Source organism: Rhodococcus opacus (assembly GCF_012396235.1).
GTDB classification, from domain to species: domain Bacteria; phylum Actinomycetota; class Actinomycetes; order Mycobacteriales; family Mycobacteriaceae; genus Rhodococcus_F; species Rhodococcus_F opacus.
The window spans coordinates 1-50,816 of record NZ_JAAXPA010000042.1 but is presented as its reverse complement, the minus strand read 5'-3'; the positions used below and the strand labels follow the sequence as shown (position 1 = coordinate 50,816).

The following is a 50,816-nucleotide window of genomic DNA, read 5'->3' as shown; positions in this document are numbered from 1 at the left end:
CCGAGTTGGTGGTGCCCAGGTCTATCCCCACAGCGGTCGCCATGACTCATTCCTTTCGATCGGTCCGGCCGGTGAGCAGGCGGACGGCTTCGTCCGCGACCTCGACATCGGCGAGGACTTCGTAGTGACGTGGTTGTAATGACTGGATTGAGGTGAAGTCGCGCCGGCCGCCCTGCAGCGCATACATGAGCAGGCCGAGCAGAGCGCCGACAACGGCACCGAACACCAACCCGTAGAAGGCGAGCGCGAGGCCCGTGAGCAGCGGCTGGACCCAATCGAGTAACCCGAAGATCCAGCCGAACAGCGCACCCGTCAGCGCGCCCGCGGCGGCGCCGCGCAGAGCGGCCCAGCCGTAATTCAATCGGCCGAGGACCTGTTCGACCAGCTCGATATCGCGGCCGACGATGGCGAGTTTGTCTACCGTGAAATGTTGGTCGGAGAGGTAGTCGACGGCGCTCTCGGCGTCGGCATAGGTGTTGAATGTCGCAATCACCTGGCGTGCAGGTGGGTGTGGACTTACGGCGGAGGTTCCGCCACTGGACTCTGACATCACGCCCCCTAGGCGTCGATGACTTGGATTCGCCGAGCCCGCGCGTACCAGTTCGGCGTTCGGTCGATCGGTCAACCGTTTGAGCTCCCGGAAGCTCAACCGCCTGAGAGTTAGTTCCTCATCCGCCACTGGGCGTCATCAAGATTCGCCCTACGGGCGTCCACACAACGGGAAACAGTGGCGTCCACACCTCGCCCAGGGCATAGATGTCCGCCGGTACCCGCTCGAGGCGGCCGGTACGCGCACTCCGGGCATCAGCCACTACTCCGGGAATTCCATGAGTTGAACTCCCGATAGGAAATCTTCGCAGCCGAAGGAGGTGGGTGCCTAGGGCCCCGCAGGTCGAAAGCAGGAAGTCGATTCCACCCTGACAGTACAGTCGCGGGAGCGCTGGGAATAACAGCTACTTCATCCTCATGTAGAGGATCAGGCCGGCCCTCGGTGGTGGACCCTAATCCCCTGGTGCAGAATCGAACCAGTGACGAAATCTACTTTCCAGCTGTTGGATCAGCCCATCCGGTGGAGTCCACTAAACGCTGATTTCACTGTACGGCAACCGAATCGGGCGGAAACCGGGGAGCTGGTTTGAAAGTGAAAGTAGTACAACAGTATACGACTCGTCGCCGTAGCAGTTGAGACACGCGCACTGTGATCGTCGATGTAGATTTTCCATGGGTATGTGACGCGGGTCGGGAGTCGCCGACCACGGGAGCAAGCAGGAGTATGTTGATCGGGTGGGCCCACTCGCAGTAGGTGCATGCAGGAGACCGATGTCGTACGGGACCGGTCGCTGATGCGCGCGCCGTCGACCGTACGTTCCTCGATCTGGGTGCCGCTGGTCGCGATCGTGGTCCTCCTCCTCGCAGGATGCGGCGCCTCGGCTCCCACCACCTCGACGCCCTCAGCGGGGTCTGCCGTAGACCTGCCGGCACTGGTCCGGCAGGTGGAGGCCTCGGTCGTCACCGTGCTCACCGAGTCCGGCGTGGGCAGCGGCATCGTCTACAAGACCGACGGCACCATCGTCACCAACGCCCACGTGGTCGAGGGTGCCCGGCAGGTGAGTGTGGCCTTCGCCGACGGGCAACAGGTGTCCGCGAACGTGCGGGCCGTCGATCGCGTGACCGACGTCGCGGTCCTTCAAGCGGACCGCACGGATCTGACTGCGGCGACGTTCGAGACAGCGCTGCCAGAGGTTGGCGCGCTCGCCGTAGTCGTGGGTAGTCCGCTGGGGTTCGAGGCCACGGTCACCTCGGGCATCATCTCAGGATTGCACCGTCAGATCCCTGGGTCGGCCTCCACCGGGGCGCCGCTGGTCGACCTGATTCAGACCGACGCCGCGATCTCGCCGGGTAACTCCGGGGGTGCGCTGATCGACGGACAAGGGCGGGTCGTGGGGATGAGCCAGGCCTACATTCCCCCGTCGGCGGGTGCGGTGGCTCTGGGCTTCGCCATCCCCGCGGCGAATGTCGTCGACATCGCGGACCAGCTGCTGGCCTCGGGAACCGCCCAGCATGCGTACGTCGGCATTCAGCCCGGCACACTGACCCCGCAGATCGCCGAACAACTGGCGGTCGACCGCACCAGCGGTGTCGTCGTCCTCGAGGTCGTCCCGCTCGGTCCGGCAGCGACCGCGGGTATCCGGCCGGGCGATGTCATCACCGCGGTCAACGGCCACGACACCGAGTCGGCGGAGGACTTCATCGCGGCGATCCGTGCCGTCGACCCAGGCGATCGAGTCGAACTGACCGTGCTCCGCGGCGGCGAGACCCAGCAGATCTCGGTTACCGTGACAGACCGCCCCGCCGGCTGAACGACGATTCCAAGAGCGACCGAAACGCGCGTGGACGGAATCGGTGCTGCGGCCCGGCACGTTGCGTTGGCTAGCCGATTGTAGTCGTGTCGACGGTGCATCCTCGGCCGCTCATGGTGTCTACGGGACAGAGGCGGCGGAGATCCGCGGCGGCGCTGTAGTGGACTCGCACGCACTGGCTGGAGTTTGGGGGCAGACCGAGCGGGTACGCGAAGGCGGTGAACGAGCACCTGCAGGGAGTGCAATCCAGTGCGGCCGGTGAGCAGGTCTCGGTGCTGTTCATCGCGGATCCGGGCACGCCTGCGGCTCTCGCGGAACGTATCGCGGAGTACCTGCCGCAACGCCTGCAGAGCCGTGATCGCCCCGAGCGTCGGTGGACGACGTGCGTGCGCCGAAAACCGTACCTCCCCGACGAGCAAGCAGACTTCGCAGATGTCATCGACACAGTCGATCCGTCCTCCGAAGCGGAGGACATCGTCGTGTACCTCACCGATCTACCACGCCGCGAGGACACCCTGCCGGTGGTGGCCGACGTCAGCGCCGACTACCTCTTCGCGCTCATCTCCGTCCCCGGGGTGGGCGGCGTCTACATCGAGCGCCGCGTCCGCACCGTCACCGAACTCGCGATCGCCTGCGTCCTCGGTGAACCGGAACTCATGCCCCCCGGCGCGGCGCGACGGTTCCGGTCCGCGCAGATCAAGGACGGTATCCGGTACTTCGCGCCCTCGGGGCTGCGGCGGCTGCGGCTGCTGTCGGGAATGGTGCGGGCCAACCGGCCGTGGCGACTGGTCACCGGACTGTCGAAGGTCCTCGTCGGCGCGTTCGCCACGGGTGCGATCGCACTGGCCACCGACACGATCTGGTTGTTCGCCGACACGATGGGTCCATGGCGTATGAGTGCGGCGACGATCCTGTCGATCGTAGCGATGATTCTCTGGCTGATCCTCGATCACGAACTGTGGGAGCGGCCGAAGTCGCCGACGGAACGCGATCGATCGGTGCTGTACAACACCGCGACCGTGGCCACCCTGGTCATCGGCGTCGTCATCCTCCACGTGGCCCTGTTCTGCCTGCTCCTGTTCACCACGTGCCTCGCTCTTCCCCCGGAACTGCTGTCCCCCGTTCTCGGGCGCGCGGTGAACTTCTCCGACTACCTCACGCTCACCTGGCTGCTGGCGTCCATCGCAACCATCGGTGGGGCCCTCGGGTCGGGTCTCGAGGACGACGCCGCCGTCAAGGAGGCGGCGTACGGGGTCCGGCAGCGGCAACGCATCGAGGAGACGTGACAACCGTCGAACGAGGCGCGATGATCGCGGGCCTGCGAAGCGTACAACCCGGCGTCCAGTGAGCCTTGTGGTCAGCATCCGTCATGGGTGTGCAAGGCGGGAAGGCGTAGCGGGCTGCAGCAGACTGGCAGCCCCGCCGAAGGCCAGCCCCCAAACGGCACTGAGGTACACCGCGGCACGGGATTGCGCGAGAAGGCCGAGGACGATCGTAGCTGCTCTGAGCAGGCTTGCCGATGACAATTTCCAAGGAGAATTTGGCCCCCGTGCAGGCTCTATCCGGTCACCTCGATGATTGGAACGACACGCTCGACGCCGAGTACCACGATTCCCCAGAGTTCTTCGACAGATTTGGCGCTATGGTCGACGTCCCCCGATCCCGTGGGGCGCTCACCCCTATCGAACAAGCGCTGATTGGGGTCGCTGTCGTAGGCAACGCTGCCAGCACGAATTGGCCGCGACTGCGTGCATATGTGCGGGCGGCTCTCGACCTCGGCGCGAGTCGAGCCGAAGTCCGTGACGTATTGCAGCTGGTCAGCATCATGAGTATCCATGCGCTGTCGATCGGGGCGCCGGCCGTTGCAGAAGTTCTGTCCGAACGGGGGATTCGTCCTCCATTCGGGCTGAGCGACCGACAGCGGAACCTGCGTGCGGATTTCGAACAGAAGCGCGGGTACTGGCACAAGAGATGGGACGATGTCTTGGCGCTCGACCCGGACATGTTCGAGGCCTACATGAACTTCTCCACCGTCGGGGCCCAATTCGGTTCGCTGCCAGTGAAGTTGCGTGAATTGATCTACATTGCCAATTCTTGCGTGGTCACACACCTATACGTCCCAGGCGTGCAGATCCATACGCGGGCCGCGCTGGATGCAGGTGCCAGCGTGGAGGAGATCCTGTCGGCTATCGAGATAGCCACGTTCACCGGTGCGGATCCGTATTTCGAGACAATGACGCGCATACCCGAATTGTTCGAGTGACGGGGCGACCGCCCTTACAGTTTGATCACCGCACTCGCAGAGCAACGCGCTCAAGGATTTACACCACTCCCCGGGGCTCTATCTCTGAATCTCGTCGCCGACCAGGTTGTCGGCCAGTTCGGTGACCGCGGCGGTGGTGGCAGTCACGTCCCACACCCGGCTGACCCGCCGGCCTGCCCGGCCCGGCCGCGGCACTCGGGCACACACCGTGCCCGCCGCCTTGGCCACATCGATCGCAGCAACCCGATCGATCACCAACTCGTGATCGTCGTCGGGAATCTCTTCCGGTTCCGGCTTCACTTTGTTTGTCCTCCAGTCGCGTCGGCACTCTCCACGGGCGGGCCGCCTGGGGCCTCGGTCGAGGGAATCCGAAATTCTGACCGGCGTGCTCGAAGCAACAGTGCATGACCTTTCCAAGGTCGGGCCCCGGCCCCAGGCTTATTTACGGGCTTACACTCCCAAGAATACGTCGGCGTCGGCAGGCGACCCGACCCCATTTTCAGGCCTGCGAGGCGTCCCGGGAACGGAACTGGGTGCTCATTTGACTTGACGAATTGCGGGTTCCATGGAGTTCGTCCGCCGACTCCACGTTCTTAAAAGGTTGACGTCGTGCACTTTTCCGATGACCCACCAGAACTCGGGCCGTCGAGGGCCTGGAACAGCGCCGGGTGCCGTCCAGGCCGGGCGGCCGAACAGTTTGCAGATCTTCGCCCTTGGGGTGTGGCGGGGAACGCGAAATCCGAGGTTCGACGCCGAGGCCGGGCCTTGGTTTTCGGCCCAGAATGACCTCGGTATCCACGGTACCGCCGTCCCACGGTTCGGCGAGCTCGGTCTCGAACTGGACGGCCGCGAGATCACGAAGGGGGTGACATCGCCCAGGCGGGGTGGCAGCGCGTTGCCTGTGCACCGCGGTCGTGGTAGCCGACCCAGCTGGAGATCGCAGGCCTTGAGATCACCCGGCCGGTGTTGCCGATCCACACTACTTGCGGGCGAGCGAATGACTTTCTGCCGACTTGCGATCGGGGTGATTGTCGCTTCGGACCCAGCGGCCGAGGAGGAAGACCGCAGCTCCGGCGACGAGCATTGGGACTGACATTGCGTAGAAGACTGCACTGGCAGACCAGCCCATGCCGAGTGCCGCTCCGACAGCGATCGGCCCGACGATGCCGCCGAGGCGGCCAACACCCAACGCCCATCCAACCCCGGTGGACCGCATCGATGTCGGATAGAACACCGCGGACAGCGCGATGAGGCTCTTCTGCCCACCGCTGATGCAGACCCCCGCAAAAAAATTGGCCGTCAATAGGACCCACAACGGTGCCGTAAAGGCGACACCGGTCAGCGCAACGAATGCGAATCCGACGACATAAACGGTTCCGAGGGTGACGTACGCGCCGAGTCGGTCCATACAGGGCCCGGTGACAAATGCAGCGGCGATGCCGCCGACAGTCGTGAGGGTGGTGGCGGTGACCACCGTACCCATGTCGTAGTCCAGGCTCGTCATGATCGACGGTAGCCAGCTCTGCAGCGCGTAGAACTCGCCGAGGTTGATGACGAAGACCAGCCACAGCAGCAGGGTTCCCAAGACCCGGTCACGGGTGAACAGGCTCCTCAGTGCAGTGCGTTGTCCGTCGGTCCGCTTCTCGGCCTCGTAGGTGATGTCGGGGCCGACGGCGAGGGCGGGATCCATTTTGCGGAAGATCGCCTGGATTCTGTTGGGCTCCGCGCCTCTGTTGATCATTGAGGTGAGTGAGTCCGGCAGGTAGCGCAGCAACGCCGGGAGCAGGAGCAGCGGTGCTACTGCGCCGACGACGAGTACCGACCGCCAGCCGAGGATCGGGATCAGCCAACCGGAGACCAGCCCTGCCGCGACGAATCCGAGGGAGAAGCCGCAATAGATCACCAGGACGAAGGTTGCCCGAAGACGCTTGGGGCTGAATTCGCCCGTCAGTGCGATGGCACTCGGCGCGGCGGCACCGAGCCCCATTCCGGTGATGAAGCGCAACGCCATCAGTTCGGTGACGTTCTGTGACCAGGCCGCCGCCAACGTGCCGAGGGCGAAGATGACCGTGCTCGTGAGGATCATCCGGCGGTGGCCGAACCGCTCGGACAGCGGCGAGAGCGCCAGATAGCCGACCATGAGACCGGCGAGAGCGGCGGAGAAGATGGGCCCGAGCACCTGTTTCGACAGGCCCCACTCCTCGGCGATGTGGGGCGCCATGTAGCTGATGCTCTGAGTGTCGAAGCCGTCGATGAACATGACCACCCCACACAAAGCGATCACGATGTACTGGTATCGACTCACTGGCCGCGAATCGATGAAATCCGGCAGTTTCACGCGCGATGGTGCTAAGGACATGATTGCCTCACATTATCTGATGCCCGGTTTCCCGGATGATGTGGTCGTGGTAGCGGATCACGCGGTGACAACGGGCTCGCCCGACGGTACGAAGGCGTCGCAATAGAAATTGTCTGGCGCCAAACCGGCCTCGTGGACAAAATCCTCGCGTGCCGCCGAGGTCATTGCGGGGCTTCCGCATGCATAGACCTCGTGGTCGCTGAGGTTCGCGTAGTCCTCGAGCACCGCTCGATGAACGAGCCCGGTGCGTCCGGTCCAGTCCTCCGCGGGATGTGACAGGACGGGAGTGAATGAGACACGACCCGGATCCGAGGCCCACTTCTCGGGCAACTCGGGTAGGTAGATGTCGCCCTGTCCTCGTGCGCCCCAGTAGAGGTGCACGGACCGTTCTCCACCACGTTTGAGGTGGTCCTCGATGATCGATTTGACCGGGGCGAAGCCGGTGCCACTGGCGACGAAGATGACCGGCCTGTCCGAGTCGGGGTTCAGTGAGAACTCGCCGTAGGGCAGCTCGATCCTCAGTCTGGTTCCCTTTTCGAGCCCGCCGAGCACCTCATCGGAGAAGCGTCCACCCTGCACCCGACGAATGTGAAGCTGCACTCCGTCGTTCTCATGCGGCGGATTCGCCATCGAATAATTCCGGCTGTCACCGTCGTCGAGAAAGACTTTCAGGTACTGCCCGGCAGCGAACTTCGCACGCACCCCGGTGGGGAGACGCAGCTGCACCACCGTGACATCGGGCGACGGACGGGTGATCCGATGGACCTTTGCGGTCAGGGTCTTGCGTATCACCCTGTCCTGCTTGGTGATCCGCTTGGGCGTGATCGAGGTGTCGGTGCTCGGCCGGGCCTGGCAGAACAGCACTCCGCTCTGAGGGCCTTGCGACATCCCCCAGCCGCGCACATCGAGGCAGCCGGCATCGAGTGCGCCTTCGCAACTCGAGCACACGCCTTTGCGGCACGAGTACGGGATCGCGTATCCGGAACGTTCCGCCGCGTCGAGCACGCTCTCATCGGGCTCGCACGGAAAGCTAATGTCCGTTCCGGTGACAGTTACTGTGTAGGTCATGAGGTAGCTCCAAAGGTGCCGGGTGCCGACATGTGGGTTTCGGCGGCGCCGATGAGTCGCAGCGCCCCGACTACCGCATCCGGGTCGGCTGTGCCCTTGCCGGCAATGTCGAACCCCGCGCCGTGGCCGACACTGGAGAACCGCACTCCGGCGCCGATCGTCATCGCGGCTGCGCTGCGCCCAGCGAGGAGTTTGACGGGAATATGGCCCTGATCGTGGTACATGGCGACGAACGCGTCGAAGCCTGGGTCTGCCAGCATGAGGTCGGCCCCGACCGGTCCCGAGGCGTCAATCCCTGCGGCGCGCAGCCGCTCCACCGCTGGCGCTGTCACCCGCAGGTCCTCGTCACCGAACAAACCGCCCTCGCCGGCGTGTGGATTGATGCCGAAGACGCCGATGCGCGGGGACGGGATGCCCTGCGCCTGTAACGTCTCCACCGCGGCACGTGCCGCCCCGTGCACCAGCTCGGGCGTGAGGCGCCGAAGCGCATCCCGCAGCGATTCGTGCAACGTTGCGTGCACGATGCGCAAACCGGCACCGATCAACATCAAGAACACCTGATCGGGCCGCGCGCCGACGAGTTCGGCCAGCAAGCTCGGATATCCGTCGAAGGAGATGCCGGCGGCGTTGACCGCGGTTTCCGAGTGCGGGCATGCGACGATGCCGCAGGCTCCGCCGCCCTGCAGACATCGCACCGCCCGTTCCAGATACGCCACCGTCGCCTTCCCAGCCTCTGCTGTCACCCGGCCCGGTGCGAAAGCCCCAGCGGGCAGCGAGTGCACCGGAAGCAGGTCGACGACATCGGTCACGGGCGTGGCCAAGCCGTCGGCTGTCTCGCGGACCGTCATGCCTGCCCAGCGGGCGAGCGGCTCGACGACACATCGATCGCCCACCAGGACCGGATTGAATGCGGGATGCTCCTGCGCTGCCATGACGGCCTTCACCGCGAGCTCGGGGCCGATTCCATTCGGATCGCCGATCGTGAGCAAGACCCGCGGAGGGGACCCACTCATAGCGGGAGCGCCAACAGGGTATCGATGTTGGTGCTGTCGCACACCACGACTCGTTCGGCAATCTTCAACTGATCGTCCACGTCGACGTAGCGGTCGACATACCGCCCGCTGGCGAAGATGTCGGATTGGCCGTCACGCATCACCCGTACCACCAGGAAGCTGGTCTCGGCATGGATACCGTCACCGTTCTCTTCCAGGACTGAGGGCTGGCCCAGGATGTGACGGTAGGTGTGTTGCTCGTAGATGTTGGCTTCACGCAGCGCCGATACGCGGTCGACCAGCATCCGGCGAGTGTTGGCCCACACCAGTCCGGCGGGCAGGCCTTCGCTGTAGTTCTGTGCGGTGGTGATCCGGTACATGCAGTTTTCGACGAAGAAGTCCGGCCACTGCTCGAGCGGCCCCTCGTCGATGCAGCGGGAGTAGTCGGCCTGCACACGGCCGATTCGCTGGAAGTCGTTCACGCTCATGCCTCTTCCTGTCGGTTCATCGCGGCCCGGTATGCCTTCCAGAAGCCGCGGACCGATGCTTCGGTGACACGGCTTTCGCTGGATTCGGCGAGACAGCCTCCCATTTCGAGCACGGCGGACTGGCTTGCCGCACCTGTGATTCCGCGTTGCACGAAGCCTCCGACGCAGCCGTCCTCCATCGAGATGTAGCCTGCGGGGCCCACGAGGTTGGCCTGCTTGAGTCGTACTTCCCGCTGCTCGGGAGTGTCTTCTTCGAAGCCGAGGTACGTCCAGTTCAGCCGTGTTCGTTCGACCCCGGTCGGCAGGATCTGGCGCACAGCCACGGAGTTCTGGATCTGCTGCAGCACGAAGCCCGGGAAGACGGAGAGGATCTGCAGCGTCGTATCGTCACCGACCTCGCTGAACCCCTCGAGCAACGTTGGATCGGCCAGTTTGTAGGCGCTTTCGGACCGGATGTTCTGATCCGAGTACGCGACGTCCTTCTCGGCGTCTCGGTCGATCGCCGAGTAACTGACGTGGTGGCCGCCGCTCTCGTCGACGATGATCCCACCGCGCTGCGACAGTCGGTTGAGCTCGAAGGTCGTGAAGAACAGGTGCAGGATGCTGGCGTGGTAGGAGTCCTTGACGTTCTCTACGTACAGCTTCCAGTTATTGGGAAGGATCTGTGTGAAGCGTCCGATGATCTCGGGGGTGCGTCCACCGAGGACACGGGCGATCCGACTCGTGATCTCTTCGCCGAGATAGTCTTCGATGTCGGGCACGTCATCGGAAAAACTCCCGAAGACCAGACCGTAGAGGACGGCGATGCGCATCTTGCGCGGTCCGTGGTCCTCCATACAGAACGAATCAGGCATTCCCCCTTCGCCCTTGACCCCATCTTTGAACGCAACGCCGGTCAGATCGCCCTGCAGGTTGTAGCTCCACGCGTGGTAGACGCACGTAAAGTCCTTCGTGTTTCCGCGGTCGTCCAGCGCCAGCAGGGCGCCGCGATGGGCGCACCGGTTCTCGAAGCCGTAGAGCTCACCGTCGCGATCACGCGCCACGATCACCGGCGTCTCGCCGACGAAGGTGGAGCAGTAGTCTCCCGGGCCGGCTACCTCCGCCTCCAGGCACAGGTAGCTCCAATACGGGCCATGGAACAACTTGGTCTGCTCGGCTGCGTAGATGTCCTCGCCCTGGAACACCCGATACGGCACCCGGGTGAGGTCGTCAGTCCAATCCGCCGTGGTCTCGCGGACCGTGTGGACAACGCTGCTTTCCATAATTTCTCCTCAGTCTGGACAACCAGTCGGGACATCAGAGAACTCGCTCGCCGGGACTTGACAAGCCCCGTGGCTGTTCGTATAACGAACAGATGAGCAATTCTCGAACAATTAAGCCGGACGATAAGGGAAGTGTCAAGGGTGCTGCCCGCGCTCCCGAGGGAATGGCCGGACTGGCGAAGGGCCTGGCGGTCATCGAGGCCTTCGGCATCCGCCACCCGCAACTGACCGTCACCGACGCCGCTCAGCGGACGAACACCTCCCGCGCCGCGGCGCGCCGCTGCCTGCTCACTCTCGTCGAGCTCGGTTACCTGACCCACGACAACGGAAACTTCCGACCGACACCCAGGATGCTTCGGCTCGGCGGCGCCTATCTGGACACCGCGCCACTGCCGCAACTTGCCCAGCCGCAGTTGGCCGAGGCCCGCGATGCGCTGGGCGAGTCGGTGTCGCTCGCGGTTCTCGAAGACGGGTGGTCCCTGTTCGTCGCCCGCGCCGAGGCCGCACGGATCGTCGCGACCGGAGTCCGGGTCGGCGCCAAACTGCCCGCCCACAGCTCCGCGACCGGTCGAGTACTGCTGGCCGGACTCCCCGATACGCAACTCGACGACTACCTCCGAGAATGCCACCCGCAGCCCCGCACACCCAAGACGCTGACCGATGTCGATGCCATCAGCGAGCGAATCCTGACGGCGAGGGAGAGCGGCGTGGCCTGCACCGACGAAGAAATCGAACTCGGCATGCTGTCGATAGCCGTACCGGTCCGGACTGCCCGGGGCGAAACCGTGGCGGCAATGAGTGTCAGTACGTCCACAGCCAGAACCACCCTGCACGACATCCGTGAGGCAGCCGTGCCCGTACTGAACAAATACGCAGCAAGACTCGGCCGGCTTCTGTGAGATCCCACCCAGACTGCAACTCACACCCCCCGCGTTACGGAGAAGCGTGCGACGCTCCCAGCGTGTCTGTGTCGACGCATGCGGGGCTCCCCTGCGGGAGGTGACTTCCGGTTGTGCTGGAGTCATTGTCTGTCGTGGCCGATGAGGTCATGAGGGCGGCGAAACCGACGCGGGCAATAGCGACGCGGCCATGAGCGCGCACAGGAGGGCCGAGCCTTTCAGGACCTGTGCGGGTACGGAGGCGACACGACGGAGCCGAGTGCGATGATCGACGGTGATCGGAACCGGGAGACCGAGCAGCGCCAGGACCCCACGTGCTTCGGATGTTCGCGGGACTTGCCGATCAGGTACATCGAGTCGGCCGACGCCATCAGGAACACCAAGGTCAGCCTTTCCGCCACCAGACCTCGGGGATGGAGCCGTGACCCGTTGGGTCTGGCTGGGAACGGGGTTGTGTCGCAGGGGTGGACTTCCGCTCAATCATCGTGAAAGCGCGAGGTTCTGCGCACCCACGGTGCAGTGTGGCATTTGGGGACACCCGCAACACCGTCTCTCTGCAGACCAGAGTTAGCTTCTGTACAACAGTCACGTGATGTGCTTCACTTTCGGGGCCAGGTGTGACGGGACTACAGAAGGAATCGGGTCGATATGGGCAGTAGTTCGCTGAGTCGGCGGGATTTCATGAGAGTGACGGCGGCTCTGGGGGGTCTCCTTGCTGTGGGAGCCGGCGCAGGGTGTGCTACCCAGTCCCGAGGTAGGGACGGCGTCTACCGAGGTGACGTCGCCATCACGGGGTTGGCGAGCCTGATCCATTCGGCCCCGTTTCTGATCGCAGCGTCCGAGGGCTACTACGAAGAAGAGATGCTGGCGCTGGAGAACGTTCAGTTCCCGGGTGGGCTGGACACCGTGCGGGGAATCGGCTCCGGGATCGGATTCGGCACTTCGGCGACGATTCCGGTGTTCATCGCCGTGGAGCGCGGACTCGACGTCAAGGCGTTCGGGAACGTCTACACCGCGGCATCTGTGGACTTCATCGCCCCCGCTGACTCCCCGATCAACACGATCGAAGATGTTCGGGGCCGCACCATCGGTGTGAGCAGCCCGGGATCGAACTCGACCGACTTCGCCGAGAAGACGCTTCGGTTGGCGGGTTTGACACCCGGCGTCGACGTCGAGTTGCTCAGCGTCGGATCCGCGAGCGATTCGTGGACCGTCGCCTCCCAGGGCGTTGTCGATGTCGCGTGGACTGCGTCCCCGCTGTCCGAGCGCATCATCGCCGAAACCGGCGCGAAGGTGATCTGGCGATCCCGGGACTACGTCCAGGACTGGTCGGACACCTGCCTATGTGCCACCACCCCGTTCATCGAAAAGAATCGGGACGTCTTGGCGGGGTGGATGCGTGCCGTGGGTCGCGGTATCGAGATGATCGATACGGATCTCGAGCGGGCAGCCGAAATCTATGGCCGCGCAATCAAGTACAAGCCCGAGATCGCCCTGGCGGCGTTGGAGAATTCGCGAGGTTTCTTCAGTCTCGACTTCGCGCGCCCGCAACTCGAAGCGGTCGTGGCCTCGGGCGTCGAGGCCGGACGACTCGGCGGCAAGGTCGATATTGACGCAGTTGTAGTCGAACTATAAGGCGGGAAGAGAACATGACCACTACACAAGTCGAATCGAAGAACGTCTCTTTCGACGGTATCGGTATGACTTTCGATTCCGACACCGGGCGGACCGAGGCCGTGCGTAACGTCACGGCATCGATCGCGGAGGGCCAGTTCGTATCGGTCATCGGTCCGAGTGGATGCGGAAAGAGCACCTTGCTGGACATGGCCTGTGGCTTACTTGTTCCCTCGCATGGACGGGTGACCATCGATGGGGAGATTGTCACAGGGCCCCGTAAGGACACCGCCATGGTGTTTCAGGAAGACTCGACCCTGCACTGGCGAAGTGTTCTCGACAATGTGGCTTTCGGGTTGGAAATCAAGCACGTCGACAAGGACGAGCGCCTGGAAAAAGCGCGTGCGATGATCGAACTGGTCGGCTTGAAGGGTTTCGAGAAGCACCGGCCCGGGCAGCTTTCCGGAGGTATGCGTCAACGCGTGGCGATCGCCCGTGCACTCGCCACGGATCCTCGAATTCTGCTGATGGACGAACCGTTCGGCGCTCTGGATCAGCAGACGCGACAGTTCATCGGGCGCGAGCTCTTGAAGATCTGGGAGCAGACCCACAATCGGGTACTCTTCGTTACCCACGACATCCAAGAGGCGATCTATCTGTCGGATCAGATCTGGGTGATGTCGGCACGTCCATCGGTGGTCCGAGAGGTGATCGACGTCGGGCTACCCCGTCCACGCCCGAGCGGCACACACGCCATGGCCAGATTCAAGGAACTCGAGGATCACCTGTGGTCGATCATCAAGGAAGAGGCCGCTAAGACACTGGGGCACGGGACGGATGCCACATGACTGTGACCTCGCCGCAGGCGGCCCTCCACGAAACGCCAAGGTCTGGATTCCGACGAGCGAAACATCGGGCACGCGTCGTACGTTGGACGATGCTGGTTGCTCTTGTGTTGTTGCTCGAGGCGGCAACGCGAACCGGCTGGATCGACCGCAATCAGATGGTCGCGCCGTCCGAGATACTCGCCCACGTCGCGGCAATCATCCCGAGCACCCACTTCGTCACCGATCTGACGCGGACGAGCGTGACCATACTTGCGGCGTTCGCACTGGGCGTGCTCGGCGGGGTGCCCCTGGGGGTATTGCTCTGGAGGGTCCGGGTCATCGGTCGAGTCCTCGAACCATTCATCGTCACCGGGTACGCGATGCCGACATTGCTGTTCTACCCGATTCTGGTCGCGGTGCTCGGACTCAACGCGGGACCAATCATCGTCATCGCGAGCACGATGGCCCTCATTCCAATAGCGCTGACCACGATGGTGGCGCTCGGAGACGTCAAACCGGTACTGCACAAACTGGCGCGATCGGTCGATGCCTCGCGCCGGCAGCAATACTTCAAGGTGCTGTTCCCGGCCGCCACGCCGCTCATCTTTCCCGGGATCAAGCTCGGATTCATCTACGCAGTCATCGGCACCATCGCGATGGAGTTCATTCTGGCGTCGAAAGGCCTGGGGTTTCGTGCGGGCTTTATGTACCGCGAACTCTACGTCGCGGACATGTGGGCCTACATTGCCATTGTCGTGGTCTTCAGCATCGCAGTGAACAGTGCACTCGGCCTAGCTGAACGAGCCATTCGAAGGGACATGTTGTGAACGCCACCACGCTCAGCGCCGGAACCGAAGTCGAAGCAGGCAAACAGAATACGGAACAGCGGTTCCGCCTGCCACAGCGGTGGACCGACAACCTCCTGCGAATACTCATCGTCATCGGGTTGATCGGTGTCTGGGCGCTTATTGCAGCGACCAGCGAACTTGTGCCGTCCCCGGGCTCGTCGATGTCGGCGGTATGGGGACTGTTCGCAGACGGTTCCATCTACAGGAATCTCAACGCCACGATGAGTGCTGTCGGACTCGGATTCGTCGTCGCAACAGCGGTGGGCTTCCCGACCGGATACATCATCGGGCGAAGCAAGTTTCTCGGTGATGTGTTCGATCCGATCATCGCGGGTGCCTTCGCCATACCACGCGTAATCTTCTTTCCGATCCTGCTGCAGATCTTCGGCCTGGGACTCGGAGCACAGTCGGCAATGGCTGCATTGGCCGCGGTGTTCCCCATCATCGTCTCGACGGCGGCGGGAGTACGCGCCATCAACCCCATCCTGCTGAAACTCGGCCGGGCCACCGGTGCAAGTCCGCTTCAGACAATGAGCAAAATCGTGGTGCCCGCGATGGCGCCCTCTCTCATGGTCGGTATCCGAATCGGATTCAGCATTGCTTTCATCAATGTACTGATCGCCGAGTTCTTCGCGACCAGAGCAGGATTGGGGCAGATGGCGATGCTTGCGTACGGCAAGTTGGATCTACCGACGATGTACGGAGTGATCATGCTGCTGGTCTCGATGGCGCTGGTGGGCAACATCGCCCTGTGGGCCATCGAACGGAAGATCACCGACGCGGTCAACTGATCGCCGCACGCAACTATCCGAATCGGCAGTGGGCCTTTCCGTCCCATGCCCACACCCATTTTCCGGAGGACACTGATGAGCGCCCTGACTGCCGCAGCAGAGGAATACCAGCGGTTGCGCACCGAATTCCGGGAGAAAGGTCTGGGCGGCCGCATCGGCTTCGGCGTGCGGCCGGCAGTGGTGGTGGTCGACTTGATCACGGGCTTCACCGATCGCCGTTCGCCGCTCGCAGGTGACCTCGATACCCAAATCGACGCAACGAAGACTCTCCTCGCGCTCGCGCGAAAGGCGCAGGTGCCGATCATCTTCTCCACAGTGGCCTACGACGCGGAACTCCAAGAGGCCGGCGCCTGGATCGGCAAGATCCCCTCGAACAAGTATCTGGTCGAGGGCAGTCAATGGGTCGAGATCGACGAGCGGCTCGAACAACAGCCAGGTGAGACGACATTGGTGAAGAAGTACGCATCGTGCTTCTTCGGCACCGACCTGGCCGCTCGGTTGATCAGCCGCCGGATCGACACCGTGATCATCGTGGGCTGCACCACGAGCGGATGTGTTCGTGCCACCGCGGTAGACGCCTGCTCGTACGGGTTCCACACCATAGTGGTCGAGGACGCAGTGGGGGACCGGGCGGCACTACCGCACACTGCCAGCCTCTTCGATATCGACGCCAAATACGGTGACGTCGTCGGACTCGACGAGGCCAGCGCCTACCTCGAGAGCGTTCCGTCGTCGAGTTGACGGTCACAGTGCCCGCGAGAACGTACCTCGCCGGGTGGACCGGACACTCACCCGAGCGCTGCCGCTAGCTGATCAGCCGCGTCCGTCAGGGCGCGGCCGATGCTGCGTACCTGTGCCGGGCGCAGGCGGTGCTTGGGCGCTGAAACATTCATTGCCAGGCGCATGCCGGGGGCGTTCGTCGGGACCGAGACGGCCACGGAGGCAACACCTTCCTCGGATTCCTCCCGGTTGACCGCGTACCCGTTCCTTCTGACCTCTTCCAGTTGGGCTTCGAGCTCGGTCCGCGTGCTGATGGACTGTGGAGTCACCGGTTCCAGTTCCTCGGTCGGGTACAGCTGATGCAGTTCGTCGAGGGAAAGTTCCGCCAGCATGGCCTTCCCGGTGGACGTGCAGTGCGCCGGCATGATCTTGCCCAACCGGGACGCAACCCGGACTGCAGATGGGCTCTCCAGGGCGGCGATGAAGCGCACGGTTCGACCGTCGAGTGCCCCGATATGGACAGTTTCACGCAGTTCCTCGCTGAGGGTGCGCAGGATCGGTGCCGCCGTCTGAGGAATGTCGAGCCTGGCAAAAATCGCAAACGCGACCCCCGTCAGCGCTGGGCCCGGACGATAGGCCTTGCTGGCCGGATCCTGCCGAATGAAGCCCCGGTACTGGAGCATCGCCAGAAGTCGGTGAGCCGTCGACGACGCAACTCCGAGGTACTGGCTCGCCTCGGTCAGCCGAATTTCGGGCTGTTCACCGAGCAGCAACAGCAGACGAAGTGCGTTGTCGACGGATTCGATCGGGTACTGCGGTGGTATCGCCTCCGGCGCCTGTTGCCGTGGACCGTGGTTCTGCATAGCAGAGAGCATACGTCTCAGGTCGGGTTTGCGGTCGACCTGCCAGCAGGTGGAATGCGCGTACGCGCAGGGGGTTGACTCGTCGGGCTCAAGAGAGCAACATCTATCTAACAGAAGGCACTTCTGCATAGCAGAGAGACTGCCATCGTCGATCGAAGAGGAATGAACCTTGGAACCCCGGACGACCCACCACGTGCAAGCGATGGAAGACATTCGCCGCGGCATGATCCCGGCGCACATCTACAACGACAAAGAGATTTTCGAGCGTGAGAAGGCGACCGTCTTCAGTCGATCGTGGTTGTTCGTCGCGCACGAATCTGAGGTACCGCAGGCGGGGGACTACGTTGTCCGCCGGGTGCTCGAGGATTCATTCATCATCTCCCGCGACTCCAAGGGTGGGATTCGGGCGATGTTCAACATGTGTCTGCACCGCGGGATGCAGGTGTGTCGCGCGGAAATGGGAAACGCGTCGAACTTTCGCTGCCCCTATCACGGTTGGTCGTACCGAAACGACGGCCGCATCATCGGACTGCCGTTCCACGAGGAGGCGTACGGGGGCGAGGAGGGCTTCAAGAAGAAGGGCCAGACACTCCTCCCTGCACCCAATCTCGACAGCTACAACGGAATGATCTTCATCAATATGGATCCGAACGCCGAATCGCTGTCGGACTATCTGGGCGACTTCAAGTTCTACCTCGACTACTACACCAAGCAGAGCGAGTCGGGGCTCGAGGTACGAGGCCCGCAGCGTTGGAGGGTCAAAGCGAACTGGAAGATCGGAGCCGAGAATTTCGCGGGCGACATGTACCACACGCCGCAGACACACACCTCGGTCGTCGAGATCGGCCTGTTCCGCGAACCCAAAGCGGAGAAGCGCAAGGATGGAGCAACCTACTGGGCAGGACCAGGTGGGGGAACGACGTACAAGTTGCCCGACGGCACCTTCGACGAGCGCATGCAGTACGTGGGATACACCGCGGAGATGACCGACCGGGCCAAGGATGTGTGGTCGGACGAGCAGCAGCGAGTAATCGGCGCGGACGGCTTCATGATCTCGGCAGCATCGGTGTTTCCGAACCTGAGCTTCGTCCACAACTGGCCGAAGGTCGAGGACGGCGACGACGTCCTGCCGTTCATCTCCATTCGACTCTGGCAACCGATCAGTGAGAACGAGACCGAGGTGTTGTCCTTCTTCGCGGTCGACCGGAGCGCGCCGGAAGAATTCAAGAAGAAGTCGTACAAGGCATACCTGATGTGCTTCGGATCCACCGGCATGTTCGAACAGGACGATGTCGAGAACTGGGTATCGCTGACGAACACCTCCGCAGGATCGATGGCGCGGCGCCTGCTACTCAACAGTCGCATGGGTCTGCTCGAGGACGGGACACGCGTCTCCGAGGAGCTCACCGCCGACGAGTTCCACGGCCCCGGGACGGCGCAGGTCGGATACAACGAGGCCAATCAGCGCAAACTTCTCGAAATGTGGGCGGACTACCTCGAAAAGCCGGCACTGGAGGTGGGGCCGACATCGGTGGGAACCGACAATCCAGACGGTATCAGGCCGATGACTCCGACGAACGGCAGCTGCGACCACGCCGCCGGCACCCACAGCAAGGACGCGACTGTCAACGGGGCGGTGCTGGCATGACCACGTCTGTGCGAGCTACCAGTACCGGTTACAGCCGCGTAGGTGAAGGCTCGACCTATTCGGAGCAAGCCGTGCTGGGCGACCATGCATCGCGCGTCACGCGTACTGGAACTCCGCTGCGGTTCGACGATCGACGGCACCTGGACGCGCACCAATTCTTGATCGACGAGGCATATCTGCTCGACGCACAGGAATACGAAACCTGGCTTGACAACATCACCGACGATATCCACTACATCATGCCGGTTCGGGTAACCGCGGCGCTCAACTCGGGATTCGACACCTCGCCAGGAATGGCACATTTCGATGAGAACAAGTATTCGCTGAGCCGGCGGGTCGCGCGGTTCGTCACCGAGCACGCGTGGACCGAGGATCCCCCGTCACGACTGCGCCACTACATCACCAACATCCGGACCTTCCTCACCGACGCCGAGGACCACCTCGTCGTCGAAAGCGCCGAATTGCTGTTTCGCAGCAGAGGGGATGTCAATGAGTCGGCACTCGTCTCGTGTGGACGGGAGGATCTGCTGAGGCGCGTAGGTGACGAATGGAAGCTCGCACGACGCACCATCTTTGTCGACGAGTCCGTGATGCGGATGCAGAATCTCGCGGTGTTCCTATGAGCTTGCAGTGGGAAGGCGAGGAGCAGGACGCACGCGCCGCGCGCCGTGCCACAGACGAGTTCGCGCAGCTCTTGGCTGGTGCCGTCGGTGATCCGCTGACCATCGCCAACGAATTCGCCGAGGTCAGCGTGCACAAGGTGGCGACCCGCAACGGCGTACGGCTCCTGGTGCACGCCCCGAAGTCCGGGCAGTGGGTCTGTGTGGACCCGCTGGAACTCGAGGCGCTGACCTGGCAGAACCCGGCTACCTTCGCCGCGATGGTGGGAAACATGTTTGCTCCGTTGATCGCAGAGGGAGACAACGAATGACTGGCTGGCTCGACGGCAAGCGGGCACTTGTCGTTGGCGGGGGCTCGGGGATCGGGCGAGCAGTCGTCGATGCGTTCCTCGCCGAAGGCGCGTGCGTCGCGGTACTCGAGCGTGACCCGAACAAGTGTCGGGTGCTGCGCGAACACCTACCCCAGGTACCGGTCATCGAAGGTGACGCCACACGCGCGGCGGACAACGACGCTGCCGTCGCGGCTGCGGTCGCCGAGTTCGGAGGGCTCGACACACTGGTCAACTGTGTCGGGATCTTCGACTTCTACCAGGGCATAGAGGACATCCCCGCGGACACACTCGACGTGGCGTTCGACGAGATCTTCCGAACCAACGTGCTCAGCCACATGCACTCGGTCAAGGCCGCCGTACCGGAGCTGCGCAAGCACCGCGGATCGTCGATCGTGCTGGCGGAGTCTGCCTCGTCGTTCTATCCCGGACGAGGCGGAGTGCTCTACGTGTCTTCCAAATTTGCCGTACGCGGGCTGGTCACCACCCTGGCCTACGAGCTCGCCCCAAATATTCGCGTCAACGGAGTCGCCCCAGGCGGCACGTTGAACACCGACCTGCGCGGGTTGGCGAGCCTGGGACGCGACGCCGATCGACTCGACGACAATCCGAATCGTGCACGCGAGTTGGCGGCGCGGACACCGCTCAACGTGGCCCTCTCAGGTGAGGACCATGCGTGGAGCTTCGTCTTCTTCGCTTCCGACAGATCCCGAGGAATCACCGCAGGCGCGACGCATCCCGACGGCGGCTTCGGAATCGGAGCCCCCAAACCTTCGACCCGCTGATACGAGTTCGACCAGTTCGGAAAGAGAGGAAACCGCGATGGCTGTCGTCAAAGCGAATCTTGGTGCATGTCAGGGATATGCCAATTGCGTCGTCGCTGCCGACGACTACTTCGACATCGACGACGACGGTGTCGTCGAACTGTTGAGTGTGGAGGTCCCCGAATCGGAACGGGGACGCGTCGACAGTGCTGCCCGGTCCTGCCCGGTCTCCGCGCTCTGGATCGAAGACTGATGCCGGAATCGACCACGGTCATCGTCGGTGCATCGATCGGTGGTGTCCGAACTGCGCAGGCACTGCGGTCGGAAGGGTATCCGGGCGCCATCGTTCTCCTGGGTGCCGAAGGTGAACTGCCCTATGACAAGCCGCCGTTGTCGAAGTCGATCCTGGCAGGTGGCTCGACGATGGCCGAGATTACGTTGTTGACCACCGAACAGGCTCGGGAACTCGATCTCGAGCTTCGGTTGGGCCAACCAGCCGTAGGGCTGAGCACGGCAAACCGGTATGTCGAACTCGCAGACGGTACGAGGGTCGCGTTCGACAACCTGGTGCTCGCCACCGGCGCTCGCGCCCGGCCGTCACCGTGGGGAACGCCGAACGGCCTGCACGTGATACGAACAGCCGCGGACGCCCGCGCACTACGACGCCATTTCGGCACCACCGACCACCTCGTCATTATCGGCGGCGGCTTCATCGGCGCGGAGACCGCGGCAACCGCGGTCGAACTCGGGATGCGCGTGACGCTGGTGGATCCAGAACCCGTGCCCATGGCACGCGTGATGGGTGCGGAGATCGGCGAGCTGTTCATCGACCTCCATCGGCGTCGCGGCGTCGACACCAGATTCGGGGTCGGTGTCGAGTCCGTGCACGGTGAGCACGGGTCCTTCGCGATCGGCTTGTCCGACGGGTCGACGCTCGCCGCCGACACGGTGGTCGTCGGAATCGGGGCGATACCGAACGACGACTGGCTCGAGTCCTCCGGTCTGGAGGTGAGCAATGGTGTGGTGTGTGACGTGTACTGCCGTGCAATCGGTCACGACAACATCTACGCAGTCGGCGACGTGTGCCGGTTCGACAACACCCGACGCGGCGGTTCGACCCGGTTCGAGCACTGGACGAACGCGGTGGAGCAAGCTGTCGTGGTCGCCCGGAATATCGCTCGCCCGGACGAGAAGATGCGCCACGAACCGGTCGAATACGTCTGGAGTGATCAGTACGACTGGAAGATACAGACGGTCGGACTGGCGGGCTCGTCGACGCACACTGTCATCGGCGAGGTGACGAACAAGGCTAAGTTCGCGGTCTGCTACCCCGACGAGAAAGGCAGACTGACCGGGGTCGTCGTCGTCAATTGGCCGAAAGCGCTTGTCACCGCCCGCAAAGCGATCGCACTCGGGGTCGAATATGTCGAGTTTGCGGAACGTCTCGAGGCAATGACGGTGTCAGCCCGCACCACGGTCAAGGAAACCACATGAACGAGAAGGATATCGAGGGTGCACGGGTCGTCGTAGCCGAGGCGTGCAGGGTTGCCGCTGCCCGGGGTTTGATGGAGGGCATCCTGGGCCACATCAGCTTCAGAGTCTCCCATGACCTTCTGCTCATCAGGTGTCGCAGTGCAGACGACACCGGCGTGGCCTATACACGCCCGTCCGACATTCGACTCGTACGATTCGACGGAACAGCCGGCGCTCCAGGTGAACTCGACAACGGCTATCAGGTACCTAAGGAGTTGCCCGTTCACGTCGAGTCGATGCGGGCCTCGCCCGACATCCGAGCTGTAGCGCACCTGCACCCCCCGTCGATTGTTGCAGCCGACCTAGCGGGTATCTCGCTGCGGCCCATCTACGGGGCCTACGACATCCCCGGTGCAGTTCTTGCGCGGGGTGGGGTGCCGGTGTACCGCCGCGCGGTGTTGATTCATCGCACCCAACTCGGCAAGGAAATGGTGACGGCGATGGGCGATCGGCCCGTCGTCATCTGCCGCGGACATGGCATCACCTCCGTCGCGTCGTCGGTGCAACAGTCGGTTCTGCAGGCCGCCAGCCTGGAAGAGCTGGCGCGCATGTCCTTGGCTGTCGTGAGCGCGGGTGGCACGCTCGTCGACATCGACGACGCCGATTGGGAGGATCTTCCCGACCTGGGCGCCAACTTCAACACCGGCGCAGTCTGGCGACACGAGGTTGCACGCGCAGCGACGGTATAGGCCAATCGTGGGTACCGACGGTAATTGTCAACCTACTTGAGACACGTGCGTGTTGATTCCTTACGAGTGCGGCGTCTAAGCACGGGGGCGTCGAACCACCGACCAGGATCACCTCGTCGATGTCGTTGGCGGTGACTTTGGCGTCACTCATCGCCTACTTCACGGGGTCGAGGCAGCGTTCCACCAGATCCGCCGTCAGATCCTCGAACTTCGATCGCATGATCGTGGTGGTGAGGTGCTTGGGACCGTTCGCGTCTGCGGTGACGAAGGGCAAGTTGACCTGAGCCTGGGTGACCGAGGACAACTCGACCTTGGCTTTTTCCGCGGCCTCGAAGAGGCGCTGCAATGCCTGCGCATCCTTGCGCAGATCGATATTCTCCGCACACTGGAATTCGTCGGCGAGGTAGTCCACCAGGCGTCGGTCGAAGTCGTCGCCGCTGAGGTGGGAGTCGCCGGCCGTGGAACGAATCTCGACCACTCCCTCGCCGACGTCGAGCAGGCTCACATCGAAGGTGCCGCCGCCGAGGTCGAAGACCAGTACGGGTTCGTGGGTCTGCTGACACTGCGGGCCCCACGCCCCCGAGGCCGGTTATCACGCTCGCGACACCCAGCCTCGGGGGTGACCACAGTTACTCGCCCCGACCCACGGAGAAGTCACCAAAAGGGGCGCACGGGCGGCGAAGCCGCCTACGTGGAAGTCGGTGACAATCGCTCCTGTCCCGCGGCTTCGTCGGTGTCGGACAGATCTTGCCGGTAGGTCTCCCGCATGGCGATCACACAGACGACGGAGATGGCGCACATTGCGACCATGAACAGCGCGACGGCGACGTAGGAGCCGGTGCGATCCAGCAGGTACGTGGCGACGATCGGCGCGGGAGCGCTCGAGGCAAGGGTGCCGATCGTGTACCCGAAGGAGATTCCGGTGTAGCGGATGCGGGTGTCGAAAGCTTCGGCGAAGAAGGCTGCGAGCGGGCCGTAGGAGGTCGAGAAGGCGAGACAGAACGCCACGAACCCGACCATCGCCAGCAGGAAGGATCCGCTGTTCACCAGCCAGAACCACGGAAAGGTGAACAGCAGCATGGCGACGACTCCGGCCAGGAACACCGGCTTCCTGCCGTAGGAGTCCGACAGTTTGCCGAAGAACGGCAGCGCGACGAACGTGACCGCCATGGCGACGAGGACGAGTGTCAGCATCTGGTTGCGCGTGTAGCCGACCTGCGCGACGCCGTAGCTGAGACCGAATACCGTGGTGCCGTAGAAGGTGACCCCGATGGCGAAGTAAGCACCGCAGGTCAGGAGGACCTGCTTGGGGTAGTGGCGAAGGACCACCCCGATGGGCAGCTTCTCCAACTTTGCGTTCTTCTTGACGCGATCGAAGTTCGGGCTTTCGCCGACGTGCAGTCGGACGAAGAGGCCGATCGCGACGAACGCACCCCCGATCAGGAAGGGAATTCGCCAACCCCAGGATTCGAACGCTTCGGGAGAAAGCCCGGCCATCAATAGGAAGACTGTGTTGCCCAACATCAATCCCGCCGGCACTCCCATCTGTACCCAGCTGCCGTAGTAGCCGCGTTTGCCGGCAGGCGCGTGTTCGACGGCCATGAGAATCGCCCCTCCGATCTCGCCCCCGAGCGCGAGGCCCTGCACGAAGCGCAGGGTCACGAGAATGATCGGCGCGGCGACGCCGATGGACTGGTAGCTCGGGAGCAGCCCGACTCCGAGGGTGGTGAAGCCCATGATGGTCAGGGTGATGACGAGCATCGACTTCCGTCCGATCCGATCACCGAAGTGGCCGAACACCACTCCGCCGATCGGACGCGCAACGAAGGCGGCGGAGAACGTGGCGAAGGCGAGCAAAGTGCCGATCAGGGAGTCGAACTCGGGGAAGAAGATCTTGTTGAACACGAGTCCGGCCGCGGTGCCGTAGATGAAGAAGTCGTACCATTCGACTGTCGTACCGACACCGCTGGCAAATCCGACTTTCGAGGTTTGGGACATTGTGAACATGTATGGCCTCCGTTGCCACGATTGCGGAATGATTCCTGCGGCTCGAATGTATGGGTGATCCAGCACACACAACATCTCCAGGTGGAGAGGTGGGGATGTGTTGCCTGGTGAACGAATTGCGTTCAGAGCAAGCGAAGTTCGTGGGCACGCGCAATGGCTTCGACGCGATTGCGCGCGTTCAGTTTCTGCATGGCGCTCTGCAAATAGGTTTTTACGGTGTTCCGCGCAAGGGACAGTTCCTGAGCGATTTCGGGGTTGCTGTTACCCATTGCCGCGAAACGCAGCACCTCGTATTCGCGCCGGGTCAGGCCGGCTCGGTACAGAGCTTCGGATGTCACGACTCTTCGCGATCCGGCCAGTCGCGGGTCGACAACCCGGATTCCGCCGGACACGCGGTGAATGGCCGTGGCGAAGTCCTGCCCGCTGATGTCCTTGACGAGGCATCCGTCCGCACCCGCCTCCATCAACAGATCGATGGCGCCGTGATCGGCGAACGCGGTGAACAGCAGTATCCGCGCGTGCGGCGCGACCCGCCGTAGTCGCGGAATGAGTTCGGGTGCAGGGATATCGGGAAGTCGAAGATCGAGGAGGATGACGTCGACGGGGAGGGCGCGGGCCAGCTCGACCGCCGCGGCCCCGGTCAGTGCACCTCCTACGACTTCGAGGTTCACGTCCTCCCGCGCGAGAAGTTCCACCCCCCCGCGCACGATCGGATGATCGTCGACGACGAGGATACGGATCGTCTTCGACGGCTCGGTCATGCACCCGACCCGTCGATTGCGTCTACCCAGCCGCGCACGGTGGTGCCGCTTTCGTCGTCGCTGACTACGGACATGCCGCCACCGAGCCGCTCGAGCCGTCCTGCGGCCAGCCCGAGCCCCAATTGACTTCCTCGCACCGGGTCGTCGGCCCCGTCCACGCCCCGGCCGTCGTCGCTGATGACGACCGTCACTCTGCCCGACCGAACCGACAAGCTGACCACCACTGTGGATGCGTCGGCGTGCTTTTCGACGTTGACGAGCGCCTCCCGGACCAGTCGCTGGAGGGCCTCGACGCGGCTCACGTCGAGATCCGGAGATTCGGTCAGCGGTACGAAACGGGCCGGGATACCGGTCCGAAGCGCGAACGACTGGCAGTCCTCCTCGATGCCGACTGGGAGTTCCCGCTCGGGGGGTCGCGCGCTGAGGTCGGTCAGCGACCTGCGAATCGACGCATTGACGGCGTGTACCTGATCAGTGATCTCCTGCAGCCGATCGTGGATCGCCTGAGCGTCGCCCAGTGCACGCAGACTCTGCAGTTCGGCACCGATCCGGAAGAGGACCGGGCTCACGGAATCGTGCAGGGATTCGGCAAGCCGATTCCGTTCGGCCTCGATCGCGAGCTCCGTCTGGGCTGCGGCCCTCTGTGCGCTGACGAGAGTGACGGCGGCAGTCGCGGCGGTCGATTGGATCTCCGCGATGACTCGATCACCGAATGACGAATATTCGCGGGTGCCGACGTACACGGCACCGAGGACACGACCTTCGTACACCATGGGCACTGCGAGCATTCCTCGCAGTGCCTCCTGCGCCACGAGCGCGTCGAAGTCGTGAGTGATTCCGGCGTCGGACAGGTAGTCCCGGACCCAGACAGGTTTCTGCAGCATGATGCTCTTTCCGCCCAGTCCGACGCCTTCCGGCACCACCAGTCGGTGCAGGGCGTTGCTCTTTGTCCCCTGCCAACTGCGGTGAACCATCGCGCCGTCGACCTCGATGCGCCCGACGAGCGACATGTCGAAGTCGCCGATCTCCCGGATGCGCTGACCTGCCGTGGTCATGGCCGCCGCTTCGTCGGTCAGGACGAGCAGTTCGGCACGCGAGAGCGCGAGGTCGTCGAGGATGGACGTCCTGACGTCCGAGTGCTTGAACTCGTGAGCTGCGGTATGCGTACTTTCCGACACCGGCTTTCCTCGATCTTTCTTCCCCCCGGCGTTGGGCAACCCGTTCATGTCGGCTGGGTCACAGTGTCAGAGTATCGGACCGGCCGTCCAGGCTGATCAGGCACTCGAGCAGGAAGTAGTCGCCCCAGATCAGCTCGTTCCGGGTAGCGAAGTCCCGGCGTTTGTCGAAGCAACCGTCCATGAGGATCCCTGCCGGTCTGCTGTCGTGCGGTCCGGCCGGGGTGAGGTGGTCGAGGAGCGCATTCACGTGGGCGACGGCCCTGTCCCGGAAGTCGGTCCGGTCGGGAACCAGTCGGGCGAGCTTGAGCAGCGCGGCAGCGGCGATGGCAGTGGCGGACGTGTCGATCGGGACGTGCGGTCCGGTGCCGGCGTCGAAGTCCCATGACACGATTCCGGCAGTCGGCGTGCGGTCCAGCCACCAGTCGGCCAGCCGGACGGCGGTCGGCAGGAAGGACGGCGACGCCCACTGCGCGGCCTGGGCGTACGCCACCATCGCCCACGCCTGCGCCCGACCCCAGGTGCTGTCGTCGTTCATGCCCTTGTGGGTGTAGCGGCGCAAGAGTGCACCGTTGGTCGTGTCGAACAGTGCCGACTGACAGACCGAACCATCCGCCCGGATACAGAGCTCGATGTGCCGCTCCGCGTGGCGGATCGCGGCGTCGAGGAACCGCGGGTCGCTGGTCTGCGCCGACGCCCACGACAGCAGGGCGACGGTGCCCGGGACGGCGTCGATGTTCGCGGCGCCCTCGCCGACCGCTTCGGCTTCCTCCGCTTCCGCGCCGAGCGGGATCACGCCCGCTCGATCGTTGAAGCTGGCGAGCAGCCCGCGGGCACCCGCCAGCGCGATCTCCGATGCGCTCGCGCTTCCGGTGACGAGGTGGTTGACCGCTGCGCCATACCAGAAGAGGAAGCCGCGGAAGGCGGTATCGGAGCTCTCCCGGGGCAGGACCTGCTCGGTGATCTCGTCGGCGAGTCGCGACAGGCGGTCCTCACCGGACGCCACGAAGCCGAGTGCGGCCAGTCCGCCCCAGAATCCGCCCGTCCAGTTTCCATCGGCAGTGGTGGTCCACTCGCCGGATTCAGGGTCACCGTAGTGCGGGAACTTGCCGCTGGTCTGCTTGGCGGTCGAGTCGATACGCTCGAGCATCGAGTCGATGGCGGCGGTGTACCGGGAGCCGGTCACAACTGACCTCCGGTCACCAGAACCGACTTGAGCGAGCGCCCGTCCCGCATGTCACCCATGGCCTCTTCCGCCTTCCCGAGCGGGTACTCGGTGACCATCGAGGCGAGGTCGAACCGTGCTGCGAGTCGGGGTAGCGATTCGACGTATTCGAGGTGGTTGTGCGGGGAGAACGCCCAGCTTCCCAGCACCTGCAGCTGCTTCTTCGTGATGTAGTGGGGGTTGATCGGAGTGGTGCCGTGGTCCGTGTACTGGCCGACGACGAGGTACTTGCCGCCGCGCCGGGCGATGTCGATTCCCTCGGACACCGCCGTCGGTACACCGGCGGCCTCGATGACGACGTCGGCACCGCGCCCGCCCGTCGTTTCCGCGAGAATTCGATCCAGGCGGGCCGCTCGATCCGTCTCAGCGAAGATGTCGATGTGGATGTCGCCGATGCCGGCCGTCCGCGCGACCTCCAGACGGTTGGCCGGTCCGCCGACGATGATCACCTTCGCCGCCCCGGCGAGCGTGGCGTACATGGCGCACGCCAGTCCGACCGGTCCGCTGCCCTGTACCACGACGATATCGCCTGCGTCAGGCTTGGCGATACCGTTCACCGCGTGGACGGCAGTCGGTCCGGCACAGCCGAGAGCGATCACTTGCTGCGGTGTCACCGAGGACGGGATGCGGACGATCGTCGAGCCGGGTTGGAGGTAGATCTGCTCGGACCACCCACCCGACAGGTGGGGCCAGTCGGCCGAAGACTGATTGATGCCGTACACCTTGCGGGTCTCGCATAGTGACGGTTCCTGCTGATCCTCGCAGTAGTAGCAGTGCCCGCACGGGATGTTGGACGCCCACGACACCGCATCCCCGACGCGAAGCTCCTCGCCACGCGCGTCCGTCGTGACACCCTCCCCGAGGGCGTGCACTCGACCGACCGCCTCGTGCCCCAGGATGACCGGCACCGGAATGGGCAGGCGACCCTGCTGCAGGTGGATGTCCGTTCCACAGATTCCCGCGTGCGTCACGTCGACGACGACCGCGCCGGCGTCGGGATCCACGCGTGGGAACGTCCTCGGCGCCATGGCCTGCCCGAACGCTTCGAGCACCATCGCTGTGGCCGTGCCAGTGGTCGGGCTCGCCGGGTCCGTCTGCATCGCATTACTCATCGGATCACTTCCTTGCTGCGCAATGTCTGGACACGTGACTCGGATACCCCGAGCTCGTGCAGGATTTCGTCGGAATGTTCACCCACCGCGGGCACCCCTCGGCGTACCTGTGCGGGCGTACGAGACAAAGTGACGGGACTGCCGATCAGGCGGGTCGTCCGCACACCCTCGACCTCGACGTCGACGAGCGTGCCGTTGTGGCGCGTCTGGGGATGATCGAGCGCCTCCTGCAGGGTGAGCAGCGGTGCGCACAGCAGGTCGACCCCGTCGAACAGTTCCGCCGCCCCGGTGGTGCTCAGCCGCGCGATCAGTGGACGCAGGACCGCGTTGGCGGCCTCCTTGTTCGCGGCCTGGAGCTGTGGCGACGCGAAGGACGGCTGGACGGACAGATCGTCGATGCCGAGTGCTTTGCACGCCAGCTGCAGGGGGTTCTCTCGGAACAGGCCGAGCACCAGCAGCAAACCGTCCGTCGTCTCGAAGATGCCGCTGTACCAATCCGTCACCCAGTTGGTCTCACGCCGGTCCATGAGCAGCGAGGCACTTTCGAGGGTCTGCAGCGACAGTGCCGTATCGAAGAGGTTGACGCTGACCTTCTGGCCACGGCCGGAACGCTCGCGTTCGAACAGTGCGGCCAAAATCCCCTGCGCCAGAGCCATACCCGATGCATAATCGACCATCGGCACCGGATGCACGTACGCCGAGATCGACGGGTCGCCGCACGACCTCGCCATCCCGCTGAGCGCCTGCGCGAGCATGTCCTGGCCGGCCTTGTGGGCATACGGCCCGGTTTCCCCGAATCCGGTCGCGGTACCGTAGACAATCCTGGGGTAACGCTCCTGCAGGTCGTCATATGTCAACCCGAGCCGTTCGACCGCCGCGGTCCGGTAGCTGTGGATGAGAACATCCGTCTCCGCGAGCAGCTGATGCAGAATGTCCTTCCCCTCAGTAGATTTCAGATTGAGTGCGATGCTGCGCTTGTTACGGTTGACCGCGGCGAAGTAGGCGCCGGGGCGACCTGCCTCGAGCGAATCGCGATCCAGGCCCCGGAGCATGTCTCCATTGACACCTCGCTCGACCTTGATCACTTCGGCGCCGAGGTCGCCGAGAACCTGCGCCGCAACGGGGGCCTGCATGATCTCGCCGAGATCGAGTACCCGGATGCCGCTCAGCGCTTGCTGTTGAAGGTTTTGCACGACGCCCTACTTTCCGTAAACCGATTTCGCGATGAGAAGGCGCTGAATCTGATTGGTGCCCTCATAGATCTGAGTGATCTTGGCGTCGCGCATCATCCGCTCCACCGGATAGTCACGCACATAGCCGTAACCGCCGTGCAGCTGTAGGGCATCGGTGGTCACCGACATGGCATTGTCGCTGCACAGCAGCTTCGCCATGGCCACCTTTGCGCGCGCCGCCGGATCCCCGTCCTGAATGAGATGGACCGCGTCGTAAAGCAGCGAACGAGCCGACTCGATCTTGACGGCCATATCGGCGACCATGCCCCGCAGAAGCTGGAAGCGCGAAATGGGCTGGCCGAACTGGTCGCGGTTCGTCGTGTACGAGACGGCGGCGTCGAAAGCGCCCTGCGCAATTCCGAGGGCCTGCGCCGCGATGAGTGCGCGGCTGACGTTCAGTTCCGCGGAGATGTACTGGAACCCCTCATAGGGATCATTGACGACACGAACAGCGGGAAGCCGACATCCGTCGAGGACGACATCGGCCGTCGGACTGCCGCGCATTCCCATCTTCTTCTCGGGCGCACCGAAGCTGACGCCGTCATCGTCCTTGTGCACGATGAAGACACCGAGCGACTTGTCGCCGGTCTTCGCCAGGACCGCGTACCAGTCGGCCCACGGCGCATTACTGATAAATCGCTTCTGCCCATTCAGAATCCAGTCGGAACCATCCTGTACTGCGGTCGTCGCGATCGCCGACAGGTCCGAACCCACGCGCGGCTCGGTCATGCACCACGCAGCGCCGGCGGAGCCCGACGCGACACCCGGTACCACCAGTTGCTTCAACTCGTCGGAGCCCTGACTCAGCACTGTGGACGTGCCCGCCCAGTTGACCAGCATCACCAGCGCCGAGCTTGCGCAGGATGCTGCGACTTCCTCCACTGCGATGACCTGGGAGAGGAGATCGGCTCCACTCCCACCGAGGCTCTCGGGATGTGCAAGTCCGGGAAGGTCGTTGCTGCACAGGGCTGCCCACGATTCCGACGGGAATCGCTCCTTGTCATCCACGTCGGCGGCATGCGGTGCGATCTTGGTCTGCGCGAGTTTGCGGACGCTCGCGCGGAACTCGCGGTGTTCGATACTCATGAATTGCTCCTGGTGTCTGCGGGGAATGTGATGATTCGGGAGTCGGCGGTCACAGTGGTGGCCAGCTCAGACCCGTCACGGAGGGTGGGACGCCGTCCGCGGCGGCACGGCCGGCGGCATCTTCGGGAAGTCCGGCGCGGCGCAGGACTTCTTCGGTCTTGATGCGGGTGTCGGTGATGCGCCGTTTCGGTCCGCCGGAGAACACGGGGACCACCGGGACCGAATCCAGTGCGAATCCCGGATCCCTGGCCACGATCTGGTCGAACGTGGACAGCTCGTGCGGTTCGAGCACCGGTGTTACGCACGCATCCACGTCGGCGAACACCGCGGTCCACTCCACCATCGTCTTCTTCTCGAACTCGGCGGTCAGCGACTTCTCAATGAGGTCCCAGGTGGACTCGTCGAAATGATTCGGTACGGCTCCGAGGTCGAGGGTGGTCCACAACCGCTCGAAAAATGCCACCTCCAGGGCACCCACCGCGACGTATCGACCGTCGGAACAGCGATAGCACCGATAGAACGGCATCGACCCGACCAGTACGCCACGTCCACGGCCGGGCAGCGTCGGCGTCTGCCAATCGACGAAGTTCATTCCCATCATCGACAGGACGCCGTCGACCATGGCGGAATCGATATACCGGCCCTTACCTGTTCGAGTCCTGTCGTACAACGCGCCCAGAATGCCGAAAGCCGACAGCAACCCACCCCCCGCGAAGTCGGCGACCAGGTTCAACGGCGGGACCGGCGGCTGATCCGATGGGCCGAAGACCCCGAGGGCGCCCCCGATCGCGAGGTAGTTGATGTCGTGACCGGCGCGTTGCGCCATCGGTCCGCCCTGGCCGTAGCCCGTCACGCTGCAGTAGACGAGTCCCGGATTGAGGGCCGACAGTTCCGCGTAGCCGGCGCCCAACCTGTCCGCAACACCGGGCCGGAATCCCTCCATGAAGACGTCAGCTTCCGAGACGAGCGTTCGCAGGGCCTGGCGGCCGTCCTCGGTCTTGAGATCCAGCGATATGAATTCCTTGCCTCGGGACAGTGCCGGCACCGGAAGCCCGGAACGACCACCACCGATCGCGATCACGTCTGCACCGAGATCCGCGAGCAGCATGCTCGCGTACGGTCCGGGTGCCAGACGTGTCATGTCCAGTACCCGAACCCCCGCAAGTGGGCCCGTCGTTGCGGTCATCGTCGTCCTCCAAAGTCATTCGGTACCTCGTGTGATGCCAATCCTGGCGTCGTGACTGCACTCACACCATCTCCATGTGGAGGTATGGCGTCACACCCGTTCTCCCGCACACTGAGGCCCACCTCCTCAGCACGGGACGCTCCGAACTCGACAGGAATAGCAATGGAAACCACTGCGATAGAGACCCTTCCAGACACCACCACAGAGGATTACGAGCGGATTCTCTCGGCCGCGGAGACCGCCGCGACGTCACTCGCCCGAACGGACCCGAGCCGGCGGGCACAGATTCTGCGGTCGATGGCCGACGCACTCGACGCAAACGGCGCGGAATTGGTGCCGCTGGCGGCCGCCGACAGTTCGCTCCCCGAGGCGCGCCTTCGCGGCGAAGTCTCGCGGACCACGATGCAGCTTCGAATGTTCGCCGATGTCGTCGAGGAGGGCTCCTGGCTGGAGGCCATCATCGACACAGCAGATCCGGACGCGCTTCCCGCTCCGCGCCCCGATCTGCGGCGGATGCTTGTACCCACCGGACCCGCCGCGGTGTTCGGTGCGAGTAACTTTCCGTTCGCGTTCGGGCTCGGGGGCGGGGATACCGCGTCCGCATTGGCCGCCGGCTGTCCCGTCGTCGCGAAAGCGCATCCCGCTCAGCCGCGATTGACCGCCGCCTACGCGCGGGCGATCGACGAGGGACTTCGTGCGGGCGGCGCCCCGGACGGCACGTTCGGGGTAGTGCAGGGCGCGGACGTCGGACGTCTGCTCGTTCAGGATCCGCGCATCACGGCCGTCGGATTCACCGGTTCGACATCGGGTGGCCGGGCTCTTGCAGATCTGGCAGCCGGTCGGCCGTACCCTATCCCGTTTTACGGCGAGCTCGGCAGTATCAACCCGGTGTTCGTGACACCTGCTGCGGCTGCGGAACGGTCGGGAAAGATTGCGGGCCAATTCCTCGAATCATTACTCCTCGGCGCCGGTCAGTTCTGTACCAAACCGGGGATTCTGTTCGTCCCCGACCAGAGTTCGATCGAGTGGCTCGTCCGAACCGCGGTCGCGGACGATTCTTTCCGTCTGCTGCACAGAGGAATTCGCCAATCGTTCCTCGATGTGTCCCGGGAGATCCTCGAGCACCCGGACGTCCGGCCGGTGTCATCGCCCGAGCAGAGCGATCTGGACGATCTGTCGGTCCGCCCGGTGATCGGCGTGACCGACGCTCGGGCGTTGCATCGAAACTCACAGGCCCTGATCAAAGAGTGCTTCGGTCCATTCGGATTGATCGTGACTTACACATCGGTCGCGGAACTTTACGCGACGATGGCTGTCCTGCCGGGCACGCTGACGGCGACCGTCCACGGCACCGACGATGACCACGATGCCGCAGCACTGCTCGACGCACTTGCGCGCTACGCGGGGCGCGTCATCTGGAACGGATGGCCCACCGGTGTCGCCGTCAGTTGGGCCCAGCACCACGGTGGTCCGTACCCGGCCACCAACTCCGTTCACACGTCAGTCGGAGCTACCGCGATTCGGAGGTTCCTGCGGCCGGTCGCATACCAATCGGTGCACGAAGCGCATCTCCCTCCCGCACTCGTCGACGCGAACCCGTGGGGTATCCCACGCCGGGTGAACGGCCATCTGTCGTAGGCCCACGGCCCATGCATTTTCTGGGTGCACCAAGCTGCCCCAGAAGAGAGCTCTGCCGGTCCACCGTTGCCATCTGACGGCCCGGCCACGGCGAGGAAGCCCCTTGCGGAATGCGAGGATGCAGCGGCGGGGTGGTCAGGTCCGGGCGCGATGTCGGTGAGCCGCTGCGGGGGGACATGTCGTTCCCACTGCTCAACACGGGTAATGGTTGCAGTAGTTCAAAGGCCCCAAAGTTGGAGCAGTGCGGCGCGCAGCTGGCGGAGACGATTTCGTGATCGGTGGTCAGTCGGGGCTTGGGGTGCCCGAGGTCGGCGAGCTGGTGCTCGGCGTCCGCAACGAAATCGGCTGTACGTCTGTTCGGGCTAGCCGGAGGTGGCCGAAGGTTCTGTGGGTGTGGGGGATCGCGATGGCGTCTGAGTCCACGTCTGCCGGCGGGTAGACCCACGTTGTCGGCGGGTAGACCCACGTTGTCGGCGGCGACGGTGTCAGGATCATCGGTGATGACCACAGCCTCAACGGCGATGGTCGAGCCGTGGGAAGCATTCGCGGAGCCGATGACCGACCGCCTACTGGTGGCGATCACGCCCGTGTGCAGGTTCGGCGACGACAGGACATGGACACCGGCCTAGACATAGTACGCGAGCGCAATCGGCGAGGTCACATGCGCGCGCACCGCGGCCCGGAAGGCGTTCACGACGAGGACGTCACCTGCACGCCTCGGCAGCAGAGGGGTGCATCCTCGCCGAGGTAGGCGATCGCGGCATGCCGTGGACCGCGGGTGCGTTGGCGCATCGTCGAGGCTTGCCGCAGCAGGGTCGCATTCCACACGCCGACGTCGTCCGGCATGCGCAGCGAGGTGCGGCGATCGAACGCATGGGCGGTGTCGATGCCGTTGCTGCCAGGATCGGGCGGTCCCGCTCCTGCTGTGTCCCGATACCGGTCCGGGGAGACGAACGAGTTGCGGGCCGAAGCCAGCAAGAAGCTCGAGAACGTCACGGCCCAGGACATCATGAAGCGCGCGGGCGTGTTGCGTCCTTGGATTTCGCGAACTCGGACACACCGTCAGCAGCGACGAGTCCCGCGAACTTGCCGCCGCGCCGGCTAACGACGATCACGCCCGAGTGCGCTGCAACCAACGACACGACGGCCTCCCTCGGGAGTCCGTCGTGTCGTTGGGAAGTGGGTATCAGTGTGTGGTGGTGTCGGGAGGTTCCGGTGCCGGGTCGGCGACCGTGATCCTTCCGCCGTCCTCGTCGACGAAGTACAGGACGACTGCGCCGATCATCGGTCCGACGGCGAGGGCGGAGAACGCCGCCAGGAACGAGCCGGTGGCGGAGAAGACCGCGCCGATCGCGAGAGGGACGAGAGTGCTGGCGATCTGCCAGAAGGCGTTGGAGGCGCCGGCGGCGGTACCGGTGACCTCGCTCGAAACCAGACGCGGAATCATCGCGACGATCAGCGGCAGGTATCCGTATCCGACCAGGCCGAGGACGGGTGCCGCAATCAGGAGCGCCGGGACGTTGTCCAGGGTGCCGAAGAAGATCAGGATCACGGCGAACAGCGCGAGGATGACGATCGCGGGCTTTCGGGCGCTGCCGACTTTGTCGCCGAGCATTCCGATGAGGGGCTTGCTGAACACCGCCACGCCCGCGAAGATGGCCACGATGAATCCGGCGGTGGTGCTGGAGACTCCATGTCCTTTGATGAGGAGGGCGTTAGACCAGGTGACGAATCCGTATGTGCCCCAGAAGCCGCCGAACCCCGCGAGTGAGAGCAGCATCAGGTCGCGGTTGGTGGTCAGTGTCTTCCAGGCGGAGGGGCGTTTGCCGTCACGGTTCGTGGCGCGTTGGTTGACGACCGGTCCCGGTCGGATGATTACGTAGCAGGCGACTGCGGTCACGACCGAGATGGCACCGAAAAGATGGTAGGAGGCGTGCCAGCTGTAGTGGTTGATCATCCATGGGACGACGGTGTTGGCGATGACGGTGCCGAGTGAGGTGGCGGAGGTGAACAGTCCCATGACTTTGCCGAGTTCTTTGGGCTTGAACCAGCTTGCAAGGAGTTTGACGCCTGCGGCGTAATCCGCGCCGGCGAAGAAACCGACGACTGCCTGCACGCCGATGCCGATCGCCGCAGAGGTGGTTGATCCGAAGACCATCATGAAGACACCTGCGCCGACAAGCGACGCGGTGACTACCTCGCGGCCACCGAATCGGTCGGACAGCACCCCGGTGAGGGCGTTGGAGCAGACGTATCCGATGTAGTACGCGGTGGCGAACACGCCGAGGCTGGCGAGGGGCACGCCGAGATCCTCGCCGACGAAGACCGACGCCGGACCCCAGGTGGAGCGATCGACCGAGGTCATGGTGAAGGCGAGCCAGCAGAGCACGAGTACTACCCACCGATACCGGCTACGTACCTGCTGATCAGGGGATGCGGAAATTGTCTGCACGAGGTCGTTCCTGTCTGGTCTCGGCGCGATTGCTCAGGGTCTCGGGGCTGGGCTGCAACCCGGAACGCGTCGCAGAGGATCGTTGCCGTTTAGTTGAATAGCGTTGGCGCAGTCGAAGTGTGGAGGTGGGCGGTGAACGTCACGCGTAGGCGCGGCGCTGAAAAGCTGAGGGCTAGCCACCTTGGACCGGTCGAGCGCTACACCTGTTCTATCAAGGTGATCGTGTTCACACAACAGTTCCGTCCGTTTGTTGATCAATTGCGCGCCATGCGGACGTGAACTGCCTGTATATGCTCACGCCGTTGGAGCCGTGGAGGCCGTGTCGTCGCCGCGCCGCACTTCAGTCGTGCGCCGTGCCGATCACCGTCGAGAAACGGCGCGCGACCGCCGACGAGTCTTCAGATCCCCGTCAGCTCCTCACGGATCTGCGCGGCTGCTTTCTGGAGTGCGGTGAGGATTGATCCCCTCATGTGGTCGAGTGAGACACGCGACGACTGGGCGGAGACGTTGAGGGCCGCGACTGCGTGGCCGTCGGCGTCGCGAATGGGCACGGCGATCGAACGGACCCCCTCGGTGAGTTCCTGGTCCGCCAGCGACCATCCCTCGTTGCGAGCGTCGATGATCTTCGCGCGCAGTTCGGCGGTGTCGATCGTGGTGGCCTCGGTGTAACTGTGGGTGTTCACGGTCGCTAGATAGGCGTCGAGTTCGGCATCCGTGCGGTGTGACAGGAGCACCCGGCCGGTGGCGACGGCGTAGGCCGGCAGACTCGTCCCGACCACGATCTCGACTGTGAGGACCCGGTCGGCCTGGACCCGGTCGACGTAGAAGATCGTGTCGCGGTGCAGCACGGTGAGGGACGCCGTCTCCTGTGTCTGCTCGGCGAGGCGCTCGAGGTAGGGCCGGACGATATCGGGAAGGCCGCTGCTCAGGACGTAGGCATCACCGATCTCGAGTACCGCCGGGCGGGCGGTGTAGGCGGTGCCGTCGTAGGACAGGTAGCCCATGTACTCCAGTGTCAGCACGAAACGGCGGGCCGCGGTGCGGGTGATGCCGGCGAGGGTCGCGACCTCGGTGACCGACAGGGGGCGGCGTTCTCGCCCGAACAGTTTGAGTACCTCGAGCCCCCGGCCGAGAGCTTGGACGTGGTCGCGGTTCTGTTCCGGGGGCATCGTGGTCGCTTCGTTCTCGCTCACAGGCTCAACCTATCTACTTCGTGGGGTGCTGCCGACTGGGTGTGTGCATCGGTACCGCGGATCCCCCAGAGGCTGAGGGCGATGCATACCGTGTACAGCGCCACCGCAGCTGACCAGCCGGTCGCGAATCCACCGGTGTGGTCGGACAGCAGTCCCATCAGCGCGGGCCCGCAGGCGAATCCGAGGTACATCCCGACCGCGATGGCACTCGAGGCGCGGCCCACGGCGCTGGTCTGAACTACGCGGAGCGCGCCAGCCATCAAGACCACGTTGGCCGCGAGCGCAGTCGCGCCGTGGACGCCGACGCCGAGCCACAGCAGAGGAAGCCATCCCAGAATCTGGGCGCCGAGTAGGGCGAGTGCGCCGAGCGTGGAGCCCGATGCGAGGATCAACAGCAGGACGAAGGGGCCGGTTTTCCCGGCCAGCGCCCGGCCCCAACCGATCCGCGCGGTGACACCGATCAGGCCGGCAATCGCTGCGGTGAGCCCGGCCACGGTCAGGTTCAAGCCCATCTCGTCGTGCGCGAACAGCGGAAGATAGACGTTGGTGGCTTGAAGGGCGGCGCCGGAGAACAAGGCGTAGGCGGCGAATAGCCAGATGGCCGGGGGCAGCGATCGGTGCTCGGTACGGCCGAAGGACGGTGGAGCGAACTCGAGCGCGCCCGCCGACCGACGCGAACGAGCACGAGACGGTGCGAAACGCCAGGCCAGGACGGCCGAGATGCCCGCGATGGCGGCGCCGACCCAGAGCGGGCCTCGCCATCCCCAGGCAAGCGCCAGGGTGGGGCATCCGATCCCGGCGGCGAGTTGACTGGCCTGCACCCCCGACTGCTTCACTCCGATCCAGGGTGACCGCTTGGCCGGTGGGGCGTGGTCGCTGATCACGCGATTGGTGACCGGGTTCGACAGAGCCTGCGCTGCCCCGGACAAGGCCATGGCTGCCAGTAACCACAGGTAGTTCGTCGACAGCGCCGCGACGACGAACGAGAATGCGGCGCCCGCGAATACTGTGACGAGCAGGGCGCGAGCGGGGAAGCGATCACTGAACCTGCCGAAGGCCAGGGACAGGGCAGCCGCCGTCAGGAAGGTGAGCGTGGCAAGCATCCCGAACTGCACCGCGGTGATACCGAGCGAGTCGATGACCAGCGCACTCGTCGAACTCAGCCCGTAGGTCAGCAGCGGCCCGATAGCCATGGCCGCAGTCAGCAGCGGCAGCAGTCCTCGGAAATCGCGGTTGTTCACTGCAGGTACTCCATCGACAGTCCTATTGCCGCGCGACGATGCGCACGGTCGCCTCATCCGGCGTCCGCATAGCGTTCAAGCATTCTATCTTCGGACGCCAGTGCCGCGGTCCCTGGGGTGTTGCCTACTGCTGCCGCCCCAGGATGCTTCGTGCGCCGCCCAAGTGTCGCAACGGGTAGCGGGGGGTGCCGATGGAACAAACCGTGGTCACTCGGCGACTGGGCGGACGTTCGCGCGGCCCCGCAGCAGGCCGTGCAATCAGATGTCGATTCCGGCGCGCAGTTCCAGGGAGATCCGGCCGGCGGTTTCGAGGAGCGGGGGAAGGTACCGCGGAACCAGGGTGCGCGCAGGTTCGTGTGTTTGGTACATCGACACCGTGAGCGCGCCGACGTTGCGGCCGGTTCGGGAGCGAAGCGGCACGGCCAACGCTTGCACGCCGACGTCGAGAACCTGATCGGCGAAGGCCCAGCCCTGACGGCGAATAATGTCCAACTCGCGCCCGAGTCGACTGCGCTCGTCCTTTGCGAGCGCGGGGTGGGAGTCCTGGGTAGCCGTGACATCGAGATGCCGGTTCAGCTCGGACTCGGGAAGTGCGGCCAGCAGCACCTGTCCAGCCGCGGTCCGGCGGGCAGGCAACCGGCTACCCGCCTTCAAGGACACGGACATGCCGGACGCAACGTCTACCCTGCCGACGTACCGAATGTCCGGGCCTTCGAGCACGGTCACGGACGCGGAGGTTCCCAGGTTTCGCGCAAGTGCCTCGAGGTGCGGCTGGCACACGTCGGCCAGGGTGAACCTCGACAGATTGGCATAGCCCAGCTCGAGTACCTGCGGTGTCAGGGTGAACTTGCGGCCGGAGACCGCGACGAATCCGAGTTCGACGAGCGTGTGTAGGAATCGCCGCGCCGCGGAGCGGGGAAGTCGGCACCGATCTGCTACCTCGGTCAGCGTGAGGTCGCGATGCTCGCGGTCGAAGGTGGTCAGCACCGCGATGGCACGTTCGAGTGATTGGACCGCGTCCTTCGGCCGGGCCGGCCGCACGGGCGTCGACGACGGTATGCCGTCGACCGCGCTCCTGGCTCGCGTCATCTGCTCCCTCTCCGGTGGCTGCACTCGCTGAGTGGCTCCATTGGATCCCACTACCGAGAGTCTAGTGAAGTTCGCTCTGCGCGCATATGCGCGTGCTATTCGGTCGCGTCGTCGTTGGATTGTGCGCGATCAGGGCGGCAGGGTTCGACGCATCTCGGTGCCTGAAATGGCGAGGACCTGCGGCCTTGGGTCTGAGAGGTAAGGCCGCCCATGGTTGACGCTACGAAGCGGTTTGTGTCACAGTTTCGAGACCGGTCAATTTGCGCGCACATGCGCGCTATGCGGACGAAAATGCCGCGGAAGGTCGAAAGGACTCCCATGCTGACGCAAGACCAAAACACCCTGCTGGTACAGACGGGCCCCGATACGCCGATGGGCCGGCTCTTTCGCCGATACTGGATCCCGGCATTGCTGGCGGAGGAGTTGCCCGAGCCGGATTGCGCTCCGGTCCGGGTCAAGTTGCTCGGCGAGCAACTGATCGCATTCCGCGACACCCAGGGCCGGCTCGGTCTGCTCGACGAGTTCTGCAGTCACCGCACCGCCTCGCTGTACTTCGGCCGCAACGAGGACTGCGGACTGCGCTGCGCGTACCACGGCTGGAAGTACGACGTCGAAGGCAACTGCATCGACATGCCATCCGAGCCGGAGGACTCGAAGTTCAAGTCCCGGATCAAGCAGAAGGCGTACCCGTGTGTCGAGCGCGGCGGCGTGATCTGGACCTACATGGGCCCGCCCGAGCTGAAACCCGAACTGCCCGAACTCGAGTGGGCGATGCTCGGCGAGGGCCACCGATTTGTCTCGAAGCGCCTGCAGGAGACGAACTACCTGCAGGCGATGGAGGGCGGGATCGACTCGAGTCACGTCTCGTTCGCCCACCGGTTCAACCTCGACGACGATCCGATGCACTCGGGAACCGAGGGCAACAAGTACCTCAAGGCCGACACCCGACCGAAGTTCGAGGTCGCCGAGAGCGACGGCGGTCTGGTCATCGGGGCCCGCCGCAACGCTAACGACGAGGAGTACTACTGGCGGATCACGCAGTGGATCATGCCCTGGTACACCATCATTCCGCCGTTCGGAACGCACAATCCGCTCGGCGGGCACGCGTGGGTGCCGATCGACGACGAGACGTGCTGGGCGTGGAGCATCAACTACCACCCCACCCGGGAACTGCGCGACGACGAACTCGCGTCGATGCGCAATGGCGACGGCATCCACGCCAAGTACATCCCCGGGACCTACCGGACGCTGGCGAACAAGGACAACGACTACCTGATGGACCGCGAGGCCCAGCGGCGGAAGGAGACGTTCTCCGGCATCGAGGGCATTGCCGCGCAGGACTTCTCCCTGCAGGAGTCGATGGGTGAGATCTGCGATCGCACGAAGGAACGGCTCGGTACCTCGGACGCGGGCATCATCTTGGCTCGGCGTCGGCTGCTCGGCGCGCTCGCAGAGCTCGAGGCGGGGACCCTGCCCGGGATGAAGCCCGAACATCAGCGTGTGCGGTCGACCTCGGTCCTGCTGCCGAAAGCGACGCCCTTCAAGGAGGGCGCCGAGGATGCGCTCCGCATGGTCGAGGGCGAAGACTTCGTCTCCATCTGATACCCAGGCAACGAAAACAAGGAGTCCGACGTGACCAACAGCGCCGACATCGACATCGCACCGACGCGCTCGGTAGCCGGCCCGCCGAGGCTGGTCCGCGCCGCGGTGTCGATGCCCGACACGACGACGACCGTCCGCCACCTCGACACCGACGCGGCAATCGGTGCGGTGGGCTGGCTCGAAGTCGAATCCTCCGCAGTGTGCGGAACCGATGTCGGTCTGTATCGGGCCGGACTGGACTCGCCCACCGTGCTCGGCCATCACGTCGTCGGGACCGTCGTCTCGGTGGAGGAGACCCAGTCGACCGCGTGGGACGTGCGGCCCGGCGACCGGGTCGCGTTGGAGGAATACCTGCCGTGTCTGCGGGCGGCCTGCCCGGCGTGCCGCATCGGGGACTACCGCATGTGCCCACACACCGATTTGTTCGCGGGAAAACGGCGAGTGGGCCTTCTCTCGGCGGACGACGGGGCCGGCCTGCACGGCGGCAACGCCGAATACATGCAGCTCAGCGCGAACAGTCTCGTGTACCGCCTACCGGCGGATCTCGACGCAGATCTCGCGGCGTGGACGCAGCCCTTCGCCAACGCACTCGACTGGACGGTCGACGCCGGCGGCGCCAAGGAAGGCTCCACCGTCGTCGTCATCGGCCCCGGCTACCACGGCATCGCCGCGGTAGCCGCGGCCCGAGCCGTCGGCGCCGCCCGCATCGTCGTCATCGGGGTGCCGGACTCGGCCGGCCGACTCGAGATCGCCGAATCACTCAGTGCGGTACCGGTGATCAACAACAACCACAGCCTCCCCGAGCTGATCCTGCGAGCAACCGGCGGCGAGGGAACCGACGTGCTACTCGACACCGTCGGACTCGGGGGAGAGGCCGTTGCCGCCGCCGCCCGCGTGCTGCGCAAGCGGGGCCGGCTCGTCATCGGCGGACTGGGCTCGACCCCGGTCTGCGAACTCGATCTCAAATCCCTGGTACGCGGCGCCAACACGATCGTCGGTGTCCGCGGCCGCTCCCCCGATGCGGTCACACGCAGCATCGAACTCCTCGCCGACGGGCGATCAGGCTTGGAAATCGTGCCCTCCGTCGACGTCGACCTGGACCAGGTCGACAACATGCTGGGACGGATGGCTACCGGACAGGGGCCGGTGAGTCCGCACGTCGTCATCCGCCCGCAGCTGCGCCGCCCGACCGATCAGAAACGAGGAACGTTGTCATGAGCGAGATGACACCACGCCGACTGTCCTACGTGGCACGAATTGTACTGGTGCCCTTAGGTGAATCGGGTCACAGACTCGTCGACCAGATGGCTGCGGCGGGGCTGACCGAGGTGCAGGTGGTCACCGAGCACGCGCCGAATGAGGTGGCCGTGCGCGACATCAACGCCGACACCACTACCATGCGCCGTATCGACGAGTTGGCTACCGAATCGGACATGGTCATTCTCATCGGCTCGGTGCTGTCCCAAGTCCCCGTCGGTTTCGCCACCACGATGGCCGAAGCAGCCCGCCAGTCGGGCAACCTGCTCGCCGGCGTCCTGGTCGATCAGCAGGACTGGGACAGCCAGCAAGGCGCCGAAGCGATGGCAGTACTGAGGATGGAACTCGACATGCTGGTGTCCATCACCCAGGTCGATCTCGCCACCGCCTTCGTCGATGTCCTCAAGGGGGGATACCGCACCGCGGGTGCATACGCGCCAGTTCTCTCGACCCCAAGGATCTGAAAATGACACAAGAGACCAACCACCTCCTGGTCCGGCAACAACGACTCGAATCCGATGGCGTGTTGTCGCTGACCCTGGAACGACCGGACGGCGCCGCCCTCGGCGAATGGGAGCCCGGAGCACACATCGACATCGTGCTGCCCTCCGGGACCGTTCGGCAGTACAGCCTGTGCGGTGACCCCACCGACAAGACCGCCTACCGGATCGCCGTCCTGAGAGAAGACGAGGGACGCGGTGGGTCGAAGGAAATCCACGACAGTGTCCGGGTGGGGGATCTCCTGGCGGTGCGTGGCCCCCGCAACCACTTCGCCCTCGAGCGCGCCCCCCACTACCTCCTGATCGCCGGTGGAATCGGGGTCACTCCCATTCTTTCGATGGCACGACAACTGTCGCGGGAGAACGCCAGCTGGTCCGCACTCTACGGTGGCCGCAGCCGCGCCACGATGGCATTCGTGGAAGAGTTTTGCGGTCTCGGCGAGGTGAACGTCTCTCCCTCAGACGAATCCGGAAACCTCGACCTGGCAGCCGCCCTGGCCGACGTTCCAGCCGGCACCGCCGTGTACTGCTGCGGCCCCGAAGGCCTACTGCAGGCGGTGAAGTCGGTGTGCGGTCCGGTGCTCGGTGACGAGGCGATTCATTTCGAGCGGTTCGGCGCTCCCGTCGTGGGGGCAGACCCTGCCGCGGCCGCGGAAGCCTCGGACGGGCAGTCGCCCACCGAATTCGACGTCGAACTGCGCCGTACCGGCTGCACGTTGAAGGTGCCCGCCGACCGCACCCTGCTCGAAGTCGTCCTCGAAGCGAACCCGGACATCCTGTACTCCTGCGAGGACGGCTTCTGCGGATCCTGCGAAACCCGAGTGCTCGACGGAGTGCCCGAACATCACGATTCGATCCTCTCGCAGGCAGACCGTGAGAAGGGCGAGACGATGATGATCTGCGTTGGACGTTCCCACACACCCAAACTGGTACTCGACGCTTGATGTCGAAGGAAGCTGTGAGGAGCTGGTGTCACTGTTCCCATGATCGATGGTCGTGCCCTTCCGGAGCGTAGGAGGGGAGTCATGCGCGCCGCGACCCGCGCCCGGACCACGCATCGTGTGCTCGCCGACACCCTGCGTGAGGTCGCGGCGGAGGCCGGTGTCGCCGAACTGATGCCCGCACAACTCGTTACCGCTGACGACTATCTGGGCGAGGCGAAGGATATCGCCTCGAGCGCTGTTCGCGGATGGCATAGCTGCGCCGCAGCGGATGAAGACCTGCTCTCCGTTCCTCAGCTTGCAAGGAGCTGACATGAGCACATTGACCACAGTGACGGAGCAGCCACCGAAACTCGCAGGAGAGGAACGCTTCGACTACATCCGCGGACGGTTCGGCCTCTGATCGCCATCGTCATGGGGCTGGTCATCTCCGAAACCACCAGCAACACGGCCAGCGTCGGTATCGTCGTCCCGATCATCATCCCGATCGCCCTCGCCGTCGGTGTCGACCCGATTATCCCGGCAATGGCCGGCGTGTTCGGTGCAAACGTCGGTGCCATGCTTCCGGTCTCGACACCACCGAACGCCATCGTCTACGGACCGGGGTATGTGCCGATGATCAAGATGATCGGCACCGGCATCTTCATCGACATCATCTGCATCCCACTGATCTTCGGTGCCGTCGTCGGCATCGGGTCCCTCATCGCGCTCCACGCGTGAGTCAACCGGCCGTGCAGCGAATCATTCGACGAGCACGCAGCGTGCTCCGCTGAAGATGGTGGGCATGCATTTGTTGCAGTGGATGCACAACGACTGGGTGCGGGGCTCGGACCGGATGCGGTTGATCAGGTCGGGTTCGCGCAGCAGCGCCCGGGCCATGGCGACGAATTCGAAGCCCTCGGCCATGGCGGTGTCCATGCCCGCCCGGTCGGTGACTCCGCCGAGCAGGACGAGCGGCAACGTCACCGCCGCGCGGATCTGGCGTGCGTGCTCGAGCATGAACAGGTCGCGGTACGGGTAGGCGTGGATCATCGACTTCCCGGCCAACTGGACGCCGAGGCGGACTGGCTGCGGCATGGCGGCCGCGAACTCCCGCACCGGCGCGTCACCCTTGAACAGGTACATCGGGTTGAGAAGTGGACTGCCCATGGTGAGTTCGAGGGCGTCGACGCTGCCGTCGTGCTCCAGCAGTCTGGCCACCTGGATGGCCTCGTCGAGCCAGAGCCCGCCGGGGACGCCGTCGTCCATGTTCAGCTTGGCGAGGATCGCGACCCGGCCGCCGACGGCGTCGCGCACGGTCCGGGCGACGTCCCGCACCACCCGGGCCCGGTTCTCGAGTGATCCGCCGTAGGAATCGGTGCGACGGTTCAGCTTCGGGCAGAGAAACGCGCTGGCGAAGTAGTTGTGGCCGAAGTGGATCTCGACGGCGTCGAAGCCGGACTTGACCGCGAGCCGTGCCGCGGTTCCGTGGGCGGCGGTGATCCGGGTGATGTCGGCGGTGGTGGCGCTGCGGATCATCCGCATGCTGAGCGGGTTGAACGACCGCGACGGCGCGAGCGCCGGCAGTCCGGTGGACTTCTCGTTCGCGACGGGTCCGGCGTGCCCGAGTTGGGCGGATGCGGCCGCACCCTCGGCGTGGATGGCGTCGGTGAGCCTGCGCAGCCCGGGCACAGCGTCCGGGCGCATCCACAACTGCCCGCGTTCGGTGCGACCCTCCGGTGCCACGGCGCAGTAGGCCACCGTCGACATCCCGACCCCACCCGCCGCGGGCCGGCGGTGGAATTCGATCAGTTCGTCGGTGACCAGCGCGTCGGGAGTGCGGCCCTCGAACGTGGCCGACTTGATGACCCGATTGCGTAACGTGATGGGGCCCAGCGTGTCCGGGGCGAAAACGTCTGGATGTGTGGTCATTCCCGGCCCTTCGTCGCGTGCGTTCGACGGTAGGCCGCGGGAGGGTTCGGCGACCGGAACGTGTCCGCTGAGCGGTAGACCGCCGCGGCCCCACGGATGACCCCTCGACATCCGTGAGACCGCGCTGTCGTCTCAGCCGACGGTCTCGGGCGTCTTCTCCGGTGTGGTGTCGGCGGCCGCGCTCTGTTGCCTGCGTCCGAGTACCCAGCAGGCCAGTGTGATCGCACATGTGAACGTGAGCGTCGCGAACAGCTGGTTGCGTGCCGCGTCGTCGAACAACGCCAGCACCGCGACCGCGGCCAGTAGCGCGAGAGCGACATACGACAGATACGGGAAGCCCCACATCTTCAGCGGCAGATCCGTTCGGCCCGACTTCTCGGCGCGCCGCCGCAACACGATCTGCGAGACGGTGACGAACGTCCACAGCACCAGGATCGTCGAGCCGACCGCGTTGAGCAGGAGCGGGAGAACACGATCCGGGGCCAGGTAGTTGAGGACGACGGTGACGAACCCGAACGCCACCGACGCCAGCACCGCCACGCGGGGAACGCCGTTGCCCGACACCCGGCCGAACACCTTCGCCGCAGCCCCACGCTCGGACAGCGAGTAAATCATCCGGGAGCCACTGAACAGCATGGCGTTCAGCGACGACAGCAGTGCGATGACCACGACGACGGTCATGACGGCGCCGGCGCCGGGCACGTGCGCGGCGTTCAGGACCGCGACGAACGGTCCCGTCGCGAGTTCGTCGGCGGTCCAGGGCAGCACCGTCACCATGATGAGGACGGAACCGACGTAGAACACCAGGATCCGCCACACGATGGACCGCACCGCCCGGCTCACGTTGCGCCGCGGTTCCGACGTCTCGGCGGCCGCGATGGCCATCACCTCGGTGCCGCCGAACGCGAAGACCACGATCAGCAGGCCGGCCGCGATACCGGTGACACCGTTGGGGGCGAACCCGCCGTGGCCGGTGAGGTTCGACAGACCCGGCGCGTCGAAGCTCGGAATCCCCCCGAGGATCATCGCGGAACCGACCGCCAGGAATGCGACGATCGCCACGATCTTCAGTGCGGCGAACCAGAATTCGAACTCGCCGAAACGGGAGACGCCCGCCAGGTTCACGGCGGTCAGCACACTCATGTACGCCAGGGCGGCCACCCATTGCGGCACTGCGGGTATGGAGGCGGCGGTGATCGCCGCCGCCGCGGTCGCTTCCGCGGCCACCACGATGACGACCTGCACCCAGTAGAGCCAGCCGATCGTCCGGCCGGCGACCGGGCCCATCGCGTTCTCGGCGTGGACGGAGAACGCGCCGCTGTCGGGGTCGGCGGCCACCATCTCGCCCATCATCCGCATCACGAGGACGACGAGGAATCCGGCGATGAGGAAGGAGACGAGCACCGCGGGTCCGGCGACGGCGATGCCCGCGCCGGAGCCGACGAACAGTCCGGCGCCGATCGCGCCGCCCAGGCTCATCATCACCAACTGCCGCGGTTTCATCGCCTGCTGCAGGCCAGTGGATTTCGGTGGGTCGTGAACTGTGTTCATGGGAGCTCCCGTGCCGTCAGACGAGCTGATCGAGTGCGATCTCGAACGCGGTACCGGCGATTCCGGTCGGCTGCGACGAACGCGCGAAGCAACGCTCGAGCGCCGTCGCGACGGTGGCAGAGACGTCACCGAAGATCGCCTCGTCCGACACCTCGATGTCACCTTCCATCAGTAGTGCGAACGCCCGGGCCATGCCGCAGTTGGCGATGAAGTCCGGGACGACGGCCACACTCTTGTCGGCGTACTCGTAGATGGGGCCGTAGAAGATCTCGTCGTCCGCGAACGGCACGTTGGCGCCGCTCGCCACCACCTCGAGACCACCGGCGATCAACTGGTCCACCTGGTCGCGGGTCACGAGACGTGATGCGGCGCAGGGGAGGAAGATCTCGGCGCCCGAACTCCAGATCGCCTCGTTGATCTCCTCGAACGGCACCGTGCCTGCCGCGCGCAGTTCGTTGCCCTCCTTGGCCAGGAACAGCGCGCGGATCTGCTCGAAGTCGTAGCCGTCGGTGTTCGACAACCCACCGTTGCGGTCGAGGATGCCGACGATCCGGGCCCCGGACTGCGCCAGGTAGTACGCGGCGGCGGCGCCGACGTTGCCCCAGCCCTGCATGATCACGCGCTTGCCGGCCAGTTCGCCGCCGTAGACCCGGTAGTAGTGCCGCACCGATTCGGCGACACCCCAGCCGGTGATCAGGTCGGACACCGTGTACTTCGCCTGCGGGTCGGGAGTGAACCGCGCATCCTCGACGACCTTCGCGACACCCAGCCGCAGCTGTCCGACCCGCTGCACCCGCTCGCGATCGCTGGCCGCGAAGTGCCCGTTGACGACACCCTCCTGCGGATGCCACAGGCCGTAGCTCTCGGTGATCGGCACGACCTCGGCCATCTCGTCGACGTTCAGGTCGCCGCCGGTGCCGTAGTACGCCTTGAGGAGCGGGGTGACGGCCTTGAACCAGCGCCGCAGCACCTCGTCCTTGCGCGGGTCGGTCGGGTCGAAATCGATGCCCGACTTTGCGCCGCCGATGGCCGGACCGGAGACGGTGAACTTGACCTCCATGGTCTTCGCGAGCGACTCCACCTCGCGCCGGTCGAGACCGCGCCGCATCCGGGTTCCGCCGCCGGCAGCGCCGCCACGTAGCGAGTTGATCACCGTCCATCCGCGTGCGGAGGTCTCCGTGTCGTGCCACTCGAAGACGATCTCGGGGGCCTTCTCTTCGAATCGGGTGAGCAGATTCTTCATGGCTTCTCTCGGTTTCTCGGCTGCCGGGGGCTCGGGGCGACCCGGTCGGTGTTCCCGACCGCTGCCCGCGCTGTTACGGCGATCACTGTGTCGGGCACCACTCGTGCGCCGCAACCGGCCGGCCGGCACATAGCCACGATGAACACCACCGCGAAAGAAGTTCCAGAATTTTCTATTCAGTTTGTGCAGCGGGGGCGGCGATCGTGATGCTAATCCGGTTCCGAGGAAGCTGTGCGGTAGGCCGGGGCCTTCGCCGAGCGCGGCCGGTCGAGGGTCCGCAGCAGAGGCATCGACCGGTACGGGACGATCACCGACAGCACCATCACGCTGGTGGACCGGGCGACGACGCTCGACTTGTTCAGATCGATCAGCGTCTGCTGCAGCCCGAGGTGGGAACCCGCCGCGATGCGGCACAGGATGTCGCCCGAACCGGTGGTCGCGAAGGCCTCGAGCACGCCGGGAATCGACTCCAGTTCCGACGTCACGGAGTCGAGCGCGCCCTGCGCCGTCTCCAGCGTGACGAACGCCTGCACGTCGAACCCCGCGGCCGCGATGTCGAGGCGCGGCTCGTACCCGGCGATCACTCCCGACTCCTCGAGTTTGCGCACCCGCGCCTGGACGGTGGCCCGCGCGACCTTGATCCGGCGCGACAGCTCCAGCACGCCGGCCTTCGGGTCGTCGTGCATGGCGTCGAGAAGGGCGAAGTCGAGCTCGTCCAACTGCACTGCGTCCTTCATGGCCAGACCTCTCCGGGCGGATTCAACTAGTCCGACTGTATAAGAAAATCGGTCCGAGGGTCGCCGAAGGTGGCACTGTGGCTAGCTTCTGCTGGCTCGGTTGCCTATGTGGGCGGGGTGGGTTTTCGTAGTGACCCAGGCAACAGGCCACCAAGCCCCCGTCCCTCGAACCAGGAAGACAGCGATGACGATCGAGCAGACTCTCACCGACAAGGAACGCCTGGCAGGTCTCGACCTCGGCCAGCTCGAGCAGCTGGTCGGGCTCGTCGAATACGACGGCACCCGCGATCCGTTCCCGGTCAGCGGCTGGGACGCCGTCGTCTGGGTGGTCGGCAACGCCACCCAGACCGCCCACTACTTCCAGTCCGCGTTCGGGATGACCCTCGTCGCCTACTCCGGACCCACCACCGGCAACCGCGACCACCACAGTTTCGTCCTCGAATCCGGTGCCGTCCGCTTCGTCATCAAAGGCGCCGTCGACCCCCAGAGTCCGCTGATCGAGCACCACCGCACCCACGGCGACGGCGTCGTCGACATCGCCCTCGCCGTCCCCGACGTCGACAAATGCATCGCCCACGCCCGCGCCCAGGGCGCCACCGTCCTCGACGAACCGCACGAGGTGACCGACGAGCACGGCACCGTCCGCCTCGCCGCGATCGCCACCTACGGCGACACCCGCCACACCCTCGTCGACCGCAGCAACTACACCGGCCCCTACCTGCCCGGCTACATCGCCCGCA

Annotated in this window: 49 protein-coding genes and 3 pseudogenes; 25 read left to right on the top strand and 27 right to left on the bottom strand. The window is 64.7% G+C overall.

Translation table 11 applies throughout. The features are described 5' to 3' along the window. Nucleotides 1–46 precede the first annotated feature (46 nt). Nucleotides 47–550 carry a general stress protein gene (locus tag HGB39_RS35300; protein ID WP_054247904.1) on the bottom strand — a complete coding sequence of 168 codons (504 nt, stop codon included), beginning with the start codon at nucleotides 548–550 and terminating at the stop codon, nucleotides 47–49. Nucleotides 551–1,343: 793 nt separating this feature from the next. Between HGB39_RS35300 and HGB39_RS35295 the strand changes: the two genes are divergently transcribed. The 3 genes from HGB39_RS35295 to HGB39_RS35285 all read left to right on the top strand — a co-directional run bounded on the left by HGB39_RS35295 (nucleotide 1,344) and on the right by HGB39_RS35285 (nucleotide 4,623). Beyond that, nucleotides 1,344–2,360 carry a S1C family serine protease gene (locus tag HGB39_RS35295; protein ID WP_054247905.1) on the top strand — a complete coding sequence of 339 codons (1,017 nt, stop codon included), beginning with the start codon at nucleotides 1,344–1,346 and terminating at the stop codon, nucleotides 2,358–2,360. A gap of 218 nt (nucleotides 2,361–2,578) precedes the next feature. Beyond that, nucleotides 2,579–3,646, top strand: a complete 1,068-nt coding sequence (locus HGB39_RS35290; RefSeq protein ID WP_005562379.1) for a hypothetical protein — start codon at nucleotides 2,579–2,581, stop codon at nucleotides 3,644–3,646. Nucleotides 3,647–3,879: 233 nt separating this feature from the next. Continuing rightward, nucleotides 3,880–4,623, top strand: a complete 744-nt coding sequence (locus tag HGB39_RS35285) for a carboxymuconolactone decarboxylase family protein (RefSeq protein WP_054247903.1) — start codon at nucleotides 3,880–3,882, stop codon at nucleotides 4,621–4,623. A gap of 78 nt (nucleotides 4,624–4,701) precedes the next feature. On the opposite strand, the gene HGB39_RS35280 is transcribed toward HGB39_RS35285, so the two are convergent. From HGB39_RS35280 to HGB39_RS35255, 6 genes are all read right to left on the bottom strand, one after another. After that, a complete protein-coding gene (locus tag HGB39_RS35280; protein WP_005566448.1) occupies nucleotides 4,702–4,923 on the bottom strand; it encodes a hypothetical protein in 222 nt (73 codons plus the stop codon). A 679-nt stretch (nucleotides 4,924–5,602) separates the two neighbouring features. Further along, a complete protein-coding gene (locus HGB39_RS35275; protein ID WP_231137766.1) occupies nucleotides 5,603–6,907 on the bottom strand; it encodes an MFS transporter in 1,305 nt (434 codons plus the stop codon). Between the two features lie 132 nt (nucleotides 6,908–7,039). Then, a complete protein-coding gene (locus tag HGB39_RS35270; protein WP_043789745.1) occupies nucleotides 7,040–8,050 on the bottom strand; it encodes a 2Fe-2S iron-sulfur cluster-binding protein in 1,011 nt (336 codons plus the stop codon). Next, nucleotides 8,047–9,063, bottom strand: a complete 1,017-nt coding sequence (locus HGB39_RS35265) for a PdxA family dehydrogenase (protein WP_005566453.1) — start codon at nucleotides 9,061–9,063, stop codon at nucleotides 8,047–8,049. The genes HGB39_RS35270 and HGB39_RS35265 overlap by 4 nt, the downstream gene beginning before the upstream one ends. Then, nucleotides 9,060–9,530 (bottom strand): aromatic-ring-hydroxylating dioxygenase subunit beta, encoded by a 471-nt coding sequence (locus HGB39_RS35260; protein WP_005256013.1) that lies wholly within the window; start codon nucleotides 9,528–9,530, stop codon nucleotides 9,060–9,062. The genes HGB39_RS35265 and HGB39_RS35260 overlap by 4 nt, the downstream gene beginning before the upstream one ends. Next, nucleotides 9,527–10,792, bottom strand: coding sequence for an aromatic ring-hydroxylating dioxygenase subunit alpha (locus tag HGB39_RS35255; protein WP_005256012.1), 1,266 nt, complete (start codon nucleotides 10,790–10,792; stop codon nucleotides 9,527–9,529). Before HGB39_RS35255 ends, HGB39_RS35260 begins: the two co-directional genes overlap by 4 nt. A gap of 92 nt (nucleotides 10,793–10,884) precedes the next feature. Here HGB39_RS35255 and HGB39_RS35250 point away from each other — a divergent pair, with 92 nt between their 5' ends. Continuing rightward, nucleotides 10,885–11,691 carry an IclR family transcriptional regulator gene (locus tag HGB39_RS35250; protein ID WP_241769537.1) on the top strand — a complete coding sequence of 269 codons (807 nt, stop codon included), beginning with the start codon at nucleotides 10,885–10,887 and terminating at the stop codon, nucleotides 11,689–11,691. Between the two features lie 218 nt (nucleotides 11,692–11,909). Here HGB39_RS35250 and HGB39_RS35245 read toward each other — a convergent pair whose 3' ends face one another. Next, nucleotides 11,910–12,092, bottom strand: a complete 183-nt coding sequence (locus HGB39_RS35245) for a hypothetical protein (protein WP_037203489.1) — start codon at nucleotides 12,090–12,092, stop codon at nucleotides 11,910–11,912. A gap of 247 nt (nucleotides 12,093–12,339) precedes the next feature. On the opposite strand from HGB39_RS35245, the gene HGB39_RS35240 reads away from it, so the two are divergent. The 5 genes from HGB39_RS35240 to HGB39_RS35220 all read left to right on the top strand — a co-directional run bounded on the left by HGB39_RS35240 (nucleotide 12,340) and on the right by HGB39_RS35220 (nucleotide 16,512). After that, nucleotides 12,340–13,326 carry an ABC transporter substrate-binding protein gene (locus tag HGB39_RS35240; protein WP_120660235.1) on the top strand — a complete coding sequence of 329 codons (987 nt, stop codon included), beginning with the start codon at nucleotides 12,340–12,342 and terminating at the stop codon, nucleotides 13,324–13,326. Between the two features lie 14 nt (nucleotides 13,327–13,340). Further along, complete coding sequence (locus HGB39_RS35235) at nucleotides 13,341–14,153, top strand: ABC transporter ATP-binding protein (protein WP_005256009.1); 813 nt, start codon at nucleotides 13,341–13,343, stop codon at nucleotides 14,151–14,153. Between the two features lie 89 nt (nucleotides 14,154–14,242). Next, nucleotides 14,243–14,959 carry an ABC transporter permease gene (locus HGB39_RS35230; protein ID WP_210753181.1) on the top strand — a complete coding sequence of 239 codons (717 nt, stop codon included), beginning with the start codon at nucleotides 14,243–14,245 and terminating at the stop codon, nucleotides 14,957–14,959. Beyond that, nucleotides 14,956–15,771 (top strand): ABC transporter permease, encoded by an 816-nt coding sequence (locus HGB39_RS35225; RefSeq protein ID WP_005566456.1) that lies wholly within the window; start codon nucleotides 14,956–14,958, stop codon nucleotides 15,769–15,771. The genes HGB39_RS35230 and HGB39_RS35225 overlap by 4 nt, the downstream gene beginning before the upstream one ends. A gap of 75 nt (nucleotides 15,772–15,846) precedes the next feature. After that, on the top strand, nucleotides 15,847–16,512 hold the full coding sequence (locus HGB39_RS35220) for an N-carbamoylsarcosine amidohydrolase (protein WP_005566457.1): 666 nt from the start codon (nucleotides 15,847–15,849) through the stop codon (nucleotides 16,510–16,512). Between the two features lie 47 nt (nucleotides 16,513–16,559). On the opposite strand, the gene ophR is transcribed toward HGB39_RS35220, so the two are convergent. After that, a complete protein-coding gene (gene ophR, locus HGB39_RS35215) occupies nucleotides 16,560–17,366 on the bottom strand; it encodes a transcriptional regulator OphR (protein ID WP_514120901.1) in 807 nt (268 codons plus the stop codon). 190 nt (nucleotides 17,367–17,556) lie between these two features. On the opposite strand from ophR, the gene HGB39_RS35210 reads away from it, so the two are divergent. The 7 genes from HGB39_RS35210 to phtC all read left to right on the top strand — a co-directional run bounded on the left by HGB39_RS35210 (nucleotide 17,557) and on the right by phtC (nucleotide 22,937). Continuing rightward, complete coding sequence (locus HGB39_RS35210; protein WP_005256004.1) at nucleotides 17,557–19,002, top strand: aromatic ring-hydroxylating dioxygenase subunit alpha; 1,446 nt, start codon at nucleotides 17,557–17,559, stop codon at nucleotides 19,000–19,002. 71 nt (nucleotides 19,003–19,073) lie between these two features. Then, complete coding sequence (locus HGB39_RS35205) at nucleotides 19,074–19,625, top strand: 3-phenylpropionate/cinnamic acid dioxygenase subunit beta (RefSeq protein ID WP_005256003.1); 552 nt, start codon at nucleotides 19,074–19,076, stop codon at nucleotides 19,623–19,625. Further along, nucleotides 19,622–19,933: a hypothetical protein gene (locus tag HGB39_RS35200; RefSeq protein WP_005574176.1), complete on the top strand. Its 312-nt coding sequence runs from the start codon at nucleotides 19,622–19,624 to the stop codon at nucleotides 19,931–19,933. Before HGB39_RS35205 ends, HGB39_RS35200 begins: the two co-directional genes overlap by 4 nt. Further along, on the top strand, nucleotides 19,930–20,736 hold the full coding sequence (gene hcaB / locus HGB39_RS35195; RefSeq protein ID WP_005256001.1) for a 3-(cis-5,6-dihydroxycyclohexa-1,3-dien-1-yl)propanoate dehydrogenase: 807 nt from the start codon (nucleotides 19,930–19,932) through the stop codon (nucleotides 20,734–20,736). Before HGB39_RS35200 ends, hcaB begins: the two co-directional genes overlap by 4 nt. Before the next feature lie 37 nt (nucleotides 20,737–20,773). Next, nucleotides 20,774–20,968, top strand: coding sequence for a ferredoxin (locus HGB39_RS35190; RefSeq protein WP_005256000.1), 195 nt, complete (start codon nucleotides 20,774–20,776; stop codon nucleotides 20,966–20,968). Then, on the top strand, nucleotides 20,968–22,209 hold the full coding sequence (locus tag HGB39_RS35185) for an NAD(P)/FAD-dependent oxidoreductase (protein WP_005255999.1): 1,242 nt from the start codon (nucleotides 20,968–20,970) through the stop codon (nucleotides 22,207–22,209). The genes HGB39_RS35190 and HGB39_RS35185 overlap by 1 nt, the downstream gene beginning before the upstream one ends. Then, nucleotides 22,206–22,937, top strand: a complete 732-nt coding sequence (gene phtC, locus HGB39_RS35180; RefSeq protein WP_005574177.1) for a 3,4-dihydroxyphthalate decarboxylase — start codon at nucleotides 22,206–22,208, stop codon at nucleotides 22,935–22,937. Before HGB39_RS35185 ends, phtC begins: the two co-directional genes overlap by 4 nt. Nucleotides 22,938–22,995: 58 nt before the next feature. Here the strand turns inward: phtC and HGB39_RS35175 are convergent. From HGB39_RS35175 to HGB39_RS35135, 9 genes and pseudogenes are all read right to left on the bottom strand, one after another. After that, a pseudogene (locus tag HGB39_RS35175) lies at nucleotides 22,996–23,496 on the bottom strand (Hsp70 family protein); the annotation flags it as partial. A gap of 128 nt (nucleotides 23,497–23,624) precedes the next feature. After that, nucleotides 23,625–24,935, bottom strand: coding sequence for an MFS transporter (locus HGB39_RS35170; protein ID WP_064080750.1), 1,311 nt, complete (start codon nucleotides 24,933–24,935; stop codon nucleotides 23,625–23,627). A gap of 131 nt (nucleotides 24,936–25,066) precedes the next feature. Continuing rightward, nucleotides 25,067–25,705 carry a response regulator gene (locus HGB39_RS35165; protein ID WP_005560136.1) on the bottom strand — a complete coding sequence of 213 codons (639 nt, stop codon included), beginning with the start codon at nucleotides 25,703–25,705 and terminating at the stop codon, nucleotides 25,067–25,069. Continuing rightward, entirely contained in the window at nucleotides 25,702–26,883 is a 1,182-nt protein-coding gene (locus HGB39_RS35160; protein WP_005560137.1) for a GAF domain-containing sensor histidine kinase, read from the bottom strand. The genes HGB39_RS35165 and HGB39_RS35160 overlap by 4 nt, the downstream gene beginning before the upstream one ends. A 58-nt stretch (nucleotides 26,884–26,941) precedes the next feature. Continuing rightward, entirely contained in the window at nucleotides 26,942–28,066 is a 1,125-nt protein-coding gene (locus tag HGB39_RS35155; RefSeq protein WP_005560138.1) for a glycoside hydrolase family 88 protein, read from the bottom strand. Then, nucleotides 28,063–29,217, bottom strand: a complete 1,155-nt coding sequence (locus HGB39_RS35150; RefSeq protein WP_043786655.1) for a zinc-binding dehydrogenase — start codon at nucleotides 29,215–29,217, stop codon at nucleotides 28,063–28,065. Before HGB39_RS35150 ends, HGB39_RS35155 begins: the two co-directional genes overlap by 4 nt. Further along, nucleotides 29,214–30,410, bottom strand: coding sequence for a CaiB/BaiF CoA transferase family protein (locus HGB39_RS35145; protein WP_005560140.1), 1,197 nt, complete (start codon nucleotides 30,408–30,410; stop codon nucleotides 29,214–29,216). The genes HGB39_RS35150 and HGB39_RS35145 overlap by 4 nt, the downstream gene beginning before the upstream one ends. Before the next feature lie 6 nt (nucleotides 30,411–30,416). Continuing rightward, nucleotides 30,417–31,535, bottom strand: coding sequence for an acyl-CoA dehydrogenase family protein (locus HGB39_RS35140; protein WP_005560141.1), 1,119 nt, complete (start codon nucleotides 31,533–31,535; stop codon nucleotides 30,417–30,419). Between the two features lie 49 nt (nucleotides 31,536–31,584). Next, nucleotides 31,585–32,721, bottom strand: a complete 1,137-nt coding sequence (locus HGB39_RS35135) for a CaiB/BaiF CoA transferase family protein (protein ID WP_081276616.1) — start codon at nucleotides 32,719–32,721, stop codon at nucleotides 31,585–31,587. A 162-nt stretch (nucleotides 32,722–32,883) separates the two neighbouring features. On the opposite strand from HGB39_RS35135, the gene HGB39_RS35130 reads away from it, so the two are divergent. Beyond that, nucleotides 32,884–34,359, top strand: coding sequence for an aldehyde dehydrogenase (NADP(+)) (locus HGB39_RS35130; RefSeq protein WP_005560143.1), 1,476 nt, complete (start codon nucleotides 32,884–32,886; stop codon nucleotides 34,357–34,359). Between the two features lie 218 nt (nucleotides 34,360–34,577). Here HGB39_RS35130 and HGB39_RS35125 read toward each other — a convergent pair. Next, nucleotides 34,578–35,151, bottom strand: a pseudogene (locus tag HGB39_RS35125) (hypothetical protein). A 15-nt stretch (nucleotides 35,152–35,166) separates the two neighbouring features. Here HGB39_RS35125 and HGB39_RS39305 point away from each other — a divergent pair. Then, nucleotides 35,167–35,483, top strand: a pseudogene (locus HGB39_RS39305) (hypothetical protein); the annotation flags it as partial. A 62-nt stretch (nucleotides 35,484–35,545) separates the two neighbouring features. Here the strand turns inward: HGB39_RS39305 and HGB39_RS35115 are convergent. From HGB39_RS35115 to HGB39_RS35100, 4 genes are all read right to left on the bottom strand, one after another. Then, complete coding sequence (locus tag HGB39_RS35115; protein ID WP_005560149.1) at nucleotides 35,546–36,748, bottom strand: MFS transporter; 1,203 nt, start codon at nucleotides 36,746–36,748, stop codon at nucleotides 35,546–35,548. Nucleotides 36,749–37,209: 461 nt separating this feature from the next. Next, on the bottom strand, nucleotides 37,210–38,004 hold the full coding sequence (locus HGB39_RS35110) for an IclR family transcriptional regulator domain-containing protein (RefSeq protein WP_005560151.1): 795 nt from the start codon (nucleotides 38,002–38,004) through the stop codon (nucleotides 37,210–37,212). Then, nucleotides 38,001–39,245 carry an MFS transporter gene (locus HGB39_RS35105; RefSeq protein ID WP_054247715.1) on the bottom strand — a complete coding sequence of 415 codons (1,245 nt, stop codon included), beginning with the start codon at nucleotides 39,243–39,245 and terminating at the stop codon, nucleotides 38,001–38,003. The genes HGB39_RS35110 and HGB39_RS35105 overlap by 4 nt, the downstream gene beginning before the upstream one ends. A 258-nt stretch (nucleotides 39,246–39,503) precedes the next feature. Next, nucleotides 39,504–40,334, bottom strand: coding sequence for an IclR family transcriptional regulator domain-containing protein (locus tag HGB39_RS35100; protein WP_052023886.1), 831 nt, complete (start codon nucleotides 40,332–40,334; stop codon nucleotides 39,504–39,506). A 318-nt stretch (nucleotides 40,335–40,652) separates the two neighbouring features. Between HGB39_RS35100 and HGB39_RS35095 the strand changes: the two genes are divergently transcribed. The 6 genes from HGB39_RS35095 (at nucleotide 40,653) to HGB39_RS35070 (ending at nucleotide 45,354) form a co-directional block, all read left to right on the top strand. Further along, nucleotides 40,653–41,936 carry an aromatic ring-hydroxylating dioxygenase subunit alpha gene (locus HGB39_RS35095; protein ID WP_005560157.1) on the top strand — a complete coding sequence of 428 codons (1,284 nt, stop codon included), beginning with the start codon at nucleotides 40,653–40,655 and terminating at the stop codon, nucleotides 41,934–41,936. A gap of 30 nt (nucleotides 41,937–41,966) precedes the next feature. Then, nucleotides 41,967–43,154: a zinc-dependent alcohol dehydrogenase gene (locus HGB39_RS35090; protein ID WP_054247714.1), complete on the top strand. Its 1,188-nt coding sequence runs from the start codon at nucleotides 41,967–41,969 to the stop codon at nucleotides 43,152–43,154. Then, nucleotides 43,151–43,657, top strand: coding sequence for a hypothetical protein (locus HGB39_RS35085; RefSeq protein ID WP_164709577.1), 507 nt, complete (start codon nucleotides 43,151–43,153; stop codon nucleotides 43,655–43,657). Before HGB39_RS35090 ends, HGB39_RS35085 begins: the two co-directional genes overlap by 4 nt. Before the next feature lie 2 nt (nucleotides 43,658–43,659). Next, nucleotides 43,660–44,637 carry a PDR/VanB family oxidoreductase gene (locus HGB39_RS35080; protein WP_005560163.1) on the top strand — a complete coding sequence of 326 codons (978 nt, stop codon included), beginning with the start codon at nucleotides 43,660–43,662 and terminating at the stop codon, nucleotides 44,635–44,637. Between the two features lie 81 nt (nucleotides 44,638–44,718). Then, nucleotides 44,719–44,946 carry a hypothetical protein gene (locus HGB39_RS35075; RefSeq protein ID WP_005560165.1) on the top strand — a complete coding sequence of 76 codons (228 nt, stop codon included), beginning with the start codon at nucleotides 44,719–44,721 and terminating at the stop codon, nucleotides 44,944–44,946. 102 nt (nucleotides 44,947–45,048) lie between these two features. After that, nucleotides 45,049–45,354, top strand: coding sequence for an anion permease (locus HGB39_RS35070; protein WP_005560167.1), 306 nt, complete (start codon nucleotides 45,049–45,051; stop codon nucleotides 45,352–45,354). Between the two features lie 21 nt (nucleotides 45,355–45,375). Here the strand turns inward: HGB39_RS35070 and HGB39_RS35065 are convergent, their stop codons facing one another. The 4 genes from HGB39_RS35065 to HGB39_RS35050 form a co-directional block, all read right to left on the bottom strand. Further along, nucleotides 45,376–46,545, bottom strand: a complete 1,170-nt coding sequence (locus tag HGB39_RS35065; RefSeq protein ID WP_005560169.1) for an NADH:flavin oxidoreductase — start codon at nucleotides 46,543–46,545, stop codon at nucleotides 45,376–45,378. Nucleotides 46,546–46,677: 132 nt separating this feature from the next. After that, the gene (locus HGB39_RS35060) at nucleotides 46,678–48,096 is read right to left on the bottom strand and encodes an amino acid permease (RefSeq protein ID WP_043786657.1); all 1,419 of its coding nucleotides are present in this window, start codon (nucleotides 48,094–48,096) and stop codon (nucleotides 46,678–46,680) included. A 16-nt stretch (nucleotides 48,097–48,112) separates the two neighbouring features. Then, nucleotides 48,113–49,339: a Glu/Leu/Phe/Val dehydrogenase dimerization domain-containing protein gene (locus tag HGB39_RS35055; RefSeq protein WP_005560171.1), complete on the bottom strand. Its 1,227-nt coding sequence runs from the start codon at nucleotides 49,337–49,339 to the stop codon at nucleotides 48,113–48,115. Between the two features lie 209 nt (nucleotides 49,340–49,548). Continuing rightward, nucleotides 49,549–50,076, bottom strand: coding sequence for an Lrp/AsnC family transcriptional regulator (locus HGB39_RS35050; protein ID WP_005261973.1), 528 nt, complete (start codon nucleotides 50,074–50,076; stop codon nucleotides 49,549–49,551). Between the two features lie 184 nt (nucleotides 50,077–50,260). On the opposite strand from HGB39_RS35050, the gene HGB39_RS35045 reads away from it, so the two are divergent. Beyond that, nucleotides 50,261–50,816 (top strand): VOC family protein (locus tag HGB39_RS35045; RefSeq protein ID WP_210753179.1); only part of this gene is annotated, 556 nt, incomplete at its 3' end.

Excerpts from the sequence above, each read along its gene's own strand:
- HGB39_RS35300 (WP_054247904.1), bottom strand. The coding sequence starts at position 550 with ATGTCAGAGTCCAGTGGCGGAACCTCCGCCGTAAGTCCACACCCACCT.
- HGB39_RS35295 (WP_054247905.1), top strand. The coding sequence starts at position 1,344 with ATGCGCGCGCCGTCGACCGTACGTTCCTCGATCTGGGTGCCGCTGGTC.
- HGB39_RS35285 (WP_054247903.1), top strand. The coding sequence starts at position 3,880 with ATGACAATTTCCAAGGAGAATTTGGCCCCCGTGCAGGCTCTATCCGGT.
- HGB39_RS35270 (WP_043789745.1), bottom strand. The coding sequence starts at position 8,050 with ATGACCTACACAGTAACTGTCACCGGAACGGACATTAGCTTTCCGTGC.
- HGB39_RS35265 (WP_005566453.1), bottom strand. The coding sequence starts at position 9,063 with ATGAGTGGGTCCCCTCCGCGGGTCTTGCTCACGATCGGCGATCCGAAT.
- HGB39_RS35260 (WP_005256013.1), bottom strand. The coding sequence starts at position 9,530 with ATGAGCGTGAACGACTTCCAGCGAATCGGCCGTGTGCAGGCCGACTAC.
- HGB39_RS35255 (WP_005256012.1), bottom strand. The coding sequence starts at position 10,792 with ATGGAAAGCAGCGTTGTCCACACGGTCCGCGAGACCACGGCGGATTGG.
- HGB39_RS35250 (WP_241769537.1), top strand. The coding sequence starts at position 10,885 with ATGAGCAATTCTCGAACAATTAAGCCGGACGATAAGGGAAGTGTCAAG.
- HGB39_RS35240 (WP_120660235.1), top strand. The coding sequence starts at position 12,340 with ATGGGCAGTAGTTCGCTGAGTCGGCGGGATTTCATGAGAGTGACGGCG.
- HGB39_RS35235 (WP_005256009.1), top strand. The coding sequence starts at position 13,341 with ATGACCACTACACAAGTCGAATCGAAGAACGTCTCTTTCGACGGTATC.
- HGB39_RS35230 (WP_210753181.1), top strand. The coding sequence starts at position 14,243 with ATGCTGGTTGCTCTTGTGTTGTTGCTCGAGGCGGCAACGCGAACCGGC.
- HGB39_RS35220 (WP_005566457.1), top strand. The coding sequence starts at position 15,847 with ATGAGCGCCCTGACTGCCGCAGCAGAGGAATACCAGCGGTTGCGCACC.
- ophR (WP_514120901.1), bottom strand. The coding sequence starts at position 17,366 with ATGCTCTCTGCTATGCAGAACCACGGTCCACGGCAACAGGCGCCGGAG.
- HGB39_RS35210 (WP_005256004.1), top strand. The coding sequence starts at position 17,557 with ATGGAAGACATTCGCCGCGGCATGATCCCGGCGCACATCTACAACGAC.
- HGB39_RS35200 (WP_005574176.1), top strand. The coding sequence starts at position 19,622 with ATGAGCTTGCAGTGGGAAGGCGAGGAGCAGGACGCACGCGCCGCGCGC.
- hcaB (WP_005256001.1), top strand. The coding sequence starts at position 19,930 with ATGACTGGCTGGCTCGACGGCAAGCGGGCACTTGTCGTTGGCGGGGGC.
- HGB39_RS35190 (WP_005256000.1), top strand. The coding sequence starts at position 20,774 with ATGGCTGTCGTCAAAGCGAATCTTGGTGCATGTCAGGGATATGCCAAT.
- HGB39_RS35185 (WP_005255999.1), top strand. The coding sequence starts at position 20,968 with ATGCCGGAATCGACCACGGTCATCGTCGGTGCATCGATCGGTGGTGTC.
- phtC (WP_005574177.1), top strand. The coding sequence starts at position 22,206 with ATGAACGAGAAGGATATCGAGGGTGCACGGGTCGTCGTAGCCGAGGCG.
- HGB39_RS35170 (WP_064080750.1), bottom strand. The coding sequence starts at position 24,935 with ATGTCCCAAACCTCGAAAGTCGGATTTGCCAGCGGTGTCGGTACGACA.
- HGB39_RS35165 (WP_005560136.1), bottom strand. The coding sequence starts at position 25,705 with ATGACCGAGCCGTCGAAGACGATCCGTATCCTCGTCGTCGACGATCAT.
- HGB39_RS35150 (WP_043786655.1), bottom strand. The coding sequence starts at position 29,217 with ATGAGTAATGCGATGCAGACGGACCCGGCGAGCCCGACCACTGGCACG.
- HGB39_RS35140 (WP_005560141.1), bottom strand. The coding sequence starts at position 31,535 with ATGAGTATCGAACACCGCGAGTTCCGCGCGAGCGTCCGCAAACTCGCG.
- HGB39_RS35135 (WP_081276616.1), bottom strand. The coding sequence starts at position 32,721 with ATGACCGCAACGACGGGCCCACTTGCGGGGGTTCGGGTACTGGACATG.
- HGB39_RS35130 (WP_005560143.1), top strand. The coding sequence starts at position 32,884 with ATGGAAACCACTGCGATAGAGACCCTTCCAGACACCACCACAGAGGAT.
- HGB39_RS35100 (WP_052023886.1), bottom strand. The coding sequence starts at position 40,334 with ATGACGCGAGCCAGGAGCGCGGTCGACGGCATACCGTCGTCGACGCCC.
- HGB39_RS35095 (WP_005560157.1), top strand. The coding sequence starts at position 40,653 with ATGCTGACGCAAGACCAAAACACCCTGCTGGTACAGACGGGCCCCGAT.
- HGB39_RS35085 (WP_164709577.1), top strand. The coding sequence starts at position 43,151 with ATGAGCGAGATGACACCACGCCGACTGTCCTACGTGGCACGAATTGTA.
- HGB39_RS35080 (WP_005560163.1), top strand. The coding sequence starts at position 43,660 with ATGACACAAGAGACCAACCACCTCCTGGTCCGGCAACAACGACTCGAA.
- HGB39_RS35075 (WP_005560165.1), top strand. The coding sequence starts at position 44,719 with ATGCGCGCCGCGACCCGCGCCCGGACCACGCATCGTGTGCTCGCCGAC.
- HGB39_RS35070 (WP_005560167.1), top strand. The coding sequence starts at position 45,049 with ATGGGGCTGGTCATCTCCGAAACCACCAGCAACACGGCCAGCGTCGGT.
- HGB39_RS35065 (WP_005560169.1), bottom strand. The coding sequence starts at position 46,545 with ATGACCACACATCCAGACGTTTTCGCCCCGGACACGCTGGGCCCCATC.
- HGB39_RS35060 (WP_043786657.1), bottom strand. The coding sequence starts at position 48,096 with ATGAACACAGTTCACGACCCACCGAAATCCACTGGCCTGCAGCAGGCG.
- HGB39_RS35055 (WP_005560171.1), bottom strand. The coding sequence starts at position 49,339 with ATGAAGAATCTGCTCACCCGATTCGAAGAGAAGGCCCCCGAGATCGTC.
- HGB39_RS35050 (WP_005261973.1), bottom strand. The coding sequence starts at position 50,076 with ATGAAGGACGCAGTGCAGTTGGACGAGCTCGACTTCGCCCTTCTCGAC.